Annotated in this window: 40 protein-coding genes and 1 pseudogene (1 of these 41 running past the window's edge); 17 read left to right on the top strand and 24 right to left on the bottom strand. The window is 72.9% G+C overall.

Going from position 1 to position 57,671, the window contains the following annotated elements:
- Both ACF061_RS36725 and rpsO read right to left on the bottom strand, forming a co-directional pair.
- A protein-coding gene (locus tag ACF061_RS36725) for a polyribonucleotide nucleotidyltransferase (RefSeq protein ID WP_392271357.1) crosses the window boundary here: on the bottom strand, positions 1-1,193 show its 5' portion. It extends 1,027 nt beyond the left edge of the window; only the first 1,193 of its 2,220 coding nucleotides appear in the window; it begins with the start codon at positions 1,191-1,193; its stop codon lies beyond the left edge, outside the window.
- Between the two features lie 339 nt (positions 1,194-1,532).
- Complete coding sequence (rpsO, locus tag ACF061_RS36720; RefSeq protein ID WP_208034749.1) at positions 1,533-1,820, bottom strand: 30S ribosomal protein S15; 288 nt, start codon at positions 1,818-1,820, stop codon at positions 1,533-1,535.
- 285 nt (positions 1,821-2,105) lie between these two features.
- Between rpsO and ACF061_RS36715 the strand changes: the two genes are divergently transcribed.
- Positions 2,106-2,399: a DUF397 domain-containing protein gene (locus ACF061_RS36715; RefSeq protein WP_392271356.1), complete on the top strand. Its 294-nt coding sequence runs from the start codon at positions 2,106-2,108 to the stop codon at positions 2,397-2,399.
- Between the two features lie 106 nt (positions 2,400-2,505).
- Here the strand turns inward: ACF061_RS36715 and ACF061_RS36710 are convergent, their stop codons facing one another.
- On the bottom strand, positions 2,506-4,011 hold the full coding sequence (locus ACF061_RS36710; protein ID WP_392271355.1) for a PQQ-binding-like beta-propeller repeat protein: 1,506 nt from the start codon (positions 4,009-4,011) through the stop codon (positions 2,506-2,508).
- Positions 4,012-4,386: 375 nt separating this feature from the next.
- Complete coding sequence (gene eccD, locus ACF061_RS36705; protein ID WP_392271367.1) at positions 4,387-5,895, bottom strand: type VII secretion integral membrane protein EccD; 1,509 nt, start codon at positions 5,893-5,895, stop codon at positions 4,387-4,389.
- A gap of 347 nt (positions 5,896-6,242) precedes the next feature.
- Here eccD and eccCa point away from each other — a divergent pair, with 347 nt between their 5' ends.
- The gene (eccCa, locus tag ACF061_RS36700; RefSeq protein WP_392271354.1) at positions 6,243-10,214 is read left to right on the top strand and encodes a type VII secretion protein EccCa; all 3,972 of its coding nucleotides are present in this window, start codon (positions 6,243-6,245) and stop codon (positions 10,212-10,214) included.
- Between the two features lie 538 nt (positions 10,215-10,752).
- Here eccCa and ACF061_RS36695 read toward each other — a convergent pair.
- The 5 genes from ACF061_RS36695 to ACF061_RS36675 all read right to left on the bottom strand — a co-directional run bounded on the left by ACF061_RS36695 (position 10,753) and on the right by ACF061_RS36675 (position 15,208).
- The gene (locus ACF061_RS36695; protein WP_392271353.1) at positions 10,753-11,052 is read right to left on the bottom strand and encodes a WXG100 family type VII secretion target; all 300 of its coding nucleotides are present in this window, start codon (positions 11,050-11,052) and stop codon (positions 10,753-10,755) included.
- A 75-nt stretch (positions 11,053-11,127) separates the two neighbouring features.
- On the bottom strand, positions 11,128-11,469 hold the full coding sequence (locus tag ACF061_RS36690; protein WP_392271352.1) for a WXG100 family type VII secretion target: 342 nt from the start codon (positions 11,467-11,469) through the stop codon (positions 11,128-11,130).
- 152 nt (positions 11,470-11,621) lie between these two features.
- Positions 11,622-12,857 (bottom strand): S8 family serine peptidase, encoded by a 1,236-nt coding sequence (locus ACF061_RS36685; protein ID WP_392271366.1) that lies wholly within the window; start codon positions 12,855-12,857, stop codon positions 11,622-11,624.
- Between the two features lie 90 nt (positions 12,858-12,947).
- A complete protein-coding gene (locus tag ACF061_RS36680) occupies positions 12,948-14,768 on the bottom strand; it encodes a hypothetical protein (protein ID WP_392271351.1) in 1,821 nt (606 codons plus the stop codon).
- Positions 14,765-15,208: a hypothetical protein gene (locus ACF061_RS36675; protein WP_392271350.1), complete on the bottom strand. Its 444-nt coding sequence runs from the start codon at positions 15,206-15,208 to the stop codon at positions 14,765-14,767. Before ACF061_RS36675 ends, ACF061_RS36680 begins: the two co-directional genes overlap by 4 nt.
- 572 nt (positions 15,209-15,780) lie before the next feature.
- Between ACF061_RS36675 and ACF061_RS36670 the strand changes: the two genes are divergently transcribed.
- From ACF061_RS36670 to ACF061_RS36660, 3 genes are read left to right on the top strand one after another with little or no spacing between them, the layout of a single operon-like run.
- On the top strand, positions 15,781-16,260 hold the full coding sequence (locus tag ACF061_RS36670; protein WP_392271349.1) for a hypothetical protein: 480 nt from the start codon (positions 15,781-15,783) through the stop codon (positions 16,258-16,260).
- Between the two features lie 11 nt (positions 16,261-16,271).
- A complete protein-coding gene (locus ACF061_RS36665; RefSeq protein ID WP_392271348.1) occupies positions 16,272-18,581 on the top strand; it encodes a hypothetical protein in 2,310 nt (769 codons plus the stop codon).
- 17 nt (positions 18,582-18,598) lie between these two features.
- The gene (locus ACF061_RS36660) at positions 18,599-19,117 is read left to right on the top strand and encodes a hypothetical protein (protein WP_392271347.1); all 519 of its coding nucleotides are present in this window, start codon (positions 18,599-18,601) and stop codon (positions 19,115-19,117) included.
- A gap of 21 nt (positions 19,118-19,138) precedes the next feature.
- Here ACF061_RS36660 and mycP read toward each other — a convergent pair whose 3' ends face one another.
- Positions 19,139-20,428 carry a type VII secretion-associated serine protease mycosin gene (gene mycP / locus ACF061_RS36655; protein ID WP_392271346.1) on the bottom strand — a complete coding sequence of 430 codons (1,290 nt, stop codon included), beginning with the start codon at positions 20,426-20,428 and terminating at the stop codon, positions 19,139-19,141.
- Positions 20,429-20,448: 20 nt separating this feature from the next.
- Positions 20,449-21,981 (bottom strand): type VII secretion protein EccB, encoded by a 1,533-nt coding sequence (eccB, locus tag ACF061_RS36650; protein WP_392271345.1) that lies wholly within the window; start codon positions 21,979-21,981, stop codon positions 20,449-20,451.
- A gap of 214 nt (positions 21,982-22,195) precedes the next feature.
- On the opposite strand from eccB, the gene eccE reads away from it, so the two are divergent.
- From eccE to ACF061_RS36610, 8 genes are all read left to right on the top strand, one after another.
- The gene (gene eccE / locus ACF061_RS36645) at positions 22,196-23,536 is read left to right on the top strand and encodes a type VII secretion protein EccE (RefSeq protein ID WP_392271344.1); all 1,341 of its coding nucleotides are present in this window, start codon (positions 22,196-22,198) and stop codon (positions 23,534-23,536) included.
- Complete coding sequence (locus ACF061_RS36640) at positions 23,533-24,369, top strand: hypothetical protein (protein WP_392271343.1); 837 nt, start codon at positions 23,533-23,535, stop codon at positions 24,367-24,369. The genes eccE and ACF061_RS36640 overlap by 4 nt, the downstream gene beginning before the upstream one ends.
- A gap of 554 nt (positions 24,370-24,923) precedes the next feature.
- On the top strand, positions 24,924-28,418 hold the full coding sequence (locus ACF061_RS36635) for an SCO5717 family growth-regulating ATPase (RefSeq protein WP_392271342.1): 3,495 nt from the start codon (positions 24,924-24,926) through the stop codon (positions 28,416-28,418).
- A gap of 384 nt (positions 28,419-28,802) precedes the next feature.
- Entirely contained in the window at positions 28,803-30,677 is a 1,875-nt protein-coding gene (locus ACF061_RS36630) for an ABC transporter substrate-binding protein (RefSeq protein WP_392271341.1), read from the top strand.
- A gap of 12 nt (positions 30,678-30,689) precedes the next feature.
- Entirely contained in the window at positions 30,690-31,760 is a 1,071-nt protein-coding gene (locus tag ACF061_RS36625; protein ID WP_392271340.1) for an ABC transporter permease, read from the top strand.
- Positions 31,757-32,683: an ABC transporter permease gene (locus ACF061_RS36620; RefSeq protein ID WP_392271339.1), complete on the top strand. Its 927-nt coding sequence runs from the start codon at positions 31,757-31,759 to the stop codon at positions 32,681-32,683. The genes ACF061_RS36625 and ACF061_RS36620 overlap by 4 nt, the downstream gene beginning before the upstream one ends.
- A complete protein-coding gene (locus ACF061_RS36615; protein WP_392271338.1) occupies positions 32,680-33,888 on the top strand; it encodes an ABC transporter ATP-binding protein in 1,209 nt (402 codons plus the stop codon). Before ACF061_RS36620 ends, ACF061_RS36615 begins: the two co-directional genes overlap by 4 nt.
- On the top strand, positions 33,885-34,889 hold the full coding sequence (locus tag ACF061_RS36610) for an oligopeptide/dipeptide ABC transporter ATP-binding protein (RefSeq protein ID WP_392271337.1): 1,005 nt from the start codon (positions 33,885-33,887) through the stop codon (positions 34,887-34,889). Before ACF061_RS36615 ends, ACF061_RS36610 begins: the two co-directional genes overlap by 4 nt.
- Positions 34,890-35,030: 141 nt before the next feature.
- Here the strand turns inward: ACF061_RS36610 and ACF061_RS36605 are convergent, their stop codons facing one another.
- The 9 genes from ACF061_RS36605 to rimP all read right to left on the bottom strand — a co-directional run bounded on the left by ACF061_RS36605 (position 35,031) and on the right by rimP (position 48,754).
- A complete protein-coding gene (locus ACF061_RS36605; protein WP_392271336.1) occupies positions 35,031-35,996 on the bottom strand; it encodes a bifunctional riboflavin kinase/FAD synthetase in 966 nt (321 codons plus the stop codon).
- A gap of 336 nt (positions 35,997-36,332) precedes the next feature.
- Positions 36,333-40,682: a trypsin-like peptidase domain-containing protein gene (locus tag ACF061_RS36600; RefSeq protein WP_392271335.1), complete on the bottom strand. Its 4,350-nt coding sequence runs from the start codon at positions 40,680-40,682 to the stop codon at positions 36,333-36,335.
- Between the two features lie 868 nt (positions 40,683-41,550).
- A complete protein-coding gene (truB, locus tag ACF061_RS36595; protein WP_392271334.1) occupies positions 41,551-42,456 on the bottom strand; it encodes a tRNA pseudouridine(55) synthase TruB in 906 nt (301 codons plus the stop codon).
- On the bottom strand, positions 42,453-42,914 hold the full coding sequence (rbfA, locus tag ACF061_RS36590; RefSeq protein WP_392271333.1) for a 30S ribosome-binding factor RbfA: 462 nt from the start codon (positions 42,912-42,914) through the stop codon (positions 42,453-42,455). Before rbfA ends, truB begins: the two co-directional genes overlap by 4 nt.
- A 68-nt stretch (positions 42,915-42,982) precedes the next feature.
- Positions 42,983-43,276 carry a DUF503 domain-containing protein gene (locus tag ACF061_RS36585; protein ID WP_392271332.1) on the bottom strand — a complete coding sequence of 98 codons (294 nt, stop codon included), beginning with the start codon at positions 43,274-43,276 and terminating at the stop codon, positions 42,983-42,985.
- A 351-nt stretch (positions 43,277-43,627) separates the two neighbouring features.
- Positions 43,628-46,678, bottom strand: a complete 3,051-nt coding sequence (infB, locus tag ACF061_RS36580; RefSeq protein ID WP_392271331.1) for a translation initiation factor IF-2 — start codon at positions 46,676-46,678, stop codon at positions 43,628-43,630.
- 150 nt (positions 46,679-46,828) lie between these two features.
- Entirely contained in the window at positions 46,829-47,125 is a 297-nt protein-coding gene (locus ACF061_RS36575) for a YlxR family protein (protein ID WP_392271330.1), read from the bottom strand.
- 130 nt (positions 47,126-47,255) lie between these two features.
- On the bottom strand, positions 47,256-48,242 hold the full coding sequence (nusA, locus tag ACF061_RS36570) for a transcription termination factor NusA (protein WP_392271329.1): 987 nt from the start codon (positions 48,240-48,242) through the stop codon (positions 47,256-47,258).
- A gap of 2 nt (positions 48,243-48,244) precedes the next feature.
- Positions 48,245-48,754: a ribosome maturation factor RimP gene (gene rimP, locus ACF061_RS36565; protein WP_392271328.1), complete on the bottom strand. Its 510-nt coding sequence runs from the start codon at positions 48,752-48,754 to the stop codon at positions 48,245-48,247.
- 196 nt (positions 48,755-48,950) lie between these two features.
- Here rimP and ACF061_RS36560 point away from each other — a divergent pair, with 196 nt between their 5' ends.
- The 3 genes from ACF061_RS36560 (at position 48,951) to ACF061_RS36550 (ending at position 51,094) form a co-directional block, all read left to right on the top strand.
- Positions 48,951-49,574: a hypothetical protein gene (locus ACF061_RS36560; protein WP_392271327.1), complete on the top strand. Its 624-nt coding sequence runs from the start codon at positions 48,951-48,953 to the stop codon at positions 49,572-49,574.
- Positions 49,571-50,035, top strand: a complete 465-nt coding sequence (locus tag ACF061_RS36555) for a ferritin-like domain-containing protein (protein WP_392271326.1) — start codon at positions 49,571-49,573, stop codon at positions 50,033-50,035. Before ACF061_RS36560 ends, ACF061_RS36555 begins: the two co-directional genes overlap by 4 nt.
- Before the next feature lie 150 nt (positions 50,036-50,185).
- Complete coding sequence (locus ACF061_RS36550) at positions 50,186-51,094, top strand: aminoglycoside phosphotransferase family protein (protein ID WP_392271325.1); 909 nt, start codon at positions 50,186-50,188, stop codon at positions 51,092-51,094.
- A 523-nt stretch (positions 51,095-51,617) separates the two neighbouring features.
- Here ACF061_RS36550 and ACF061_RS36545 read toward each other — a convergent pair.
- From ACF061_RS36545 to ACF061_RS36535, 3 genes are all read right to left on the bottom strand, one after another.
- A complete protein-coding gene (locus tag ACF061_RS36545; RefSeq protein WP_392271324.1) occupies positions 51,618-53,321 on the bottom strand; it encodes a proline--tRNA ligase in 1,704 nt (567 codons plus the stop codon).
- A gap of 73 nt (positions 53,322-53,394) precedes the next feature.
- Positions 53,395-53,976 carry a GNAT family N-acetyltransferase gene (locus ACF061_RS36540; protein WP_392271323.1) on the bottom strand — a complete coding sequence of 194 codons (582 nt, stop codon included), beginning with the start codon at positions 53,974-53,976 and terminating at the stop codon, positions 53,395-53,397.
- Positions 53,977-54,111: 135 nt separating this feature from the next.
- Positions 54,112-54,960 (bottom strand): GNAT family N-acetyltransferase, encoded by an 849-nt coding sequence (locus ACF061_RS36535; protein ID WP_392271322.1) that lies wholly within the window; start codon positions 54,958-54,960, stop codon positions 54,112-54,114.
- Positions 54,961-55,512: 552 nt separating this feature from the next.
- On the opposite strand from ACF061_RS36535, the gene ACF061_RS36530 reads away from it, so the two are divergent.
- Positions 55,513-57,387: a SpoIIE family protein phosphatase gene (locus ACF061_RS36530; RefSeq protein ID WP_392271321.1), complete on the top strand. Its 1,875-nt coding sequence runs from the start codon at positions 55,513-55,515 to the stop codon at positions 57,385-57,387.
- 143 nt (positions 57,388-57,530) lie between these two features.
- On the opposite strand, the pseudogene ACF061_RS36525 reads toward ACF061_RS36530, so the two are convergent.
- Positions 57,531-57,671, bottom strand: a pseudogene (locus ACF061_RS36525) (4-hydroxy-3-methylbut-2-en-1-yl diphosphate synthase); the annotation flags it as partial.

Genomic DNA, 57,671 nt, shown 5'->3' with positions numbered 1-57,671 from the left:
TTGCGGGTCACCGGGGAGAGGGTGTCCAGCTGCTGCTCCATGCGGAGCATGTTCAGGGTGGTGACGCCCAGGATCTGGGTCTCGCCGCGCTCGAACAGCGCCGAGCCGTGCACCCGCGGGATCGCCTCGACCTCGGCGGCCAGGGTGCGGATGTCGGTGACACCGCGGCCGTCGATGCGCTTCTTCTCCTTGATGACGCGCTCGCGGACCAGGGTCTTGGTCAGCGAGCGGTACGCGGCGGAGATCTCCTTCTCGCGGCCCTCGAACTCGGGCAGCAGCTTCTCGGCGGCCAGGCCCTTGACGCGGTCCAGCTCGGACTCGCGCTCCTGCTTGCCGGCGATGGTGAGCGCCTGGGCGAGCTCGGGTCGGACGGCGGCGGTGAGCGCCTCCAGGACGTCGTCCTGGTAGTCCAGGAAGATCGGGAACTCGCCGGTCGGCTTGGCGGCCTTGGCGGCGAGGTCCGACTGGGCCTTGCACAGCACCTTGATGAAGGGCTTGGCGGCCTCCAGGCCGGCGGCGACGACCTCCTCGGTGGGGGCTTCGGCGCCGCCCTTGACCAGCTGGATGGTCTTCTCGGTGGCCTCGGCCTCGACCATCATGATCGCGACGTCGCCGTCCTCCAGGACGCGGCCGGCCACCACCATGTCGAAGACGGCGTCCTCGAGCTCGGTGTGGGTCGGGAACGCGACCCACTGGCCGTTGATCAGCGCGACGCGGACGCCGCCGATCGGGCCGGAGAAGGGCAGGCCGGCCAGCTGCGTGGACGCGGACGCGGCGTTGATCGCCACGACGTCGTACAGGTGGTCGGGGTTGAGCGCCATGACGGTGCAGACGACCTGGATCTCGTTGCGCAGGCCCTTCCTGAAGGACGGGCGCAGCGGGCGGTCGATCAGGCGGCAGGTGAGGATCGCGTCCTCGCTGGGCCGGCCCTCGCGGCGGAAGAAGCTGCCGGGGATCTTGCCGGCGGCGTACATCCGCTCCTCGACGTCCACCGTCAGCGGGAAGAAGTCGAGCTGGTCCTTGGGGTTCTTGGAGGCGGTGGTGGCCGACAGCACCATGGTGTCGTCGTCCAGGTACGCCACGGCGGAGCCGGCGGCCTGCTTGGCCAGGCGGCCCGTCTCGAAACGGATGGTGCGGGTGCCGAAGGAACCGTTGTCGATCACGGCTTCGGCGTAGTGGGTCTCGTTCTCCACTAGCGTTTTCTCCTCGTCCTCGTCCCTCCTCGCCCGTGTGGCGGGGGGACGGTGGCGGAAGAGCGCTCCGTCTGGTGCGGGCCGGTCTTCGATCGAAGCACCCGGGGCTCATTCGCCCGGGGGCCACTACCGAGGACCGGCGGCGGCGAGGTGCGCTCCTCCTCGTTCGTCGTGCGTGATGACGCCCATACCCACTACGGGTAGGCACTATCACGCTGTGTCATGCGTATTGCTTTCCGCTACCACACTACAAAGCGGCGGTGACACTCCGCACGTTCGTGTGCGTACGGCAAAGGGAGCGGCCCCCTGTCCTACGGGAACCGCTCCCTTCACGGCGTCTTACTTGGCGCCCGCCGCACCACGGCGGATGCCGAGGCGGTCGACCAGCGCACGGAAGCGCTGGATGTCCTTCTTGGCGAGGTACTGCAGCAGGCGGCGGCGCTGACCGACCAGGATCAGCAGGCCACGGCGGGAGTGGTGGTCGTGCTTGTGGGTCTTGAGGTGCTCGGTCAGGTCGGAGATCCGACGGGACAGCAGAGCGACCTGGACCTCGGGGGAGCCGGTGTCACCCTCCTTGGCACCGAACTCGGCGATGATCTGCTTCTTCGTAGCGGCGTCGAGCGACACGCGTACTCCTCATGGTCTGTGAGTGGCCACCGAGTGCCCCCGGTCTTCATCTCGGGAGGGCTTCCGTTACTCGGGAGGCGGGGATCCGCTGCGCGCGGCCTCCGAGGCTTCGCGGGGCTTGCCCGCGAGGGCTTCGAGGGTGCGTACACAAACGGCCGTCACTCAGGGTACCAGGCGGTGGCGGTGGGGTTTACCCCGGTTTTCCGGTCGCCCCGTCGGGGCCGCCGCGAGGGCTAGGGTGAGCGCCGGCACACGGTACCGACGTCGGGAAGGGGTCGCTGCGTCATGGCGGAGACGGAAGCGGAGATGAAGGCGCGCAAGGAGCGGGAGCGGGACGAGCTCTACGCCCTCGACATCTCGGACGTGGAGTGGCACGGCGCGCCCGGCACGGAGGCGCACGAGGAGCGGGTCGAGATCGCCTATCTGCCGGACGGCGCCGTGGCCATGCGCTCCTCCCTGGACCACGGCACGGTGCTGCGCTACACCGAGGCCGAGTGGCGGGCCTTCGTACTGGGGGCGCGGGACGGGGAGTTCGACCTGGAACCGGAGCCGCAGGACGGGGAGCGCACGACGCGGTGAGCGGCGTACGGATGTGAGGAGGGGGCGGCACTTGCAGTGCCGCCCCCTCCTCACATCCGTACGCCCCCGGTCGTGCGCCGGTGTGCCGGTTCCTTCGGCCGCCGGGTCAGTGCGTCAGACCGGCGCTCGTGTAACCGATGGCCATCAGCACCTTGCTCTTGGGCGCGTCGTCGTCGCGGGCGAGTTCGCGCGGGGCGAAGAAGACGCTTCCGTGCTCGACGACGACGTCCGTCCGCTGCGGGTCGCTGAGCTCGCCCTCGTCGTCCTCGGGGAGCGCGAACAGCAGGAGCGGGGTCTCCTCGTCGGTGCGCGGGTTCCAGCGGACCAGGGCCGCCGGTGCGATGGGCTCCGCGCCCGCGCGGTAGATCAGCAGGTCGTCGCCGCTGGCCCGGAGCGGGTACACCCTCTGGAACTCACGGCCCTCGAACTTGCCCGCCGTCCTGCCGGTCGTGGTGTCGAAGGCGACGATCCAGTCCGAGGGCTGCCCGCTGGCGATGTTCTCCTTGCTCATGACGTAGGCACGGGTCCGTCCCACGACGACGCCGTCGCAGTTCTCCACCACGCCGAAGAACGGCTTGGAGTAGTACCGGGTGCCGCATTCGGCGTCGTAGCCGTTGAGCGAGACGGTGGCGAGGTGCCGGCCCCGGCCGTCGAGCGTGATCAGGTCGGTCACCTCGATGTCCCCGGCCGCGACGGCGAGGACGGGCGGGTCGGAGGAGGGCAGGAAGACCTTGTCCACCCCGCGCGCGACCTTGTAGGTCCACTCGGTCCGGCCGGTCCGCGGATCGAGCTTCTGCACCTCGAACGTGGTGTCGGGCGCCGCACCGCAGCCGACCACCGCGAGCAGCGCCCGCCCGCCGGCGAAGCCCTTGTCCTCGCACCGGGCGGTGGTCGTGGTGTTCCACAGCCGCTTGCCGCTCTTCATGTCGTACGCCACCGAGCCGTGGCCCCAGGCCACGGCGACCACACCCTCGGTGAGGGTCAGGTTGGTGTTGGTGACGTAGGCGAAGCCGGCCGCGGGCATCTTCTCCTGCCACAGTTTGCGGCCGGTGTTCAGGTCAAAGAAGACCACTTGGTCGCAGACGCCCCGGTCCGGCGAACCGTCGCTCCTGGGCGGCTGGACGACGACGGCGGTACGGCCGTCGGCGGTGACGTGCCGGCTGGTGGCGCAGATGTGGCCGCCGAGTTCGAGGGTCCAGGCGGTCTCGTCGTAGTGGGGCTTGATCCGGTAGCCCTCGACGCGGTCGGCGACGCCCCTGGCGAATATCTTGTCGGTGGCCCAGGAGCCGGGGGCGTAACGCGGGTTGGTGTCGGTGTTCTTCTCCAGGTGCTCGGCGTAGTGCTCGATCGCCTGCTGGCCCTCGGGCGAGGCGGGGATCTCCTCGACCGTGGTGCGGACCTCGTCCGGCCGCTGGGCGGCGGTGGCCTTGTCGTCGGCCCGGGCGCCGTCGTCCGCCGAGGAGGACAGGAGCAGCCGGCCGCCGACGCCCAGGGCGACGGCCAGCAGCACGGCCACGGCGCCGCTCAGCAGCCGGATGCGGCGCCGCCTTCGCGCCTGGTCCGCCGCCACGGCGGACTGGGTGTAGGGGGAAGGGGGCGGGCCGAAGCTCATGCGCCGGGCACCTTTCGTTGCCGGGTCGGGGCGGCGGACGGCCCCGCTCGTCGTGTCATGCCTCGCGGCCGCGCAGGCGTCGTCCCTGCTCCGGTCGCTCCTCGCACCGGTCGTCGCGGCCGACGGTCAGGGCCGGTGGTCGCGGCCGGTCGTGGCTGTGGGCGGTCGGTCACTGTGGACGGTCTCGGCCGCCGACCGCCGGCCACCGGTGACGGTCGCCGCCCGGTGTCCGGGGCGGGCGTTCCGACCGGTCGTGCGGGCCCGGCCGGTCGAGCGGGTCGTCCCCACCGGCCGTGCCGACCGGCCGTCCGCACCGGGCACCGCGTCGGCCGTACGGGCCGGCGCAGTGGCCGTCGTTCGTTCGGACCGGCACTCTCAGCTGGTCATCGCCCGCACGCTCGCGTACACGTCGAACACGGCCAGGGTGAGCGGCACCAGGGTGAGCAGGACGAAGCTCTCGGCGATCTCCAGGAAGCGGCCCCAGAAGGGGGTGACGCCGCGCCGCGGGGTGATCAGGCCGATCGCGGTGACCAGGGCCGCCGCCGCCGCGACGGCCGCGGCCAGCCATACGCTGCGGATGTCGAAGGCGGTGGTGTCTCCGCTCAGTGCGTCCCGCACCGCCGCCACCGGCGGGTTCAGCGCCAGGCCGATTCCGAGGAAGACGAGGGCGGCGAGGCCCGCGGCCAGGGTGGCGCCGACCTGAGCGGTGTAGCGGAACAGGCTCGCGCGCATGAGCATCGCAACTCCGGTCGCGAGCGCCAGGAGCTGCGCCCATACGTCGCTGGAGAAGCCGAGGACGATCGACGCGCCCACCGAGACGAGCGCGCAGCCGCCGACGAGGCCGACGAGCAGTTCGTGGCCGCGGCGGGCCCGGGCCGCCACGCGCTCGGCGTCGACGGGCTCGTGCGTGTTCGGCTCGCCCTCCGCATAGCCGCCCCGGGACGGACTCGGCGCGTCGAAGCCGATGGGCAGCCGTGCGAAGCGCATGGACAGTCCGGGCAGGAAGGCGAGCGCGCCCACGGCGAGCGGAGCGCAGACGGCGGCCGTCTCGATGGGCCTGAGGTCGGTCAGGATGCCGATGAAGGTGGTGAGCAGCCCCACCGCCGAGGCGAAGACGAACGCCACGAAGGGCCCGTCGCCGCTCGGCGAGACCAGGGTGAGCACGAGGGCGGCGATCAGGACCGCCGTGCAGGCGAGCAGGAACTGGAGCCGTCCGATGCCCTGGTCCGCGGTGAGCGGAAGCAGCCCGGAGCCCGCCACGGCGATGTTCGGCAGCGCGCCCAGGCCCAGGGCGACCGCGGACCCGGGGTCGTCGTACACCCGTGCGCGTACGCACGCGATGGTGGTCAGGAGGACTCCGGCGACGGCGGCGAGGACGCCCTGGAGGCTGTGCATGTCGTGGCGGATCTGGGAACTCCAGGCCACGAAGGCCAGCAGCGCGGGCAGGATGCCGCCGGCGACCAGACCGGCGGCGCGCGTCAGGTCGCCGCCCCACAGGGCGCGGTCGCGGGTGACGGCGGAGGCGACCGCCTCGGAGACGTCGTCGAAGACGGCGGGCGGCAGCGACTCGGAGAACGGCCGCAGCGTGAGCAGTTCGCCGTCGAGGATGCGCTGGGCCGCGAAGGAGCGGGCGCTGTCGAGGACGGTGCCGTCCCGGCGCACGAGGTGGTAGCCGACGGGGGCGCCCTCGGCCGGGCTCTGCTGGGAGAGCCGCAGGATCTCCGGATACAGGTCGGCGACCGGTACGTCGTCGGGCAGTGCCACGTCGATGCGGCTGTCGGGCGCCACGATGGTGACCCGGCAGAAGCCGAGCCCGGTGCCCGTGCCCGCAGGGGTGTCGGCGCCCGGTCCGGTGGTGGCGCCGCCCGGCGCGGAGGCCGTCATGCTCACCTGCTGTTCCCCCTCGTCGTCGGTGGTGCGATCGGTCGGCGCGGCTCCCCGCACACCGACCGTGGAGATCATGTGCACGTTCCGGTGGGAGTTCGTGCGGCGCCTCCCCCGTCGGCGGCCGACCGGGCCGTCAGGGCGGGGAAGTGCGCGAGCCACTCGCTTCGAACGCCGTGAATCGCCCGTTTTCACCAGGCCGATTCGCAACTGCTCACATGTCTCACCGGCACCCTACCGCCCACTGGCGTGACCGGTTGTCAGTAGGATCGCGGTTCGCGATCGGCGTCCGCCTGACACGGGGCGGCGGACAGAACACCTCGGTCGGGCAAGGGAATTGGTGCGTAGTGAGCCATATCGTCGTCAAGCGCCCCCCGCGGGCACTGCCGAAGGACGTGCCCACAGACGAGATCGTGCTCCAACCCCCGCCGGAACTGCCGCGCGGACAGCAGGAGGGCGCGCTGATGCAGCTCCTGCCCATGCTCGGCATGGGCGGCTCGGTCGTGTTCTTCTTCAACCCGCAGGCCCAGCCCTTCATGAAGATCATGGGCATGGTGATGGTGGCCTCCACGATCGCCATGGGCATCTCCATGCTGGTCCGCTACCGCCGCGGCAACCAGGGGCAGATGGCCGACCTGCGCCGCGACTACCTGCGGTACCTGTCGCAGACCCGGCGCGCGGCCCTGGACACCGCGAAGGCCCAGCGCGACGCCCAGTACTACCTGCATCCTTCACCTGAGCAACTGTGGGCGCTGGTCGCCGAGGGCAGCCGGGTGTGGGAGAGGCGCACCGGGGACGAGGACTTCGGCCAGGTCCGCGTGGGTCTCGGCCCGCAGTCCCTGGCCACTCCGCTGCTCGCGCCCGAGACCGCGCCGGTGGACCAACTGGAGCCGCTGACCGCGGGCGCGATGCAGCGCTTCCTCGCCGCCCACAGCACCCTCGAGGACCTGCCGATGGCGGTCTCGCTGCGTGCCTTCTACCACGTGACCGTCAGCGGCGAGCCGGCGACCGTGCGCGGCACGACGCGCGCCCTCGTCGGGTCCCTCGCCTCCCTGCACTCGCCCGAGGACCTGGTCGTGGCGGTTGCCGCCCACCGGGAGGCCGCACCGGAGTGGGAGTGGGCCAAGTGGCTGCCGCACAGTCAGGCCCCGGGCGTGGCGGACGGCGCGGGCAGCCGGCGTCTGATCACGGCCGACCCGCAGGAGCTGGAGGATCTGCTCGACGCCCGGCTGCAGGGCCGGCCGCGCTTCCACCCGGGCGGGCCGCCGGTCCCCGAGCAGCCGCACCTGCTGATCGTCCTCGACGGCGTCTCCCTGTCGCCCACCTCGCTGCTGGCCTCCCCCGAGGGCGTGCAGGGCGTGACGGTCCTCGAAGTCGTGCCCGGCGAGCTCACCGCCGGCCGCGGCGACCTCTCCGTCGTCGTGCGCCCGCAGGAGCTGAGCCTGGAGTCGGCCCACGGAATGGTGTACGAGGGGACGCCCGACGTCCTGTCGTACGAGGCGGCGGAGGCGCTGGCCCGTCAACTGGCCCCGCTGCGAGTGGCGTCGGGCGGCGACGACGACGAACCGCTGCTCGCCAATCTGGAGTTCACCGACCTGTTGAACCTGGGCGACGCCGCCTCCGTCGACCCCAAGCGCACCTGGCGGCCGCGCGCGCAGGCCGAGCGGCTGCGCGTGCCCATCGGACTCGGCGAGGACGGCCGGCCCGTCATGCTCGACCTCAAGGAGGCGGCCCAGGAGGGCATGGGCCCGCACGGACTGTGCGTGGGCGCCACCGGCTCCGGCAAGTCGGAACTGCTGCGCACCCTGGTCCTCGGCCTGGCCGTGACCCACTCCTCCGAGACGCTCAACTTCGTCCTCGCCGACTTCAAGGGCGGTGCGACGTTCGCGGGCATGGCCCAGATGCCGCACGTCGCGGCCGTGATCACCAACCTGGCCGACGACCTGACGCTCGTGGACCGCATGGGTGACTCGATCCGCGGTGAGCTGAACCGCCGTCAGGAGATGCTGCGCGACGCGGGCAACTACGCCAACATCCACGACTACGAGAAGGCCCGCGCGGCCGGCGCTCCGCTCCAGCCGATCCCCTCCCTCGTCCTGGTGATCGACGAGTTCAGCGAACTGCTCACCGCCAAGCCGGACTTCATCGACATGTTCGTCCAGATCGGCCGCATCGGCCGGTCGCTGGGCGTGCACCTGCTCCTCGCCTCGCAGCGGCTGGAGGAGGGCCGGCTGCGCGGCCTGGAGACCTACCTGTCGTACCGGATCGGTCTGCGCACCTTCTCCGCGGCCGAGTCGCGTGCCGCGCTCGGCGTGCCCGACGCCTACGAACTGCCGAACATCCCGGGTTCCGGCTTCCTGAAGTTCGGCACCGACGAAATGGTCCGCTTCAAGGCGGCATACGTCTCGGGCGTCTACCGCACGGGTTCCCAGCAGGCGGAGCTCGGCGGGCCGCTCCCGGTGGACCGCAGGCCGGTGCTGTTCACTGCGGCCGAGGTGCCGGTGCGGTACGTGCCCGTGCCTCGGCAGCGCCAGGACACGGAACGCGACGAGAAGGACGACGCGCTCGCCGACACCGTGCTGGACGTGATCGTACGGCGGCTGGAGGCGCAGGGGCCGGCCGCGCACCAGGTGTGGCTGCCGCCCCTGGACAGCCCGCCGTCGCTGGACTCGCTGCTGCCCGGCCTCGCCCCGGTCCCCGGCCGCGGCCTGACCCAGCCGGGCTACGAGGGGGCGGGCCGACTGGTCGTTCCGGCCGGCATCGTCGACAAGCCGTACGAGCAGCGGCGCGACCCGCTGTGGCTCGACTTCGGCGGGGCGGCGGGACACATGCAGATCCTCGGTGGTCCGCAGTCCGGCAAGTCGACCCTGGTGCGCTCCGTCGTCGCCTCCTTCGCCCTCACCCACACCCCGCACGAAGTGCAGTTCTACGCCCTGGACTTCGGTGGCGGCGGCATGTCCTCCCTGGCGGGGCTGCCGCACGTGGGCGGTGTGGCCTCGCGCCTGGACCCGGAGAAGGTACGGCGCACGGCGGCCGAGGTGTACGGCGTGCTGACCCGGCGCGAGGAGTACTTCCGCGCCGCGGGCATCTCCTCCATCGCGGAGTACCGCAGCCGTCGCGCCCGGGGCGACATCTCGGTCGACGACCAGCCGTGGGGCGACGTCTTCCTGGTGATCGACGGCTGGGGCAACTTCCGCTCCGACTACGAGGCGCTGGAGCCGCTGGTACTGGACATCGCCGCCCGCGGTCTCGGTTACGGCATCCACCTCATCCTCACCGCCTCCCGGTCGATGGAGGTCCGTTCGAACATGAAGGACCACCTGATGAACCGCCTGGAGCTGCGGCTCGGCGACCCGATGGACTCCGAGTTCGACCGCAAGGTCGCGGCGAACGTGCCGACGGGTGTGCCGGGGCGCGGCCAGACCCCGCAGAAGCAGCACTTCATGGCGGCGGTCCCGCGGATCGACGGCCTCTCCTCCGACACGGACCTGGCGGACGCGGCGACGGCCCTCGCCGCCGAGGTGACCCGCCACTGGCAGCAGCCGGGCGCGCCCGAGGTCCGGCTCCTGCCCCGCGAGTTCCCCGCGGCCCAGCTGCCGCCGGGCGACCGCTTCCCCCACCGGGGCGTCGCCTTCGCCCTCGACGAGGACAACCTCGAACCGGTCTTCGTGGACTTCGACCAGGATCCGTTCTTCCTCGTCTTCGGCGAGAGCGAGTCCGGCAAGTCGAATCTGCTGAGGCTGCTCATCCAGCGCCTCACCGAGCGTTACGACGGCGACAGCTGCAAGCTCTTCGTGGTCGACAACCGCCGCTCGCTGCTCGGGGTGACGCCGACCTCGCACCTGGCGGAGTACATCCCGATGTCGAACCAGATGCAGCACCACATGGACGCGCTTGCCGACCTGATGCAGCGCCGGACGCCGACCCCGGACGTCACGCCCGAGCAGTTGCGCGACCGCAGCTGGTGGCGCGGCCCCACGGTGTACGTCGTCATCGACGACTACGACCTGGTGTCGACGTCGAGCGGCAACCCCCTGGCCGGCCTCACCGAGCTGCTGCCCTTCGCCCGCGACGTCGGTGTCCGCTTCGTCATCGCCCGCTCCACGGCCGGCGCGGGCCGCGCCGGCTACGAGACCTTCATGCAGCGCATCAAGGAACTCGGCGCCCAGGGCGTGGTCCTGGCCGGTGACCCGGCGGAGGGCGAGATCCTCGGCAACATCCGCCCGCGGCCGATGCCGCCCGGCCGGGGTGTGTTCGTCTCCCGCCGCCAGGGCCGGCCGTTGGTCCAGGTGGGGCTGGTCCAGGAGGGCAACGGCTGAACCGGGGTGGCCCGCGGACGGCTCAGCGGTTCATCGAGGGTTGGGCGAACCGCGGGGGGCCGGGGGCTGTGTCCGGGGGCGGGGGCTGTGTCCGGGGGCGGGGCCGGGGTCGCGGTGTACGGGGAGGCGGGGCCGGGGCTCCAGGTGTCCGGTCAGGGCCGGGGGCCGGTCGGGGCCGGGAGCCGGGCCTGCTCCGCCCCTGATGTCCTTCCGGTGGCCGGTGCCTCGCTTTTCCGGTCTCCGGCGTCGTCTTTCGTGGTTCCCCGGGGGCTCGTCCTTCGCGGTCCCGGCGTCTCGTCCTTCGCGGTCCCGGTCTCTCGTCTTCCGCCGCCCTAGTCTCTCGTCCTCCGCGGTCCCTGGGATCTCGTCCTCCGCGGTCCCTGGGATCTCGTCCTCCGCGGTCCCTGGGATCTCGTCTTCCGCCGTCCTCGGTTCCCGGTTCGCGGTGGTCCGCTGTCGCTTCCGTGCGCGGACGTGAAGAGGGTGGGCGCCTCCCGCGCGCGCCCACCCTTTCGTCACTGCCTCTCGGCTGTCCGGCCTACCGGAAGTAGCTGGCGGCCTGCTTGTCGCCGTCCATGTAGTCGCCGCCGGCCTGGTGCACCACGTGACCGATGCCGGTCAGGGCGGTGTGGATGTCGTTGGCCTCCTTGTCCCACTTCTGCAGCTTCTCGTGGAAGGTGCCCTGGGCCTCGCCCTCCCAGTACTGCAGGCTCTGCACGACCAGCTTCCGGAGCTCCTCCAGGTCCTGGTCGAGGGCCTTCGCCTCGTTGCCGATCTTCGTCGCCGCGATGTCGAGCCCGTTGTAAGTGACGCTCAACCCGTCGCCGTTGCTGACCATTTCCGTCTACCTCGTCTCGCTCGTGTCTGTCCGATGGTGGCCGGCTGCCCGGCCGCTTCCGCGAAGCCGCCCGTGTCAGTACGAGCTGAAGGGGGAGACCGTCGGCGCGCCGTCGTGCACGTCGATCCGGTTCACCGACGCGCGCACGTCGTCTTCCTTGCTGTCCTTGATGTGCCGCGTCTTGGTCATCGCCTCGATGACGTCGCCGAGGATCTTGCCGATGTTCTGCAGGGACTCGTTGATCTCGTACTGCTTCTTGTCGAACGCGGCACGGCCGATGCCCTGCCACTGGCCCTCGAGCCCGTCGATGACGCCCTGCAGGCCGTGCACCCGGGCACGGATGTTCTCGTACTTCGTGAACATGTCGTTCTGCAGCTTGACTACCGCACTGTCTTCGAGCTTCTGCTTGTCAGCCACCAGCCCGCCCTTTCTGTCTCTGTCTTCCGGTCCAACTGGGTCGGCTCACCACCCGGGTGGCGGCGAGCACACGTGCGATGCCTGTCGGTACGCACTCGGTCGAGCGGTGTCCGACGGGCTTCGAAAGCCTGCGATCCGAGCGGTCGGCGCCCTCATCCGGTGCGGCGCGCCCGCATGACGGCGAAGGCGCCGCCGCCGATCACGACGACTGCCGCCGCGGCACCGAGGGCGATCCAGAGGGTGGTACCGCCGCCGGACGATTCCGTCTTTGATCCTGCAACAGACGTGCCGCCGGTCGAACCCTTTTCCGCGGCTTGTGACGCGCTTGATGCAGACGCGGACGGTGTGGCGGACGCGGACGTCGAGGACGAGCCCGAGGACTTGGCCAGCAGGTCGCCGCCGTTCTCCTTGGCGAGTGGGTCGACGTCCGCCGGGCCCGGGTCGTAGTTGGGGTTCTCCAGGACGTTCTTGGGCCGGACCGCACCGTAGCCCAGGTATTTGCTCGGGTCGTTCTTCGGCCAGCTGCGGCCGGCGGTGTCGATCAGGGCCCGGGTCACCTGGTTCACCGTCCAGTCCGGATGGGCGGACCAGATCAGCGCGGCGGAGGCGGCGGCGATGGCCGTGGCCGGGCTCGTTCCGTTCCTGTCGTCGCAGTAGGAGCGGAAAGTGGCGTCGCACCAGCCGGGGATCCCCTCTCCGGGGGCGGTCAGGTCGACGTAGTTCCCATGGGAGGAGAACTTCGACACGGTACCGGAGGAGTTCATCGAGGAGACGCCGATCACGTAGTCGAAAGCAGCCGGGTAGTCGATGTCGTCTCCGCCGTCCTCGCCCGCGTTCCCGACGGCCGCGATCATCAACTTGCCCTTCGAAGCGGCGTATTCGACCGCCGCTTCCTCCTTCGGGGAGAACAGCCCGCCGAACGACATGCTGATGATCTTGGCGTCGGTGTCAGCCGCAGCCCGGATCGCCTGCCAGGGTTCCGGGGTTTTCTTCGCCTCCGCTCCCTTCAGGCCTTCGAGGGCGACACGATACGGAACGATCTTCGCTTCAGGAGCCAGTCCCTTGAGGCCGCCGCCGGCTCCGGTACCGGCGATCAACTCCGCCATGCTCGTTCCGTGGCCGTCGAAGTCCTGTGTGGCCCCGTGGGCGACCGACCGGGGAACTTGACCGGCAAGCACCTGTCCTTTCAGGGAGGGGGTGTCCGGGTTCACCCCCGTGTCGATGACAGCCACTTTCACGCCCTTGCCCGTGCCGGTCTTCCACATCTGCTCGGCCCGCATGGGTTTCAGGTACCACTGTTGAGCCTGTGCGTCGTAGGCAGCGGCACTCGGGGCCAGCCCCGTGCCCAGTGCCGCCAGGGCGCCGACGACCACGCCCACCGCGCGCACTCGTCGTCCGCGGCGCGTTCTGCGGAGCGCCGCTCGCTCGGCTCGTGGGCCGGTCCCTGACTTCATGGTCTCGTACGTCCTTGTCCGCGCTCAGTTGACGACCGGCGGCACGTCGCGCCGCGGCTTGGTGGGGAGCTGGTTCTCGGTCTCTTCGACCACGTGTTCAGGGCGGGGCGCGTCCTCCGCCTCCGTCTCGTCGTCGCCCTTCCTCCCGCTGCCGGGCCCGCGTACGAGGCCGGCGCCACCGCGCGTCATGCCGTTGCGTTGGGCTCGTGCAAGGGAGTTACGGGTGGTCGGCGTGCCGCTGACGGGCTCTGCCGCTCCCCCGCCGCTTCGAGGTGCAGGCGCGGCCGTCCGGGGCCTGGGAGCCCCTTCGGGTGTTCCGAGGACGCCACGGGTACCGGAGCGGCCGGCTGACGGCCGGGGCCCGGCCGTTCCCTCGGCACCGATGACGGTGCCGCGCGGAATCCTCGATCCGCTCCCCTTCGATGACACACCGGGTGTCGTCGTGGGACGTCCCCCCACGACACCGTTCGCGCGCCCGGCACCGGTGGCAGGACCGCCGGTGGCACGTGGCCCTGCGGTGCCGCCGGCCCGCGGAGTCCCGCCTGTGACACCTCGTCCCATGGATGTCGTCGCGGGCTTCGCTCCAGCCTGCGTGGCGTTGCCGATCGGCTGTCCCGTCGGCGTGGCGCGCCCCGGCTGATTCGTGAGACCACGGGCCTGAGAACGCCCCCCGGCCGGAGCGTTCGGTCCGGAGGTGGTGGTCCGTCCCTGTGCGTACGCAGGGGTCCGGAACCTGCCCGAGCCACCGGCGCCCCTACCCGATGTGCCGGGAGGAGGCGAAATCCCGAGGCCGCCCTCGAACATGCTGCTGTGACCGCCGCTCGGGACAGGACTGCCCGTGGCCGGCGGAGTGTGGACGGGGGGAGACGACGTCACAGGAGGAGGCAGCGTGCCTACGCTGTCGATGTCAGTACCGACAGGAGTGGTGCCGACAGGGACAGCCGGCGGTGTGGTGGCCGGCGCAGGTTCCGTGACGTGCCGCACGGACGTCGGACTGTCCGCCGCGACGCGACCGGCGGCGTGATCGGCTGGGGCGCCCGTCTCGTGATGAGGCGGCACAGTCGCCGGACCGGACCCGGCCGTCCCGTCCGGGGTGGCCCCGGTCGGGACGTTGCGATGCTCTCTTCGGACGGGCTCGGGTACTCCCACGTCCGGCATGGGGTCGAACGTCGGGCCGCGCAAGGCTGCCAACTGCTGCTTCGAGACCGCGTAGTAGGACGCCAACCGGTTCATCTGGTTGATGGCCTCTTGGCGATCCTTCTCCACCCTCACGGCAGCCGCGTAGTCGTCCTTGTTCGCGGCCTTCTCGGCATCGGTGAACTCATGAGGCCGCTTGCGGTTCGCCTGTGTGTCCCGGGACGGCATCGCGCCGCGCACGGACGCGAGACCCTCCGCGGCGGCGCTGAGCTGGTCACCCGCGCCGCCGGCGAAGTCGCTCAACAGGTGTGTCTTTCCGACCAGCGTCCCGCCCCAGTCACGGAAGGCGTCGCCGGACGCTCCCACCCAGTGCACGTTGTCGATGTGTCCCGCGAGTTCGTCGGCCGCCGCTCTGATGGCGTCACGTGCGTCCCACAGCGCCGTGCCGGACGACTCCAGGTCTGCCGGGTCGGTCTGCTCGACCAGGTCGAGCAACTGATTGAGGCCGAGGTCGGTGCCACCGAAGTCGGTGCTGTGCTGGACGGCTGGCGCGTACGGGCTCTGGCGGGCGACCGCGCGCAGGGTGCCGTTCACCATCCTGCTGAGCAGCCCGTCACCCTCCGGAAGATCGTCGGCGGTCCGAGTGAAGTCCGTGAAGGAGTTCTGCGCAGCCGCCCGGTCCTGGTCGGCCTTGTGGTCGTGGCTCATTCGAGGGTCGCACCGCCCTTCGCGTCGTTCGAGCGCTGCTTGGGGTCCTGGATCTCCTTGATCTGCGTCTGGATCTCCCAGAACCGCCGTCGCTGCTCCTCCTCGAGGTTCTCGAAGCCGTGATCCGCTCCCTGCACGGCGATGCCGATCGCCTCGATCTGCAGGTGGAGCGTCTTGGACAGGGAGATGAGCTCCTCATGCACCGACCGGTACTGCGTGTACAGATCGTGCGCCTCCGGGAAGACGCTCTCGCTCCCCGCGCTCAGGGACGACAGCCTGATCGTCTGGGCGCCGACCTTGGTCGGAGCGCCCGCCGATCCCTCGAGGTCGCGCAGGACCGCGTCCACCCGCTTCACGAACGTGGCCAGCGCCTCACCGCTGGCCTCCAGGTTCGCCGCCCTGGTGGTCGACACTCCTCCCACCATGTCCGCCGGAAGCACGACACTCCTCCCCGTTTCCCCGTTCGCACGCCGTTCGAGGCCGGCAGCCGCTCTCGGTACGATCGCAAAGCCCGCCGCGCCCTCACAACGCGTTTACCACTCTAGTCAGGCGGTGCGACCGCTCCAACCCAGGTGCGCATCAGCCTCGTTGCGAACGGGGCGGGGTACGCCGGTCGGCCTGGTTCACCGTTGCCACGGCGGGTCCCCTGTCCTCCGCGAGGGGCCGTGGCGGGTTCGGCGCCCCTCAGCCTCACGGGTCCCGACCTGCACGGAATTTCCACACCTGGGGGTGACGCGGCGGGCGGTCGAGGAGCCGGGGGCCGCGGCGGCAGGCGGGCGACCTGCGCGTCCGTCGTACTCACCGCCCGTCGGTGTCCCGCCCCTTCCCCGTGTCCCCGTGCCACGGGCCCGCAGCTCCTTTGAACGTTCACGGCGGACATTAGCCCCATGGTGGACGCGGGCCAGTCTCCGCCTGCCCGGGATTGCTAATTTGACCGGGCGCCGCGCCATCGGTACGCCAGTGTCCACCCGGTGCGAGCAGCGAGACGGAGCACGCGGGGAAGGGGTCCACCATGGCGTGGGACGAGTGGGAGAAGCTCAAGGCCCAGGCGGCCGAGCGGCAGTCGACCAGCATGCGCCTGAACCAGCTGGAAGCGGACGGCGGTGGCGGAGGCGGCGGTTCCGGTGACCTGGTCGCGCATGCGGACGACCTCGGCGCCGTCGGGCACGAGGCCTACATCCTGTGCGACAAACTCAACAACGAGGCGGACATCGCCGGGGCGGGTGCCGGCAACGGCGACAGCGGATCGACGATGCAGGCGGCGGCGTCGCTGAAGTCCCACGGATTCGCCACCGGCGGCGCCCTGGAGACCACCGTGACGGTGTGGACGTCGCAGGTCAAGGCGGTCCGCCAGGCTTGCGCCCACATCTCGAACCACCTGGACTACAGCAAGAAGCGCCACTCGGCGGACGACGCGAACATCGCCGCCCTCGTGCGCGGCCGTGACGGCTCGGCCGTATCGGTGTCGAAGCTCAACGAGTACTTCAAATAGGGGAACCGCCGATGGCTCTGAAGTTCACGGATCTCGTCGACGTCGATCTCGGGAAGCTCGATACGGCCGTATCGGACTGGAAGAAGACCGTCGACAACCTCAAGACGCTGGCGGAGGACGCCCGCGACGGCATGCAGTCCAAGTCGAACTCGGCACAGTGGGCGGGCGTCAACGCGACGGTGACACGGGAGTTCATCACCAAGACGGCGAAGGAGATCTCTGACCTCCACACCGAGGCGAAGAGCATCCACCAGGTGCTGAGCGACGGGCACGCGGAACTCGTCGCGCTGCAGAAACAGATCAAGCAGGCGGTGGGGACGGACGCGAGCAACCTCGGCATCCGGGTCGAGGACATCGGCGACGGCAGGGTCCGCTGCTACTTCCAGCACATCCGGGGTGACACCGACGAGCGGTCCCAGGAAGAGCTGGACGCCCGGCAGGAGTTGGAGAGCCGGATCAACGGCATCCTCTCGCATGCCGCGGAGATCGACGACTCCGTCGCCCGGGCGTTGGCCAAGAGCCACGGCAACGACGCCTACGACGCCGGGCACAGCGCGTACGAGTCCCTCAACGACGCCGAGGTCGAGCGCGCTGTGGAACTGGCCCGCAAGGGCGACGGGATGTCCGACGCGGAACTGCGGGAGCTCAACCGCCTGCTGCGGTTCAACTCGCGAGAGAAGGACGGCGAGTTCGCGACCGAGTTCTACCAGGGCCTCGGCGGCCCCGAGAAGGCGCTGCAGTTCTACGCGGAGATGTCCGAAGACGGCACCGGCTCCGACGCCACCAAGACCCGCCTCGACGAGGTGCGGGACCTGCAGAAGGTCATGGGCTACACGCTGGCCAACGCCACCGACCCCGATCACAAGCACCATCTGCCGGAGGACTGGAACACTCAGTTCCGGCGCCTGGGCACCCAGCAGATCGGCTGGGAACGGGGGCAGATGAACAAGCCCTACGGCTATCAGGTCCTCGGCGGGCTGCTCCGTTACGGCAACTACGACGCACGGTTCCTCGACCCCATCGCGGAGCACATCACCCAGCTCCACAAGGAGGACCCGCACCGCTTCCTGATGAACAAGCCCGGGGGCAGCCCCGACATCTACGGCTTCAACCCGTCCGGGAAGCTGGGCACCGGCAACGACCCCCTCAACAGCGTTCTGGAGGCGTTGGGGCACAGTCCCGAGGCCGCGGAGAAGTTCTTCACCCAGCCGCCCACCGCCTACAACGAGGACGGCACGGTGAAGAAGGGCGGTCACCTGGGCTTCGACTCGTACCTCGACCTGTTCACCGACAAGGACTTCGAGTGGACGATCGACACCAACGACTCCAATGTCCTCATCGACCAGGACAAGTCCACCAAGGCCCTGACCTTCGGTCCCGAGGCCCTCGGCCACGCCCTGGAGGCGGCGACGACGGGACGGCCGTACGACACCGACGCGACCGGTGACGCCATCAAGCACACCGAGGCCCGGGCGCACCTGGTGAGCGAGATCGTCGACAAGTTCGGCGAGAACCCCGAACTCCTCAGGCACAACGAGAACGGTGACCTGGAAAGCGAGGAGACCGGTCCCCTGTACGCGCTGCGCGGCAGCCTGGGTGACATCACCGCGGAGTACATGGGGGACTTCCAGCGGGCGATGTACAAGGAGGATCCGAACAGCACCTTGTTCCCGACGTTCGGTGCCGCGGCTGGGCTGGACACCGGTCACACGGCTCGTTTTCTGGGTGCGGTGGGACAGGATCCCGATGCCTATGCGGCGATTACGAGCGCTCAGCAGGCATACACGACCGACGTGGTGCATCACGTCATCAACGGGGACAGCCAGTCGACGGCGTCCTTGGACGGTCGGGTGGGTGCGGCAGTGTCGCCGGGAGCGACCATCGCGGGCATCATGAGTGACGCTCGGGCCGACGCGATCTACGACTACCACACTGCTTCGGACAAGGACTTCAACGAAGCCGCGGCCGACAAACAGAAGTGGGTCAACCGCATCCTCGGCATGGGCCTGGAAAAGGTCGGTGAGCGAGTACCGATCGCGGGCGCTCCTCTTGAATGGGCGTCGGAGGACATCCAGGAATCCATCATGAAGAGCATCGAACAGGACACGGTGCAGGATGCGGAGCGTGAGGCGGGGAACACATACGCCAGCGGCCGCGAAGCAACCCTGGATGCGGCTAGGGACGCTGTCGATCGCGCCTTGATGAACAACGAGAAAGTCAACCCGGACACTGCCGATGACTTGCGACGTGCCGCTCGTACGGCCGCCGGCCTCGGGCATGACTCAGGTGCCCAATGGAATTCGGAGAGTGACGGATCTTGAGGGCCATCATGCATGCCATGCGCGGCATCCCTCTGCTCATCGTCGCAGTTGGCGTTGCCGGATGCTCGTCGGACGAGCCCAAGAGGGAGTTCGCGGTGCCGAAGGTGCTCTGCGAGGTGCCTGTTCCCGGTGACGCGCTGTCCGCACTTCTACCTGAATCAGGCAAGCTTCTCACCTCACCCGAGTACACCTTCTCGATCGACGGTGAGGGGCTGTGCAAAGTCAGCGTCGACGACGACGTGGTCCTGATGGTCAGCAGAGAGCGCATCGATATCGGCGACTCCGCGTACAACATCCTCCGCAGCAGGGCTCGTGTGCCGAGTCAGAAGTCGGCAGAGGACGGCTCCATCTCGTACGCCGATCGGGCTGCCGCCTCCCTGACCAAGTGTCGAGGTGCCGGCGTGGAGAAAGAGGACATCAGCATCCTCATCACGGTTCTGAAACCCGCTCGGCCCGACGAGGACGCCATGAAGGACCTCATCACCAGCTACACGACGGGCTACCAGAAGCAGCACCCGTGCAGACCGGGTTCCTGACGTAGCGGGGCCCCGGCCCCGCTACGACCCCCCGCCCACCCGTGCCCGTCGGCGGCGGGCGTCGCGTACCGCCACCGCCGTGCCGCTGAGGCCGGCGGCCAGGACCAGGGCGCCGAAGGCGACGTAGGTGCCGAGACGCTGGTTGCGTTCGTCGGTGGTCTCGCCGAAGTGGAGGGGGGTGACGGACGGCGCCTCGGCTCGGGTGACACCGCCTTCTGGGCGGGGTGACTGGACCGGGCGGGCGGGGTCGACGTCGGTGAGGGCCTTGACCGGGTCGACCACGCCCCAGCCGACCAGGCGGTCATGGCCCGGGATGGAGCGCTCCGCGGTCTGCTCGATCTGGGCGACGATCTCGGAGGCCGTCCACTTGGGGTACTTGGACTTCAGCAGGGCGGCCACCCCGGCCACGTAGGGGGCCGAGAAGCTGGTGCCGTCGTCGGAGCAGTGGCCGCCGCCGGGGACGGTCGAGACCATGTCCACTCCGGGGGCCGCGACGCCCACGAAGTCTCCGGACTGGGAGAAGGAGGCGCGTTCGTTGTTGCGGTCGGAGGCGGCCACCGCGAGGACGCCCTGGTAGGACGCCGGGTAGGTGATCTTCACATTGCCGCCCAGGCCGTCGTTGCCGGCGGAGGCGACGACCACCACGTCGTGGTCGAGGGCGTACCGGACCGCCTGTTCCAGACTGGAGTCCGGCCGCACGGCGTTCGACGTGTCCTGGGAGATGTTGATGACGCCCGCGCCCTCGTCCACCGCGTGCTTGATCGCTTTCGCGAGGGTCTCGGCCGTGCCGTCGCCCTCGGCGTCGTTCTGTTTGATCGGGATGATCCGGGCGCCGGGCGCCAGGCCGACGAAGCCGGTGCCCTTGGCGGGGCGGGCCGCGATGATGCCGGCGACGCGTGTGCCGTGGCCGACGGTGTCCGTGGTGCCGTGGGCGTCGCCGCGCTCGATCTTCTCGCCCTTGGCGTTCTTGTCCGGGAGGTTGTTCAGGCCCTTGGACGCGTCGACCGCCTGCTTCAGCTGCGGGTTCTTGATGTCGACGCCGGTGTCGATCACGGCGACCTTGACGTTCTCGCCGGTGGACTGGGCCCACAGCTCGTCGAGGTTGACGCGTTGCAGGGCCCACGGACGGCCGGTGTACGGCTTCGACGGGAAGGTGCACTGGCCCTCGTCGGCGCGGGCAGCGGTGGCGGGCAGGGCGAACACCGAGGTCGCCGTCGTGAGCGCGGTGGCGGCGGCCAGGACCGTCGCCCGGGCCGCGGTGCCCGTGCCGTGGCCTCGGCGGCGCTCGGCCCGTGTGTGTGCCTTCAGCATGAGTGCGTCTCCTCCGGCGGCTAGGAGCCCTGCGGCTGGCGGGCCGCAGCCTCGGACAGGCGCGGGCCGGTCGGCAGGAACGTCGACCACTCCATGGGGACGGGCGTGGGGTTCACCTTGGCGTAGCCCAGCCGGGTCTGGGCGATCTTCGCCTCGTTGAGCGCGTCCTTGCGCTGCTTGGCGGAGGTGCCGATGCCCTTGTCGTCGGTGGCGCTGTCGCTGTTGGACTGCAGGGCGTAGCGCAGGCCCGTGTCGGTCACCAGGAAGACGCCGCCCGCCTGGGTCTCCGTGCCCTGGATCTGGCGGTAGAGCAGGCCGGCGCCGGCGGTGACGTAGGCGCTGGAGGAGCCGGTGGGCAGGTCGGCGGGGAAGTCGGCGCCCGCCCAGGTGGACAGGGTGGGCCGGCCCTGCGCGTCGACCGAGCGCAGGACGTTGCAGACCGTGTCGCGGCCGGCCGTGGCGCCGTCGCCGTCGTTCACCGTTCTCGGCTTGTACGCGGGCCAGGTCTTGTCGCCTTCGAAGGCCGTGCTGTCGGTGACCGCGCCCGGGCTGACCTGCTGTGCCTCACCGGCCTGGCCGACGCCGACGAGCTGCCTGCTGTTGAGCAGCAGCGTGGCGGTGAACTCCGAGATCCGGGCGACACGGCCGCGCAGCACCACGTAGTACTGCATGCGCCGGCCGTCGTACGCCTTGATGACCATGCCGATCTTGTCGTACTGGTCGTACTGCTGGAGTCCGCTGAACGCGCCCGCCTTCGCGCCCGGCTCGCCGTCGATCTCCGGGATGGAGACCGGGTCGCCCTTGTGGAAGGTGGCGAGCCATTCCTGGGAGACGCGCTGGGGCGCCCGGCCCTGCGTGTCGAGGGCCTTGAGCAGTTCCTTGCTGGTGGGTTCGGCCAGTCGGTACGCGTAGCCGCGGGCGTCGACGACGTACCGCGTGCTGCCGTCGGGGCCCACGACGTACATGAGGTCGCCGCCGGTCAGCCGGCCGCCGCCCTCCACTTTGGACCACTCCTTCTTGGCCAGGACGAACGCCGCCTTCTGGATGGCGCGGCCGCCGGCTCCCGGGCGTTCGCAGACCGCCCAGCGCTTGGCCGCTCCGGCCTCCTCCGGGGACGGCAGCCGGTCGGGCGCGTACGGGATGCCGATCGTGGCGCCGTGCGGGGGTTCGCCGCTGTCGAGGACCTCCTCGTCGACGGTGATCACGCTGTCCTTGCTCGGGTCGAGCAGGAGCCTGGCGGACGCCATGTTCAGGACCGGGTGCAGCTGGACCTGCTTGCCGGTCTTCAACACCACGTAGCGCGTGGTCGACTTGCTGGCGACGATGACGTGTTCCTCGGGCTTGTCCCAGCCCTTGGGCGCCGTCGGGCTGAACAGGCCGATGCCTCCGAACACCGCGAGGACCACCACGCCGACGACGACGCCGGGCACCACCGCGCCCAGGGGCTTGGGGGCGCTCTCCTCCGATCCCGACGGAGAGGGCCGCAGGAAGGACGCGAGCATGCGGCGCTTCGCGAAGGTGTAGGCGTTGAGTTCGTCCCGCCGTGATGCCATCTGTTCCGCTCTCTCCCCGTGCAGAGCTGTGGAGGGGGTGTGGAGGAACCGCGCGCTCCGTGCCCGTCCCCCGAACTGCCTCTGGTGCCTCGGCTGTCAGCACCGGCCCCTACTATGCCTGTTGCGGCGCGCCGCCCGCGGCACGGGTAGGGTGCTGGGGCCCGGAAGGGGCGGTGCACGAGGGTTTTCGGGAGAGTTCGGGGGTTTTGCAGTGGTGGCTTCCGCAGGACGTGCCCGGTCGCGATCGCAATCGGGGTCGCGACCGGACGGCGGGAGACGGTCGGGTACCCGCGCGCCCCGCTCCGCCGCGCCGTCCGGGACGCGGTCCCAGGGCCCCCTCGCACCGCGTCCGACGTCCCGCCCGGGAGGCGGCGGCTCACCCGCGCGGCAGCGGCTCGTACTGCTGGAACTGGCCGCCGCGCTCGTGCTCTGCGGTTGGGCCGTGGGCACGATGGCGCTCGTTCCGGCGGCCGCCGTCGCCGCCGTTCTGGTGGCGCTGGCCTTCGTGCGCCGTCGTGGGCGCACCCTGCCGGAGTGGCTGGGCACACTGCTCGCGCTGCGCGCCCGCAGGCGGCGGGCCGCGGGCACTCCGGCTCCGCAGGGCACCGAGCCCGGGCTGGCCCCGGTCGTCGAGTGCGACCCCAGTCTGCGGACCTGCTCCTACGGCGGCCGGGACCGGCGTCCCGTCGGGATGATCGGGGACGGCACGTTCGTCAGCGCGTTGGTGCAGGTGGAGGCGGACGTCTCCGCGCTGCGGGCCGCGCGGGGGCGGCAGCCGCTGCCGGTCGGGCTGGTGCGGGACGCGCTGGAGGTGGACGGGATCCGGCTGGAGTCGGCGCAGATAGTGCTGCACACCCAGCCCGCGCCCGCGCTGCACCTGCCGCAGCACTCGGTGGCGGTGACGAACTACGCGCCGTTGCAGGCGCAGACCGGCGCCCCGGCGGTACGCATCACCTGGATCGCGTTGAAGCTCGACCCGGAGCTGTGCCGGGAGGCGGTGGCGGCGCGGGGCGGCGGCCTGGAGGGGGCGCAGAAGTGCCTCGTGCGCGTCTGCGATCACCTCGCCAGTCGGCTGTCCGGGGCCGGGTTCCGCGCGACCGTGCTCAACGAGGAGGAGCTGACCGCCGCGCTCGCCACTTCCGCGTGCGCCAACCCGCTGGTGACGGCGGAGGCCGGGCGGAGCGAGGCGCGGGAGCGTCGGACCGAGGAGTCCGGGCGGAGCTGGCGCTGCGACAACCGCCGGCACACCACGTACTGGATCCGCCGCTGGCCGCAACTGGGGCGTCAGCAGACGCCGTTGGCGCAGCTCGTGGCGCAGCTCACCAGTGTGCCGGCGCTCGCCACGACGTTCAGTCTGACACTGTCGCGCGGCGAGCGGCAGGAGACGGCGCTGTGCGGGCACCTGCGGGTGACCGGACGCAGCGACGACGAACTGGTCGCCGCTCGGCGCGCGTTGGAGGACGCGGCACGACAGGCGGGCGCGGGGCTCGCCCGGCTCGACCGGGAGCAGACGCCCGGCATGTTGGCCACGCTGCCCTTGGGAGGCGCCCGATGAGCTCCAGGAGCACCGTGAACGCCGTGAACACGACGACCGCGCAGGGTGCCGGTTCCCCGGCCGTCGCGGGCTTCCGGGCCACCGCCGGTTCTTCCGCAGCCCCGCCGTCGGCGGCCGGGCGGGTGCGCGGTCGGCTGCGCAGCGGCCTGGGGCTGATCGGGCCGCGGCACGCGCGGCACGCGCTGTCCGCGGAGCAGGTGGACGCGCTCACGTTGCCCATCGGGGACGACGGCGTCGTCGTCGGCGTGGACACCGAGGGACAGCCCGCCGTCCTGGGGCTCAACCGGCCGACGCCGTACGACGTCGTGCTCATCGGCAGCCTGTGGACCGCGCAGGTCCTCGCCCTGCGGGCGGCCGCCACCGGCGCGCGCGTCGCCGTGGAGACGGGCCGGGCCCCGGCGTGGATGCAGATGGTGCACGCCATGGGCGGCGGGCAGAACGGCCTGGCCGTGTACGAGGTCGGCAGGGTGCCTCCGCAGGGCGCGTCGGCCGGCACACCCGTGCTGGTGGTGCGGGACTGCGGTATGCGGCCGCCGCGCGGCCGGGTGGTCTCCGGGCCCTGGCAGTCGGTGGTGACCCTGCTGCCGTACCTGAGTCCCGTGGCCCCGCGGCTGATCCGGCAGGCGCGGCTCGTGGGCGTCCAGCGGATCTCGCCGGACGAGGCCGCCGAGCTGGGCCGCACGATGGCGCTGCCGCGCGCGGACATCGAGTCCCTGCCCACGCTCCCCGACGGTGTCACCCTCTGGTGTGCCGACCGCGACCGGCAGTACGTGATGACGCAGCCCACCGACGCCGAGATCGGCTTGCTGGGTACGCCGCGCCGGATGGACTGAACCGCGGCCGGGACCGCGAACGGTGCCGCCGGCGAACGGTGTTGTGCCGTCGGGATCGGTTCGCCCCGTCCTCGCCCGGTTGCCGGCCCCCCGGCCTGCCGAACGGCACGGACGCCGCACGGTGTTGGCGGCACGAGCCGATTCGCGGCTTCGTCCCGCCACCGTCGACGTCCCGTCAGCCGGCTCCCGGCGCGGCCGCCCGGCCGTTGACGCGCCATCGGCCGGCCATCGGAGCGGGCTGCCGCCGGGGGCGTGGTGACGTATCGTCCGGGTTCGGTGTGTTATCGGGTGTGCGCACAGGTGAGTTGGATGCCGGCCGTGACGTGGCGGTCGAGGGTGCGGGGCCGGACGGGCCTGCCGTGAGCGCGCCTGTGGTGATTAGGCTGGGACCGGGCGCCACATCAGAACCCACGGCTGAGCCGTCGGCGCTCCGGGGGAGGCCGGGCGGGCCGGATCGGTTCCGATCCGCCGGCGACCGCTTCCGACCGACCCCTTAGGAAACGAACGGTCGCCCCAGCACGGCATGAGGGTGCTCGACCACACCAGGAGGAACTGTGAACAGCGATCGGGACGGGATCCGCGGGGGCTGGGCCACGCCCGGCGACGACCAGCCCGACGCGGCGTCCTCCGTCGAGGCGACGGGTGAGTTCACCATCGACTACGCGCCGCCGGCCTGGTACACGCAGAACTCGTCGGGCCCGGCCGCCGACTCCGCTTCGTCCGACCCGGCCGCGCCCGCCTCTCCGGCCCCGCCGGCTGCTCCGACTGCTCCGACTGCTCCGACTGCTCCGGCGACTCCGCCCCCGCCGGTCGGGCCTCCGGTCAACCTTCCCGACCCGCCGCCGGGCAGCGGCTTCCAGCCCGCCTGGGCACCCGCGCCGCCGCCCGCCGCCCCTCCGACGCCCGCTGCCCCTTCCCCTCCGTCGGAGGTGGCGGACGCCGGGAACGGTGACCTCGTCAGCGGTGCGACGATGCGGATCTCCGCGGCCGCGCTGAAGCGTGAGTTCGCGGCGCGCGACGGCGCGGCCGAGGGCGCCGGACGGACGGGCGTCGACGAGTCGTCCCCGGCGGACCCGACGGGTGGCGAGGCCGCTGCCGCGACCGGGGAGGCGGAAGCCGCCGACAGGACCCGGGACGCCGTCGCGGCGGACGAGGAGGCTCCGGCGCCGTCGCCTGAGGCAGAGATCGCGGTCTCGGCGGACACGACCCCTTCCGGGTCCGAGGGTGACGACACGGCTGTGGTCGGCGATGCCGAGTCCGCCCCGGCTGAGCCCGGGGACGGGAACGACCGGGACACCGCGGACGACGGCCACGACGAGGGCGCCGACCACACGGCCCGCGCGGATGCGACCGGCGGGACCGAGGACTCGGCCGCCGGCGATGCCGCACCGCCCGCCGAGAACGCCGAACACCCGCTGGCCGAGCCGGAGGCTCCGGGCTCCGAAGTCGGCGACGACGTGGCGGACGCACCGGACGCATCGGCCTCCGGTGCCGGCACCGGCACCGGCACCGCTGATGGGAACGCTTCCTCCCAGGAGGACGGCCCGGCCGGTCGGCCCGCCGACGACGTGCAGGACGCCGTAGCGCAGGCCGCGGTCCCGGCCGACGGGGCGGGAGGCGCGGTGCAGGACGCCGTGCCCGGGTGGGGTCCGCCGCCGGCGTCGCAGGACACGGTCCCGCCGCTTCCTCCGTCCTACCAGCCCGCCGCCCCGACCCCCGCGGCCCAGTGGCCCGCACAACCGCAGGCGCAGCCCGGACAACCGGGACAGCCGGGGCAGCCGCCGGTGCCGGGTCAGCAGCCGCCCTTCCAGCCGCAGGCGCCGCAGCCCGCGCCGCCCGCCTGGAACACGCCCGCCGCCCCGCAGCAGGCAGCGACACCCGCTCCCCCGGCGCCGCCGGCCGGTTACGGCTTCCCGCCGCCACCCGCACCGCAGACCACCGCGCCCGGCACTCCCCAGCCGACTCCGCCCAACCCGGCACAGCACGGCTACGGCTTCCCCCACCCCGGCGCAGCCACCCCCACACCCGGAGCTCCCACACCCAACCCACCCGCACCGCCGGCCGGTTACGGCTTCCCGCCGCCACCCGCACCGCAGACCACCGCGCCCGGCACTCCCCAGCCGGCTCCGCCCAACCCGGCACAGCACGGCTACGGCTTCCCCCACCCCGGCGCAGCCACCCCCGCACCCGGAACCCCCACACCCAACCCACCCGCACCGCCGGCCGGTTACGGCTTCCCGCCGCCGCCCGCACCGCAGACCGACCGGCCGGGGCAGCCGCAGGCGGGGCCGGCCGGGACGCCTGGCGCCGATGCGGCGGAGCCCTCCTCCGCCGCCGTCCAGCAGGGTGCTCCCCAAGCCCCTCAGCCCCAGGCGTTCGCGCCGCAGCACCCGCAGCAGCCCGTGGACCCGCGTACCGGCGCCGCGTGGCCCCAGCCCATACAGCACGACCAGCGGCAGCCGACCAATCCCGGCGCGGCACCGCTCGGTTACACGGCGGCGGTGGAGCTGTCCTCCGACCGGCTGCTCAACAACAAGAAGCAGAAGGCGCGCAGCGGCCGGCCGGCCGCGGCCGGGTCCCGCTTCCGGATCGGTGCGAAGAAGGAGGAGGCCGAGCGGCAGCGGAAGCTCGAACTGATCCGTACGCCGGTGCTGTCCTGCTACCGGATCGCGGTCATCAGCCTCAAGGGCGGGGTCGGCAAGACGACGACGACCACCGCGCTCGGCTCCACGCTCGCCACCGAGCGGCAGGACAAGATCCTGGCCATCGACGCCAACCCGGACGCCGGCACCCTCGGCCGCCGGGTGCGCCGGGAGACCGGGGCCACCATCCGTGACCTCGTGCAGGCGATCCCGTACCTCAACTCGTACATGGACATCCGGCGGTTCACCTCGCAGGCGCCCTCGGGGCTGGAGATCATCGCCAACGACGTCGACCCGGCGGTGTCCACGACCTTCAACGACGAGGACTACCGGCGCGCGATCGACGTCCTGGGCAACCAGTACCCGATCATCCTGACGGACTCCGGCACCGGTCTGCTGTACAGCGCCATGCGCGGGGTACTGGACCTCGCCGACCAACTGATCATCATCTCCACGCCGTCCGTGGACGGTGCGAGCAGCGCCAGCACGACACTGGACTGGCTGTCCGCGCACGGGTACTCCGACCTGGTCGCCCGCTCCCTCACCGTGATCTCCGGGGTGCGCGAGACCGGCAAGATGATCAAGGTGGAGGACATCGTCGCCCACTTCGAGACCCGCTGCCGCGGAGTCGTCGTGGTGCCGTTCGACGAGCACCTGGCCGCCGGCGCCGAGGTCAACCTGGACATGATGCGGCCGAAGGTGCGCGAGGCCTACTTCAACCTGGCGGCGATGGTGGCCGAGGACTTCGTCCGGCACCAGCAGGCTCACGGTTTGTGGACGTCCGACGGCAACCCGCCGCCGGTGGCCGCCCCGCCGCTGCCGGGCCAGCCGTACCCGGGGCAGCCGGCCCAGGCCTACCCGGGCGCGCAGCAGCCGTATCCGGGGCAGCCCGGACAGCCCATGCCCGGTCAGCCCATGCCCGGACAGCCCGGGCAGTCGCCGTTCCCGGGACAGCAGGGGCAGCCGCCCGCCCCGGGACAGCCCGGACAGCCCGCTCCTGGGCAGTTCGCCCCCCAACCGCAGCCCCCGCACCAGCCGCAGCCGGGGCCGGGTCAGCCGTACGCACACCCCGCGCAACAGCCCGGGCAGCCCTACCCGCAGCAGGGCGGGCAGCCCCTCCCGCCGGGCCAGCCGTATCCCGCCCAGCCGTATGCGGGACAGCCGTATCCGGGACAGCCCGCTCCGGGGCAGTCCGCGCCGCAGCCGCTGCCCCCGCAGCAGCCCGGGCAGGTGCCCCAGCACCCCGGGCAGGCCCAGCAGCCCCCGCAGCAGCCGTACCCGCAGTACCCCGGCCACCCGCAGCCCGCGCCGGGCCAGACCCACCAGGACCAGGCGCCCCAGGACCAGGCGCCGCAGGACCAGGCGCCGCAGGGGCAGACCCCGCCCCCTCCGCCCCCTCAGCAGTAGCCCGACCGGTCCCCAGGCCCGCGTCGACGACGCTCACCCGTCGTCGACGCGGGCCTTCGCACGTTCGCGGGCCGAACCGGCGGAAACGCGCCGCCATGCCCTCACCAGGGAGGCGTCAGTGGTCTACACCACTGAGGGGAACGTCGTGATCGACTTGTTGTTTCCGCAGGCCACATGGGGTTTGACGCACCGTTGACGCGCGCAGACTGCGCTGATAGACACTCACTTCATTCCGTCGGCGCCATCCGATCAAGCTCCTGCAAGCTCGTTCAAGCCCGCTCAAGCTTCTTCCAGTTCGCTCCAGCTCGTTCACATCTGTTCACAGCCCGCCCCGTGCGGGACGCACTCCGTCCCGCGCGTGCGATGACGCGAGGTCACCGAGCCATGAACACACAAGATCAGCACGGCAGAGGACGTACCGGACCGCGCCCGAGGAGGACGCGACTGCTCGCCGCCGCGGGAGCCGCCGCCCTCCTCCTCGCGTCGGGACTCGCGGCCCCCGCCGCCTCGGCCGCGCAGGCCGCCCGCGCGGCGGAGGGCGGGAAGGGCGACCGGACGCTCACCGTCGCCGTCGCGCAGAGCGTCGACTCGCTCAGCCCGTTCCTCGCGGTGCGGCTGCTCAGCACGAGCGTGGGCCGGCTGATGTACGAGTACCTGACCGACTACGACCCCAAGGACGCCCACGCCGTCCCGGGCCTGGCCACCAGGTGGGAGCCGTCGCCGGACAAGCTGACCTGGACGTACACGATCCGCGAGAACTCCAAGTGGTCGGACGGGCAGCCGGTCACCGCCGAGGACGCCGCGTGGACGTTCAACAAGATGATGACCGATCAGGGCGCCGCCACCGCCAACGGCAGCTTCGTCGGCAACTTCGCGTCGGTCACCGCGCCCAGCCCCACCAAACTGGTGATCCGGCTGAAGAAGCCGCAGGCCACCATGACCGCGCTCGACGTGCCGATCGTTCCCAAGCACGTCTGGGAGAAGGTCAAGGACTTCTCGAAGTTCAACAACGACAAGAGCTTCCCGATCGTCGGTGACGGCCCGTTCGTCCTCACCGACTACAAGCCGGACAGCTATGTGCGGCTGAAGGCCAACAAGGACTTCTGGCGAGGAGCGCCGAAGTTCGACGAACTGGTGTTCCGTTACTACAAGGACCAGGACGCCGCCGTCGCCGCGCTGCGCAAGGGCGAGGTGTCCTTCGTGGCCGGCTCGCCGTCCCTGACGCCCGCCCAGGCCGCCTCCCTCAAGGGCGACAAGAACATCCGCGTCAACGACGCGCCCGGCCGCCGCTTCTACGCGCTGGCCACCAACCCGGGTGCCCAGGCGAAGGACGGCACGAAGTTCGGTGACGGCGATCCGTCCCTGCTCGACGAGCGGGTGCGGCACGCGCTGTTCATGGCGGTGGACCGCGCGACCATCGTCGACAAGGTCTTCCAGGGCCACGCGGTCCAGGGCCAGGGGTATGTTCCGCCTCGCTTCACGTCGTACTTCTGGAAGCCCTCCGCCGGGCAGGAACTGGCGTACGACCCGGCGAAGGCCGCCGCGCTGCTGGATCAGGCCGGCTACCGGAGGAACGGGGACGGCAAGCGCGTCGGCAAGGACGGCAAGCCGCTGAGCTACCGCGTCCTGTGTCACGCCACCGACCCGAACGACAAGGCGGTCGGCAAGTACCTCCAGGAGTGGTGGGGCTCACTGGGCATCGGGGTCACCCTCGACTGCCTGGACAACGTGACCGATCCGTGGCTGGCCGGAAAGTACGACCTCGCCTTCGACGGCTGGTCCGTCAACCCGGACCCCGACTTCGTGCTCTCCATCCACACCTGCGCCGCACGTCCCACCACCCCCAAGGACACCGGCGCGACCGACAACTTCATCTGCGACAGGACGTACGACCAGCTCTACGCCCAGCAGCTCGCCGAGTACGACCCTGCCAAGCGGGCGGACCTCGTCAAGCGGATGGAGTCGCGGCTGTACGACCTGGGGTACATGAACGTCATGGCGTATCCGAACGCGGTCGAGGCCTACCGCACGGACCAGATCAAGTCGATCACCACCATGCCGGCCGCGGCCGGCAACATCTACGGCCAGGACGGCTACTGGAGCTGGTGGTCCGCCGTGCCGGCGGGCTCGGGTGACTCCTCCGGCGATTCCTCGTCCACCGGCGTCGTCATCGGGATCGCCGCGGGTGTCGTGGTCCTGGCCGGCCTCGCCGTTCTCTTCGCGGTGCGTCGCCGGGCCACCGCGGAAGACCGTGAGTAGGGGCGTGCGCCGATGACCGCCGAAGCGACACCCGCGCTGGTCGAGGGCGCGGCCGGCGCCGGCCCGGAGGGATCCGGGCCGGCGGCCCGCCGACGGGCCCGGGCCGGCACCGCGTATCCGCGGTACGTGGCCGGCAAACTGGTCGGCGCGGCCGTCTCGCTGCTCGCCGTCCTCGTCACCAGTTTCTTCCTCTTCCGGCTGATCCCGGGCGATCCGGTGAAGTTCATGACCGGCGGGCGCCCGGTCTCGGCCCAGCAGATCGCCGCCTACCGGCGTGAGTTCGGACTCGACCTGCCGCTGTGGCGGCAGTTCACGGACTATTGCGGCAAGGCGCTGACCGGGGACCTGGGGACCTCCTACCAGTTCCACGGCCCCGTCCTCGACAAGATCACGGAGGCGCTGCCGAACACCCTGCTGCTCACCGGCACGGCGTTCGTCCTCTACACGGCCCTGGGGGTGCTGCTCGGCACCCGCTCCGCGTGGCGGCACGGCCGGTTCGCCGACCGCTTCCACACCGGTCTCGCGCTGACCCTCTACTCGATCCCGTCCTTCTGGCTGGGGCTGCTGCTGATCATCGTGCTGTCGGTCGGCGCGGGCCCGGTGCCGGGGCTGTTCCCGACCGGAGGCATGGAGTCCGGCGGCGAGGAGGGCTTCGCCCACGTCCTCGACGTCGCCCATCATCTCGTGCTGCCGGTGGTGACGCTGGTCGCGGTGGAGTACGGGCAGACGCTCCTGGTGACGCGGTCCGCGCTGCTGGACGAGATGGGCGGCGACTATCTGACGACCGCGCGGGCCAAGGGGCTCCGGGACGACCTGGTCCGGCGCCGCCACGCGGTGCCGAACGCGCTGCTGCCGACCGTGACGCTGATCTTCGTCAACCTCGGCCGGACCGTCGCGGGTGTCATCCTCGTCGAGACGGTCTTCTCCTGGCCCGGGCTCGGCGGACTGTTCTACCAGGCGCTGAGCGTGCCCGACCTGCCGCTGGTGCAGGGGCTGTTCTTCGTCTTCGCCGCGGCGGTGATCGTGATGAACACCCTCGCCGACCTCCTGTATCCGCTGCTCGATCCGAGGGTGGGCCGATGACGACCGCCGAGACCGCCCAGAGCGCGAAACCACCCGGCCCGCGTGCTCTCGCGTGGCGGCGTCGCCGGGCGTCCGCCGCCCGCTTCTGGAAGGAGTACCGCCGGCACCGCGCGGGCCTGCTCGGGCTGGCCGGACTCGTCGTGTGCGCGCTGGTCGCGCTGACCGCGCCGCTGACCGTCGGATCGGACGTGTCGAGCGTGACGGACGCGCCCGGACGGCCGCTGGAGAGCCCGAGCGGTCACTTCCCGCTGGGCACCGACCAGTTCGGTCGCGACCTGCTGGGACTGGTGATCTGGGGATCGCGCGTCTCGCTGCTCGTGGGGCTGCTCGCCGCCGTGCTGTCGGTGGCGATCGGCGCACTCATCGGGATCACCGCGGGACACTTCCGCGGCTGGTACGCCACGGTGATGATGCGGGTCACGGACTGGTTCCTGGTGATGCCGACGCTGGTGCTCGCCATCGCGCTGGCGACCGTGCTGTCCCGTTCGCTCGGCACGGTCGTCCTGGCCATCGGCGTGACCACCTGGCCGACCACCGCACGGCTGGTGCGGGCGCAGACGCTGGCGGTGGAGTCACGGCCGTACATCGAACGCTCGAAGGCGCTCGGCGGCGGTCACTGGCACATCATGTCCCGGCACGTGCTGCCCAACGTGATGCCGCTGATCCTCGCCCAGACGACCCTGATCATCTCCTCCGCGATCCTGGCCGAGGCGACGCTCGCCTTCCTCGGGCTCGGGGACCCGACGGTCGTCTCGTGGGGCGGCCTGCTCCAGGACGCGCGGGAGGCCGGAGCGGTGAGCTCCGGCGACTGGTGGTACCTGGTGCCGCCGGGCATCGCGATCGCGGTCGTCGCGCTGGCGTTCACGCTGTGCGGGCGAGCCGTCGAGTCCGTTCTCAACCCCAGGCTGGGGGTGTCCCGTTGAGTCTGCTGGACGTACGCGACCTCGAGGTGACCTATCCGGGCGGCGCGGCCGCCGTGCGGGGAGTCGACCTGACGCTGGCCGCGGGCGAGAAGCTCGGCATCGCCGGGGAGTCCGGGTGTGGCAAGTCGACACTGGCCCTGGCGCTGCTGCGGCTGCTGCCGGCCGGTACCCGGATCGGGGGCCAGCTCCTCCTCGACGGGGAGGACGTGCTGACGATGAAGTGGGGCCGGGTGCGGGCGGTGCGCTGGGCCGGGGCGTCCATCGTCTTCCAGGGCGCGATGCACTCCCTCAACGCCGTGCACCGGGTGGGCGACCAGATCGCCGAGCCGATCCTGCTGCACCGGCGGGCCACTTCGGCGGCCGCGAAGAAGCGGGCCGGGGAACTGCTGGAGCAGGTGGGCCTGCCGGCGGCACGGGCGAGCGCGTACCCGCACGAGCTCTCCGGCGGCCAGCGCCAGCGGGTGATGATCGCGATGGCGCTCGCCTGCGATCCACGTCTGATCGTCGCCGACGAGCCCACCACCGCACTCGACGTGATGATCCAGGCCCAGATCCTGCGGCTGATCGAGGAGTTGGTCAGCGAGCAGGACGTGGGTCTCGTCATGATCAGTCATGATCTCGCCGTGCTCGCCGACACCTGCGACCGGCTCGCGGTGATGTACGCGGGCCGGGTGGTGGAGGAGGGCCCGGCCCGGCAGGTCTACGAGGACGCCCGGCACCCCTACGGCAGGGCCCTGTCGGGCGCGTTCCCGCGCATCGGCGACCCGTCGTCGCGGTTCGCCCCGCGCGGACTGCCCGGCGATCCACCGGACCCGGCCGCGGTCCCGTCCGGATGCGCGTTCCATCCGCGCTGCCCGGTCGCGCTGGACCTGTGCGCCGCACAGGACCAGGTGCTGCGGGCGGCGGAGGCGGGCCGCTGGGCGGCGTGTGTGCACGTGGGGTCCGACGCCGGGCCGGGCAGGCGGTCCGGCGCGCTCGGGGACGAGGGGCCGGGGGGCGACGGGGAGCCCGGGCGCCCGGAGGCGGCCGGGACGGGGCCGAGGACGGAGGGCGGGGCCCAGGCCGGGTCTCCGGTCCGCGGAGACGGGCCGGCCGCGGACGCCGTCCCCGCGGACGCCGTCCCCGCGGACGACGTCCCCGAGGACGGCGCGACCGGGCACGGCCCGGGGGCGGAGGAAGCGGAAGTGAGGAGCCGTACCGCATGACGAGCACGCCACCGCTGCTGAGCGTCGAGGGCCTGCGCATCGCGTTTCCCGGACGCGGCGGCGCGCCGCGGGCCCGGGCCGTGGACGGAGTGGACCTCGACATCCGCCCGGGCGAGATCGTGGCGCTGGTCGGCGAGTCGGGCTGCGGCAAGACGACGCTGGCCCGCTCCCTGCTCGGCCTGGTCCCGCCGACCGCGGGCCGCGTCACCTTCGACGGCTCCCCGCTCGACTACTCCTCCCGCGCGCTGAAGGCGTACCGCAAACGGGTCCAGCTGGTGCTGCAGGACCCGAGCGGTTCGCTCAACCCGCGCCACACGGTGTACGACGCCGTGGCCGAGGGGCTGCGCATCCACGGGTACGGCGGCGACGAACGGACAGCGGTCGCCGAGGCGCTGGCCCGGGCCGGGCTGCGGCCGCCCGAGCGCTTCTTCCTGCGCTACCCGCACGAGTTGTCCGGCGGTCAGCGCCAGCGGGTGGTCATCGCGGGCGCGCTGGTCCTGGAGCCCGAACTCGTCGTCGCCGACGAGCCGGTGGCCTCCCTCGACGCCTCGGTGCGCGGCGAGATCCTCGCGCTGCTGCTGCGGCTGCGCACCGAACTCGGCCTGTCCGCGCTGGTGGTCACCCATGACCTGGGGCTGGCGTGGAACATCGCCGACCGGGTCGCGGTGATGTACCTCGGCCGGATCGTGGAGACGGGTGCGGTCGAGCAGGTGCTGACGGCGCCCCGGCACCCGTACACCCAGGCGCTGCTGTCCGTGCTGCCCGAGGCCCCGGGCACTCCGGTGGTCCTCACCGGGGAGCCGCCCGACCCCTCGCGGATCCCCGGCGGCTGCCGGTTCCACGCTCGCTGCCAGGTCCTGGCGGGCGGCGAGGCCGAACGCGCCGGCGTCGCCGAGGCCTGCCGGAACCAGGACCTGGAGGTCCTGGCAGGGAGCGGCGAGGCCCAGGTGGCGTGCCACTGGGCACGGGCACGGGCGGAGGCGGTCACGCCGCCGCGGTGACGGGGCGACCGGCGACGGCCGGAGGACGGCCGGACGCGGTGATCAGCGACCCGTCCGGCGCGGTGACCGGTGGACGGACGTGGCGGCCGTACCGGTGGGGCCGGCCGCGGCCGGTCCCACCGGTACGGCCGGTCCCGTCGGTCAGTTCGTCCGGGGCTGCTGCTCGTCCGCCGCGATGATCTCGCGGCACTTCTTGACGTCCTCCGCCATCGTTTCGAGCAGCGCTTCGAGCGAGTCGAACTTGGCCTGGCCGCGCACGAAGGCCAGGAAGTCGACGGCGACGTGCAGGCCGTACAGGTCGAGGCCGACGCGGTCGATGGCATACGCCTCGACCGTGCGCTCGGTGCCGTCGAACTGCGGGTTGGTGCCGACGGAGACCGCGGCCGGCATCACTTCGCCCTGGGCGTGCAGATAGCCGGCGTAGACGCCGTCGGCGGGGATCGCGGTGTGCGGGAGGGTCTCGACGTTGGCCGTGGGGAAGCCCAGCTCGCGGCCGCGCTGCGCGCCCCGGACCACCACGCCCTCCACGCGGTGCGGGCGGCCCAGGATCTCGCGGGCGCCCCCGACGTCGCCCTCGGCGACCAGCCGCCGGGTCAGGGTGGAGGAGAAGGGCTCGCCGCCGCCCGCCGCACCGGTGACGTACAGGTCGACGACCTCGACCTCGAAGTCGTGCAGCTTGCCCTGCTCGGTGAGGAAGTCCACGTTTCCGGCGGCCTTGTGGCCGAAGCGGAAGTTCGGTCCCTCGACGACCGCCCTGGCGTGCAGCCGGTCGACCAGCACCTTGACGACGAAGTCGGCCGGGGACAGTTGCGAGAACTCGGTGGTGAAGGGCAGGACGAGGACCGCGTCCACACCCAGGTCCGCCATCAGCTCCGCACGACGGTGGTGCGGGGCCAGCAGCGGCGGGTGGCTGCCGGGGCGGACGACCTCACTGGGGTGCGGGTCGAAGGTGACGACCACCGCGGGGACACCGAGCTCGCGGGCGCGGTTCACGGCGTGCTCGATGATGAGCTGGTGGCCGCGGTGGACTCCGTCGTAGGAGCCGATGGTGACGACGCTGCGCCCCCAGTCCTGGGGGATGTCCTCCAAGCCACGCCAGCGCTGCACTGTGACCGCTCCTCGTCGAACCCGTGTCCGTGTTGCCTTGGTTGCCATGCGTCTTGTCCGCAGGTCTAAGGGTGCCATGCCCCACGTCGCCCGCCCGCATCGGCATGGGAGCTGTGACGGGGCGCACGTCCCCCGCGCGCCCGACGTCACCACACCGCACGTCCCCCGCAGGCCGGACGCCACCGCGCCGGACACCACGGCACCGCACGCTGGGTGCCGCCCCGGCGTGCGGCGGCGCCGCGTCCGCGTCCGGCGCCGGACGCCCGTCGTCCGGCAGGGCGTCTCGGGCGCGACGGCGCAGGGTGGCACGGCACGAGAAGGGGCGAGGTCCTGCCGTCAGGCGGGGGCGGGGGCCCCCGCGAGGTCCCCGATCGTCCGGCGGGCGCTGGGCCCCACCAGCGCGGCCCAGTCCTGCGGCGCCCCGGACAGCCAGCCGGCCAGGTGGACGGCGAAGCCGGGGACGTGTCGGCCCAGCTCCAGCAGGGCGCGGTCGAACACGGCCGCGCCCTCCGGAGTGCGGACGAGGAGGAGGCCGACGCGGTGGACGAGGTCGCAAAGGTCCCCCTCGGGGCTGGGGACGGCCGCGTACAGCACCGCCTCCAGGACGGCCGGGTGTTCCTCGTGGTCCAGCAGGAAGCCGAGGAGTTCCCGGCGCAGCGCGCGGCAGGCGGGCGCGCCGGAGGCCGCCAGTACACCGCCCAGCGCGGCCCGCAGCTGAGCCGCTCCACCCTCCAGTAGGCCGGTGACCAGTGGGGACATCACCGCGTGTGCGGCCGGCCCGGCCCGCAGCCGCCGGTCCACGTAGGCCGCCACCGAGCCGGCGAGGTCCGGCCGCCGTTCCACCGCTTCGCGGGCCAGTGCGGCGAGGCGGGGGGCGAGCGCGGGCGTGATCACGTCGGCGAGGGCGCGCAGCGCCTCGGCGGTCCCGGGGCCGCGCCGCATCCGCCCGCCGAACGAGGCGAGGACCGCATCGGGATGGGTGGTCAGGGCTCCGGCCAGCACGTCCGGCGGCAGGTTGGGGTCACCCGCCGCGAAGTGCCGCAACGCCTGCGGCAGATGACGGGCGCGGGTGTGCGGGTCCTGTACCAGGAGGGCGAGCGCACCGCCGTGCAGGGCGGCGTCGGCGGGCCGGGCGAGCAGGGTGAACGCGGCGTCGCGCAGCAGTTCGCGGTCGGTCTCGGTGCGCACGTGGGGGGCGGTGCGCAGGCCGTGCGTGACCGCCGCGGCCCGCCGGTCGGAGCGGTCGTCGTGCGCCCACCGGCCGACGGCCCGGCACAGGGTGGCCGGTTCCTCCTCGGCGAGCGCGGCGAGCAGTTCGTCGGCCCGCTCGTGCGGGCACGCGACCAGCGTTTCGACGAGGTCGTCGGGGGCGCGGTGCCGGTGGGTGTGGAGCAGCGCCTGTGCGGCGGTGGCCACGGTGGCGTGCGGGGCGGCGGGCAACGGCCGCTCGTCGTCGAACCAGCGGGTGAGGTGCGGTTGGACGGCGACCGGGTCGGCGGCGAGGAGCCGTGCGACGGCGTCGAGATAGCGGGGCGGCTGGGCGGTCCGGGACGCGTGGGGCGGGGAGCCGTCCGGTCGGGTCCCGTCCGGACCCCCGGCGCCCGGTCGGCCGGGCGCCGACGCTGCGGAGCCCGCCGGCCCGTGCCCCGGCCGTCCGCGCCCCGGTCGTCCGTGTCCTGGTCGCTCGGGGTCCGGCTCTCCGTGGTCCTGCGGGGCCCGGTCGGCGAGCAGGAGGCGGCGGAGCAGGTCGCAGCGGTCGGCGTGCGACAGGTGCAGGGCGGTCCAGAAGCCCGGTCCGAAGCCGCCCGGCACGGGCAGGTCGCACTGCTGCCGGGCGACGATCCACTCGGCGAGCAGCCGCAGCACACCGGCGTACGGCGCGGCGTCCGGTACCCGCAGCAGTACGCCGGCGAGCAGCCGGGAGGCCCACCAGGAGTGCGGGTCGGTGTCCAGCGCGCACACCAGCTCCTCCAGCCGGACGGCGAGCCTGCGGGTCCCGTGCTGGCGGGCCAGGAGCATCAGCGCCTGCACCACGGGGCCGATGCGGTGGTGCGAGACGGGCGGCGGAGGGTGCTGCTCGCCGGGGATGTGCCGCCGGTGGACCAGGACGCGGAGTGCCTCGTCCAGGTCGAGGTGGGTGCCCTGGAGCCAGTCGGCGACTTCCTCGTGGGCGAAGCGGTAGCCGTCGCCGGCCGGGACCAGGAGGCCCTCGGTGAGGACGGCCGACGCCCAGCCGGTGCCGCCGCCGAGGCGTGCGGGGGCGGGCCCCCACGGGAACACGTCCTCGAAGGTCCCCCGGTCCAGCTCGCCGTGTCCGGGGCCGAGGCTGCGCCGGGCCGCCTCGTGCACCTGTCCGGACACCTTCGCCGCGAGTCGCCGTACGGCGGATCCGCGCAGGTCGTTCTCGGCGGCGAGGCGGACCGCGATGCGCAGGCACATCAGGTCCAGGTGGGCCGCGAGGACGTCGGCGCGGTCGACAGGGGGGTGGCCGGGGAGGTCGGGGAGGGCCGCGCGCACCTCGGAGAGGAGGCGCAGGGTGAGCGGGTGGCGGGCGTCGGCCTCGACCAGCGCTCCGTCCGGGATGCCGTAGCGGGAGCGGGCCTCACGGGCCTCGTCGGCGGTGAGGTCGCCGAGGCGCAGCCCGGCCGGGACGTCGGGGCCGGGGGCAGGCCGGTCGTGGGAACGGTCGGTGCGGCGTACGTCGGCACCCGGTGGGGTCTGTGTGGCCTGTGTGTCCTCTGTGGCCGGCGCCTCGGAAGGGGCGTGAGCGCCCACTGTTCGCGGACTGCCAGGAGTGGCGGGGGCGCCCGGTGTCCCGTGCGAGCCGGCGGAGGGGTCCGGGGCGTGCAGCAGGCCGGGCGGGACCAGCGCTCCCGCGTGCTCCCAGTACTCCTCCCGGCACGCCACGACCAGTCGCGCGCCCGCCGACCGCAGCCACTGGGCGGTTTCCCGCGTCCACTCGGCGAGCCGGTGGGCGAGGGCGGAGGGCATCTCCTCGGGCCCGTCCAGGAGGAGCAGCAGCGGCCGGCCGTGGGCATGGGCGAGTCGGGCGACGCGCTCCGGGGTGAGGTCGGTGGACTCGGTGTGCAGGGGCTCCCGGGCGGCCGCGACGATCCTGGCCGCCCGGTCCAGCGCGCGGCACGCGGCGTCCGCCACGGAGGTGTCGGCGCCGTCGAGGTCGGCCCCGCGCAGCCACAACGTGGGCGTGGGGGTGTCGCCCCGGGCCCGGCGGCCGGCGAGGGCCACGAGTTCGGTCGTACGGCCGCTGCCCGGTGCGCCGACGAGACCGAGGACGACGGCCGGGCCGGCGGCGAAGGCGGCCAACTCCCCCACGATCCCGGACCGTTCGACGGGCAGGGCGGCCCGCCCGGGGTGAGCGGCGGAAGCGGTCGGGTCCGGGCCGGCCGGGTCGGGGGCGAGGGCGCCGCCGACGGTCCGCGACAGCCGCGCGGTTCCCGGTGCGGGGCTGTCCGGCCCGTCGGGTTCCACGGCGTCGAGCGAGGGGGCCACTGTGCCGACCGGGAGGTCCACGACGTCGACCGGTCGGCCCGGGGCCCCCGGACCGCCGAGGTCGGCGGCATCGGCCGGCCGCAGCGGGGCTCCCGGGTCGCCGGTGGCCGTGGTGCCGCCCCGCCGGCCCGGGGCTTGCGCTGGGCAGGGGCGTGCGGCGCCTGGGTCGACGGGCCGCGCCGGATGCGCCGCGTCCGGAGTGGCGGCGTCCCGGTGGAGTGCGGGTGGTGGTGTCGCGCCCGCCCGCGGCGCCGGTCGGTCCGTGGCGGCGGGGCGGGCCGGGGCCGGACGCCGGCCGGGATCCGGGACGGTGTCCGGTCGGCCAGGATCCGTCCGAGCGCCGCGGGCGGGGGCGGGGGCGGGGGCAGGGGCAGGAATGGTGGCGGGCGCGGAGTGAGCCGCCGGCCGGAAGAACGGCTGCGGAACCGTGCCGTGCGGGCGGTCCGGCAGGATGCCCCGCGGCCCGTCCTGGGCGACCGCGGTGGCCGTGAGTTCCAGGACGCCCGCCAGGTTGAGGTCGGGGCCGTAGGCGGGGACGGTGGCCGCGTTGCGGGCGAGCAGGTCGGCGAGGCGGTTGTCCCCCGCCCGGGCGTGGCGCAGAGCCGCCGGGCGCAGCGGCACCGCGAACCTGGACTCGCGGTCCCCGGACCGCAGTGCCGTGCCGAGGACGGCGACCACGGTGCCGGTCGCCGCGTCCAGCACCGGCCCCCCGGCCGTCCCACCGCCCCTCCTGAGCGCGTCGCGGCCGGCCGTGCCGATCGCCAACTCGAGCGCGCCGTCCAGGAGATGACGGCCCTCCATGGCGGTGTAGGCGACGGAGGCGGGTCCGAGCACCCGCGCCTCACGCCAGCCCCCGGCCGCGATCCGGACGTAGGCGCCGGTCCCGACGGCGGCGCGCGTGGTGACCGGGAGCGGCTCGACGCCGAGCCCCTCGGTCCGTACCAGAGCCAGGTCCAGCTCGGGCAGCGCGGTCACCGCGTCGGCGGTCACCACGCAGGACCGGCCGCCCGCGCCGGGAGCGTGCAGCACGAGACGGGCCAGGCCGTCGACGGCCTCGTGGCTGGTCAGGACCGTGCCGTGGTGGTCGGCCGCGAAGCCGGTGCCGCGCGGTCGGCCGGCGAGGTCGCGGATGCACACCAGGGAACCGTCCAGGGCGCGGTCCCGGGCCTCCGCCACGGTCTCCGGCCGGGGCGTCGTCGGTTCCGGGCCGCCGTGGGACGCCGGTCGAACGGTTCCGTCGCCCCGGGCGTCGGTGGTGCCCGAAGCACGGCCTCCGTCGAGTGGGCGGGCGCCGCCGGGCGCCCGGCTCCCGGGACGCCGACCGCGCACCGCACCAGCCGCACCAGCCGCACCAGCCGCACCAGTTGTGCGAACCCCGTCGGTCTCGCGAACCCCGTCGGCCTCGCCCATCGCAGCCGCACCGTCCGGCTCCGCCGGGCCCATCGGCCCCGCCGCGAAGGCCGCGTTGGTCCCGCCGGCCGCGCTTTCCGGGCCCGCGGGCCCGCTCCGAGCGGGGGATTCCGCCGCTGTGCCGCCGCCCCTCGTCCGGCCCGGCGGCACGGCCTTGGTCCGCGGTTCCCGTACCGCCATGGTCGAACCTCCCGCCGTGCCGCCGCGCCACAGTGCCCTGGCTTCGACGGTAGGCACGGAATGATCAGCGGGAAAGATCGCACGGTGAACGCGCCCCCTCGCACTCCCTCGGTTCACTCCGAGCGCCCGCACGGTCGGGTGAATAGCGGGGGGGCGGCCAGACGCACCCTAGGTGTGGGGGAACCGAAGGGGGACCGTGGAGCGGCGAACGTGGGACACCCCGTGTTCGCCGCTCCACGGACGAGCGGACGACCGGACAGGCGGACGGCCGGACAGGGGCGGGCATACGCAAGCAGCGGCGCGGACCCGTCCGGGTATGAGTCCGGCGCCTCCTGACGCGCCCGCGCACGCGGACGGGCGGGGCCCATGCGGACGGGACGCGCGCGGGTGTGCGGAGGCGCACGCCCGCATCGGCGTCCGGCCCGCGCGTCGGCGGAAGACGGCCGGACTCGCGTCAGGCGAAGACGGCCAGGCTCTTGGCCTTGCCCCGGTGCTCCTCCACGAGGGCGAGGAGGCGGTTCTCGGGGCCGAAGACGGCGACCGGGCCGCCGCCCGCGTACTCGTCGGGCATCTCCAGCCGTACACCGTTGGTGAGCAGCCGGGCGCGTCGGGCGTCGACGTCCCAGCGCGGGAACGCGGCCGAGGCGGCCTCGGCGACCGGCATGACGGTCAACTCCTGCTGGAGCTGGTCCAGCGTCCTGGCGGCGTCCAGCTTGTACGGTCCGACCCGGGTGCGGCGCAGCGCCGTGAGGTGGCCGCCGACGCCGAGGTCGGCGCCCAGGTCACGGGCGAGCGCCCGGATGTAGGTGCCGGAGGAGCAGACCACCGAGACGACCAGGTCGAGCACGGGGGTGCCGTCCTCGGCGACGGCCTCCCGGACGTCGTACACGCGGAAGGAGGAGACCGTCACCGGCCGGGCCGGGATCTCGAACTCCTCGCCCTCCCGGGCCCGCTTGTAGGACCGCACGCCGTTGATCTTGATGGCGCTGACCTTGGACGGCACCTGCATGATGTCGCCGGTCAGCTTGGCGACGGCGGTGTCCACCGCCTCCCTGGTGATCCCGGAGGCGTCGGCGGCGGAGGTGATCTCCCCCTCGGCGTCGTCGGTGAGGGTGTTCTGCCCGAGACGGACGGTGCCGACGTACTCCTTCTCGGTCAGCGCGAGGTGGCCGAGGAGCTTGGTGGCCCGCTCCACGCCGAGGACGAGGACGCCCGTCGCCATGGGGTCGAGGGTGCCGGCGTGGCCGACGCGGCGGGTCCTGGCGATTCCGCGCATCTTGGCCACGACGTCGTGCGAGGTGAAGCCCGACGGCTTGTCGACGATGACGAGGCCGTCGGGCGGGGTGGGCTTGCTGGTCATTCGGTGGTGTCGTCCGTCTCGTCGGATCCGTCCTCGGCCCCCGGCTTCCGGTACGGGTCGGCCCCGCCGGCGTAGCTGGCGCCCGCGGACGCCTCGCGCACCTTGGCGTCGGACTGGCGCGCCTTGTCGAGCAGGTCCTCGATGGTCCGGGCGGTGTCGGGGAGGGCGTCCGCGACGAAGGTGAGGGTCGGGGTGAACTTCACGCCGGCCGCGCGGCCGACCTCGGAGCGCAGGATGCCCTTGGCGCTCTCCAGGCCGGCGGCGGCGGCCTGCCGCTCCTCCTCGTCCCCGTAGACCGTGTAGAAGACGGTCGCCTCCCGCAGGTCACCCGTGACCCGGGTGTCCGTGATGGTGACGTGCGAGCCGAGCCGCGGGTCCTTGATCCCGCGCTGCAGCTTCTGGGCCACCACCTCCCGGATGAGGTCCGCCAGCCTTTTCGCCCGCGCGTTGTCGGCCACTGGTCCGTCTCCCGTTCTTTCTTCTTCTACGTTCTGTCTTGGTGTGGTGCGGTGTGGTCCGCCGAGGACTAGTCGTCCTCGCCGTGGAAGCGCCGTCGTACGGACAGCAGCTCCACCTCGGGGTGGCCGGCGACCAGCCGCTCGCACCGATCCAGTACGTCGGTCAGGTGCGTCGCGTCGCCGGAGACCGCGGCAAGACCGATGACGGCTCGCCGGTGGAGGTTCATGTGGTCCACCTCGGCCACGCTCACCGCGTACTTGCGCTGGAGCTCGGCGACGATCGGGCGGACGACGGAGCGCTTCTCCTTCAGCGAGTGGACGTCGCCGAGGAGCAGGTCGAAGGACAGAGTCCCCACGTACATGTGTGTGCCGGGTTGCCCGCCGGTACGGGGTCGATGGTCCTGCCTTCGGTACGGGCAGGGACATCAAGAACGGTACCGCGAACCCGTCGGCGGCTCGACGGGGTTTCCCCCCGCCCGGCCGTCCGTCCGGCCCGGAGCGGAACGGGTTCCGGCCCCGGTCCCGACGGTGGCTCCGTCCCCGCACCCCTGCTCGTGCAAGCGGGCGTGCGGGAGCGTGGGCTCCGACTCCTGCCCCGGTACGGCACGCGGCCTCCCAGGTGGTGTGCGGGACCGGGCGCGCGCCTCGCGGCACACGCCGCACCGGCCGACGGGACGCGGTCCCGTCGGCCGGTGCTCAGACGCCTGGGGCCGTTACGCCCGCGGCTTCTCGCGCATCTCGTACGTCGCGATGACGTCGTCGACCTTGATGTCGTTGAAGTTTCCGAGGTTGATACCGCCCTCGAAGCCTTCGCGGATCTCGGTGACGTCGTCCTTGAAGCGACGCAGACCCTCGATGTTGAGGTTCTCCGCGATGACCTTGCCGTCGCGGAGGAGGCGCGCCTTGGTGTTGCGCCGGACCTCGCCGGAGCGGATGAGAACACCCGCGATGTTGCCCAGCTTGGACGAGCGGAAGACCTCGCGGATCTCCGCCGTGCCGAGCTCGACCTCTTCGTACTCCGGCTTGAGCATGCCCTTGAGGGCCGCCTCGATCTCCTCGATCGCCTGGTAGATGACCGAGTAGTACCGGACGTCCACGCCCTCGCGCTCGGCCATCTGCTGCGCACGGCCGGCCGCGCGCACGTTGAAGCCGATCACGATGGCGTCGGAGCCCATCGCCAGGTCGATGTCGGACTCCGTGACCGCACCGACGCCGCGGTGCAGGACGCGGATGTCGACCTCTTCGCCGACGTCCAGCTGGAGCAGGGAGGACTCCAGTGCCTCGACCGATCCGGACGCGTCGCCCTTGATGATCAGGTTCAGCTGCTGGACCTCGCCGGCCTTCAGCACCTTGTCCAGGTCCTCCAGCGACACGCGGCGCGTGCGCTTGGCGAACGCGGCGTTGCGCTCGCGGGCGGCGCGCTTCTCCGCGATCTGGCGGGCCGTACGGTCCTCCTCGACCACGATGAAGTTGTCGCCCGCGCCCGGGACGTTGGTCAGGCCCAGGACCTGTACCGGCGTCGACGGACCGGCCTCGGCGACGTTGTTGCCGTTGTCGTCGAGCATCGCCCGGACGCGGCCGTAGGCGTCGCCGACCACCATCGTGTCGCCGACCCGCAGGGTGCCGCGCTGGACGAGGACCGTCGCCACGGCGCCGCGGCCGCGGTCGAGGCGGGACTCGATCGAGATGCCCTGCGCGTCCTGGTTCGGGTTGGCCCGCAGGTCGAGCGAGGCGTCGGCCGTGAGGATCACGGCCTCCAGCAGCGAGTCGATGTGCAGACCCTGCTTGGCGGAGATGTCGACGAACATCGTGTCGCCGCCGTACTCCTCGGCCACCAGGCCGTACTCGGTCAGCTGACCGCGCACCTTGGTCGGGTCCGCGCCCTCGACGTCGATCTTGTTGACCGCGACCACGATCGGCACGTCGGCCGCCTTGGCGTGGTTCAGCGCCTCGACCGTCTGCGGCATGACGCCGTCGTTGGCCGCGACGACCAGGATCGCGATGTCGGTCGACTTGGCACCACGGGCACGCATGGCGGTGAACGCCTCGTGACCCGGGGTGTCGATGAAGGTGATCCGGCGATCCTCTTCGTTGACCTCGGTCGTGACCTGGTAGGCACCGATGTGCTGGGTGATGCCGCCGGCCTCGCCCGCGATGACGTTCGTCTTGCGGATGGCGTCGAGCAGGCGGGTCTTGCCGTGGTCGACGTGACCCATGACGGTGACGACCGGCGGACGGACCACCAGGTCCTCCTCGCCGCCCTCGTCCTCGCCGAACTCCAGGTCGAAGGACTCGAGCAGCTCGCGGTCCTCCTCCTCCGGGCTGACGATCTGAACGGTGTAGTTCATCTCGTCGGCGAGGAGCTGGAGCGTCTCGTCGGAGACGGACTGCGTGGCCGTGACCATCTCGCCGAGGTTCATCATGACCGCGACGAGGGAGGCCGGGTTCGCGTTGATCTTCTCCGCGAAGTCGGTGAGCGACGCACCGCGCGACAGGCGAATGGCCTCGCCGTTGCCGCGAGGCAGCATCACGCCGCCGACCGACGGGGCCTGCATGGCCTCGTACTCCTGACGGCGCTGCCGCTTCGACTTGCGGCCGCGACGCGCCGGACCGCCGGGACGGCCGAAGGCGCCCTGCGTGCCACCGCGGCCACCGGGACCGCCGGGACGACCGCCGAAGCCGGGACGGCCACCGCCGCCGCCGAAGCCGCCGCCACCGGGACCGCCGCCACCGGGACGACCGGCGAAACCGCCGCCGCCACCCGGACGACCGCCGCCGCCGCCACCGGGACGGCCGGCGAAGCCGCCACCGCCGCCCGGACGGCCGGCGCCGCCGGGACGACCCGCACCGCCCGGACCGCGGCCGCCGGGGCCGGGACGCGGGCCGGCAGCGGGACGCTGCGGCATCATGCCGGGGTTCGGACGCGGGCCGCCGGGACGCGGACCGCCCGGACCGCCCTGCGGACGGGGCATCGAGCCCGGGGTCGGGCGGGGACCGCCCGGAGCCTGCGGACGCGGACCGCCGCCCTGCGCGCCGGGCGCCTGCGGACGGGGACCGGCGCCGCCGGGACCACCCGCACCCGGACCGCCGGGCCGCTGGCCCTGCGGACGGGGCGACTGCGGGCGTGCCATACCGGTGGAGCCACCGGAGGTGAAGGGGTTGTTGCCCGGACGCGGACCGGCCGGACGGGCACCCGGACGGGGGGCCTGGCCACCGGGGCGCGGCGCGCCCTGGCCCGGACGGGCCTGACCCTGGCCCTGACCTCCGGGACGACCGCCGCCGGGCTTGGGACCACCCGGACGGGCGCCGGGGCGCGGGCCCTGGGCGGCGGCCGGGGACGGAGCCGGAGCCGACGGCGGAGCGGTGAACTCCGGCGTGGCCGGCGCCGCCGGGGCGGGCCGCGGGGCGGGCTTGGGACCCGGCACCGGACGCGGGCCGGGGGCCGGCGCGGGAGCCGAGGGGGCCGCGGGCTGCTGCGCCGCGGCGGGCCTGGGGGCGGCCGGCGGCTTGGGAGCAGCCGGACGAGCCGCCTGCGCCGGGGTGGGCGCGGCGGGCCTGGGGGCGGCCTTCTTCGGGCCCGGCTTGGCGGACCTGCCGCCGCCGTTGCCCTGCTGGAAGGCGTCTGTCAGTTTGCGTACAACGGGCGCCTCGATCGTCGAGGACGCCGATCGGACGAATTCACCGAGTTCCTGGAGCTTGGCCATGACGACCTTGCTCTCCACACCGAACTCCTTGGCGAGTTCGTATACCCGGACCTTAGCCACTTCGCTCCTTTGAGGTCCGGGTTGCGGCCGGACCGTCGCTAGTTCATGGGCGTACTCATCGCGTACTCATCGAGTGCTCATCGCAATCTCGACCTGCTTTCGACTCGCGAGGTACCAGGCCGCACGGGGATCCGCACGACACGTCTTTCCTTACCGCGTTGCCTGTTCGGCAACTGTCGTCTCCTCGACGTACCGGCGCAACGCCTTTGTGTCGAGCGCTCCCGGGGCGCGCAACGCCCGCGTGAACGCCCGACGGCGCACCGCCTGGTCGAGACAGACCAGGGCGGGGTGTACGTACGCACCCCGGCCGGGCAGCGTACCGCGAGGATCAGGGGCGCACTCGCCCTCGATCGCCACGATCCGCAGCAGATCAGTCTTGGCCGCTCGTTCCCGGCACCCCACACAGGTGCGTTCAGGGCACACTCGGGCCCGCGTCCGGCCAGACACCGCTAAGTCTACCTCCCCGAACGCACCTCACCCCTTTGGGGCAGGATGCGAACACTTGCCGCGCACAAACCTGTCGTGATCTGAGCGCCCGACGGCCAGGATCTATTCCCCGGTCCGCCCGGTGCGGCCCCTACTCCCCGGGCTGCTCGGTGTCCGGGCGGATGTCGATGCGCCATCCGGTGAGCCGGGCCGCGAGCCGCGCGTTCTGGCCCTCCTTGCCGATGGCCAGCGACAGCTGGTAGTCCGGCACCGTGACGCGGGCCGACCGGGCCGCCAGGTCCACGACCTCCACCTTGGAGACGCGGGCCGGGGACAGCGCGTTCGCCACCATCTCGGCCGGGTCGTCCGACCAGTCGACGATGTCGATCTTCTCGCCGTTCAGCTCGCCCATGACATTGCGCACCCGGCCGCCCATGGGGCCGATGCAGGCGCCCTTGGCGTTCAGGCCGGAGCGGGTGGAGCGCACCGCGATCTTCGTGCGGTGACCGGCCTCACGGGCGATCGCCGCGATCTCCACCGATCCGTCGGCGATCTCCGGGACCTCCAGGGCGAAGAGCTTCTTCACCAGGTTGGGGTGCGTACGCGACAGGGTCACGGACGGGCCGCGGACGCCCTTGGCCACCCGGACGACGTACGACCTCAGCCGCATGCCGTGCGGGTAGGTCTCACCGGGGACCTGCTCCTGCACCGGCAGGATGGCCTCCAGCTTGCCGATGTCGACGAGCACGTTCTTCGGGTCGCGGCCCTGCTGCACCACGCCGGTGACGATGTCGCCCTCGCGGCCGGCGTACTCGCCCAGCGTCGCGTCGTCCTCGGCGTCGCGCAGCCGCTGCAGGATGACCTGCTTGGCGGTGGTGGCGGCGATACGGCCGAAGCCGGACGGGGTGTCGTCGAACTCGCGGGCCGCCTGGCCCTCCTCGAGGTCCTCCGGGTCCTCCTTCGCCCACACGGTCACATGCCCGGTCTCCCGGTTGAGCTCCACGCGCGCGTGACGGCGGCTTCCCTCGGTGCGGTGGTAGGCGATGAGGAGGGCCGACTCGATCGCCTCGACCAGCAGGTCGAAGGAGATCTCCTTCTCCCGTACCAAGCCCCGCAGGGCACTCATGTCGATGTCCACGGCTACGCCTCCTCCTCTTCCTTCATGTCCTTCATGTCCTTGCGGTTGAACTCGACCTGCACGCGCGCCCGGACCACGTCCGGGAAGGCGACCCTGCGGGTCGTGGCCTTGCGGCCCTTCACTCCGGGCACCTCGAGGTCCAGTCCCTCGTCGTCGACCCCGAGGATCCTGGCCACCAGCTCGCCGCCCTCGGCCAGCTGGAACCTGGCCAGCCGGCCCGTGGCGCGCACGTAGTGCCGGTGTTCCGTGAGGAGGCGCTCCGCGCCCGGGGTGCCGACCTCGAGGGTGTACTCGCCCTCGCCCATCGCGTCGGACTCGTCGAGCCTCGCCGAGAGCGCGCGGCTCACATCGGCGATCTGGTCGAGGTCGGCTCCGGTGTCGGAGTCGACGACCACGCGCAGCACCCGCTTGCGGCCGACGGAGTCCACGGCGATCTCTTCGAGATCCAGTCCCTGGGAGGCGACGAGCGGTTCCAGCAGTTCTCGCAGCCTCTCGCTCTGGGTGGTGCTCATCCGGGTGACTCCTCGGCCGCGTGTGCTGTTGTGGGATGGTCGCGTGTCCGGTCAAAGGGTATCCGGTTCCAGGGGGTGTTGCCGTCCACCTGGCCAGGGGTGGTGCCGCCGGGTCGCGCCCCCGGCGCACGCGGGTACGGTGATCACGGGCGAGCCGCCCGTGAAGCCCGTTCGTACGCACCCGAGGACGTCTGCCGTGCCGTTGCCTCCACTCCCGCGCGCCCTCCCGGGGCCGCGCAGAAGGAGCCTGCTCGCCTCGGCGGCGGGGGCCGCCCTGCTCGTGGGCTGCTCCGCCGGAACCGACGGCTCCGCCGCCTCGGACGGCGGTCCGTCGCCCGCCGAGCGGGCGCGGGCGCAGGCGGCCCGGGACAGCGCGGAACTCATACGGCGGTACGACGCCGTGATCGCCGCGCATCCGGCGCTGGCGGGGCGGCTGCGCCCGCTGCGGACCGAAGTGGCGCACCACGTGGCCGCGTTCGGCGGCGACGGGGCGGCGGCGTCCCCGGCGCCCACCCCGTCCACCGCCTCCGGAGCGGCCACGACGGCTCCCCCGGCGGCCCCCTTGACGTCTCCCGCGGCGACGGACGGGGCCGGTCTCGCGGCGGGGGCGCGGGAGTCCGACGGCCCGTCGGCCTCCGCCCCGGCGGTCCCGGAGAAGCCGAAGGACGCCCTCGCCCGGCTCGCCACCGCCGAGCGGTCGCTCGCCGACCGGCGCGCGGCCGCCCTGCTGGACGTACCGGGCGAACTGGCCCGGCTGCTGGCGTCGGTGGCGGCGGCCGGGGCGGCACACGTGTATCTGCTGACGGAGGGTGGCAAGTGAGCGGGACGGTGGACGCACAGGAGCTGAAGGCCCTGCAGGCGGCGCTCGCGGCGGAGCACGCGGCCGTGTACGGCTACGGCGTGGTGGGCGGGCGGATCCGCCCGGGGCGGCGCGCGGAGGCCCGGACGGCGTACGACGCGCACCGCGCTCGGCGGGACGCGCTCGTGCGCCGGGTGCGGGACCTGGGCGGCCGGCCGGTGGCCGCGGCGCCGGCCTACGCGCTGCCGTTCCCGGTGCCGGACTCGGCCGCCGCCGTCCGGTTCGCCGCCGAGCTGGAGGACCGGGTGGCCGGGGTCTACTCCGACCTGGTGCGGGCGAGTTCCGGCGAGCGGCGGCGTGAGGCCGCCGGGGCGCTGCGGGAGGCGGCGGTCCGGGCGGTGCGCTGGCGCGGGCGGAGCGTAGCCTTCCCTGGTCTCGCCGAACGGGCCGGAGCCGGCCCGTCGGAGGCGCCGACGCCGTAGCGCCGTCGCCGCGGCGCGGCGCGGAAGACGGGAAGACGGACGGGGAGCGGGACCCGGCTCACGGCGCGGTACGGACGCAGGAGGCGCCCCCCGGCGCAGACGACCGACAGGGAACGCGTCGCGACGCGTCCAGGAAGGAACGACTCGCGCATGGCTTTCGAACCACCGCAGCGGCTGGTGCGTGCGCTCGGTGAGACGGCTCCCGAGGGTGACGACTGGCTGGAGCGGCTGCCGGAACTGGCGCGGCGGGCCGTCGCCCGGAGCGAGTTGACGGTCGAGCGGGTGCAGGTGCCCGGCGGGCGCAGCAGCCTGGTGGTGCTGGTGCGGACGGCGGACGGCACCCCGGCCGTGCTCAAACTGGCGCCGCCGCGGGCCCGGCCGGCCGCTGAGCTGGCCGCCCTGGCGCACTGGGCCGGGCGGGGCGCCGTACGGCTCCTCGAACCCGGCGCGGCGGGCGAGGGCGCGCTGCTGCTGGAGCGGCTGCACCCGGACGTGTCGGTGCGGTCGCTGCCGGAGGCGCGGGCGTTGCTGGAGGCGGCGGACACGCTGCGGCGGCTGTGGGTGGCGCCGCCGGAGGACTCCGGTCATGTCTTCGAGACGGTCGCCGAGCGGACCGGACGGCAGTCCGAGGCGATGCGGGCGGGCGCCGAGCTGGACGCCGAGGCGGCGCCGCTGGTGGCTGCGGCGCTCGCGGCCCGTGCGGAGCTGCTGGCCGCGCCGCCCGAGCGGCTGCTGCTGCACGGCACGTTCCGGCAGAGCAAGGTGCTGGCGGGCGACCGCGTGCCGTGGCTGGCGGTGGGCCCCGATCCGGTGGTCGGCGAGAGCGCCTTCGATTTGGCGCGGCTGGTCCGGGACCGGGTGGAGGACCTGATCGCCTCGCCGTCCGGTCCGGCGACCACCCGGCGCCGGATCAAGCGGCTCGCCGAGTCGCTGGAGGTGGACCGGGAACGGCTGCGCGGCTGGACGCTGTTCCGCGCCGTGGAGTCCGGGGTACGGGCCCGCCGGGTGGGCCGGCCGAAGGACGCCGAACTCCTCCTGGAGTTCGCCGCCTGGCTCTGACCTCCGGCCCGCGCCACGAGTCCGGGACCGGAGCCGCTGCGTCCGGGGCCGGTGCCGCGGTGCCCGGGACGGATCCGCTGTGTCCCGGTCCCTAGCCGCTGCGTCCGGGACCGGCGCCGCGGTGCCCGGGACCGGATCCGCTGTGTCCCGGTCCCTAGCCGCTGCGTCCGGGCCCGGTGCCGCTGTGTCCGGGTCCGGCGTGCCCACCGGCACGGGCCGAGCAGCCCCACCGGCAGGCCGGCGGCCCGGCCGCCGCGGCGGGAAGCGCCGGAGCGACACGCTCCCGCCTGTCCGCCCGCGCCCACCGGACACCGGCCCGTCACCCCGGCGGGAGGCACCACCGAGGCACCGCCGGGACGGAGACACCGCCGGGCCGCGGCACGGAGACACCAGGCCGGGCACGGAGACACCAGGCCGCGGCACGGAGAGACCCCCGGGTCGTGGCACGGAGGCATCGCCGGAACGACGGAGGCACCGCCCCGGCCGTGGGGCGGTGCCTCCTGGTGCCGTCGCCGAAGGGCGCTTACGCCGTCAGCCGGGCGATGGCCTCCTCGACCGTCAGTTCCTCGCGCTCGCCGGAGCGGCGGTCCTTGAGCTCGACGACGCCCTCGCCCGCGCGCCGGCCGGCGACCAGGATCCGGGGGACGCCGATGAGTTCGGCGTCGGTGAACTTCACGCCCGGGGAGACGCCGGCGCGGTCGTCGACCAGGACGCGTACGCCGGCCGCGGCCAGCTTCTGCGAGACGTCGAGGGCCAGCTCGGTCTGCAGGGCCTTGCCCGCGGCGACCACGTGCACGTCGGCCGGGGCGACCTCCGCGGGCCAGACCAGGCCGTGCTCGTCGGCGTGCTGCTCGGCGAGGGCCGCGACCGCGCGGGAGACGCCGATGCCGTAGGAGCCCATGGTCACGCGGACCGGCTTGCCGTTCTGGCCGAGCACGTCGAGCTTGAGGGCGTCGGTGTACTTGCGGCCGAGCTGGAAGATGTGGCCGATCTCGATGGCGCGGTCCAGCTTGAGGCCGGTGCCGCACTTCGGGCACGGGTCGCCGTCCTGGACGACCACGGCGTCCACGTACTCGTCGACCTCGAAGTCACGGCCGGCGACGACGTTCCTGGCGTGCGTGTGCTCCTTGTTGGCGCCGGTGATCCAGGCGGTGCCGGGGGCCACGCGCGGGTCGGCGATGTACTTGACCTTCTCGCCCAGGCCCTGCGGACCGACGTAGCCGCGGACCAGGTCCGGGCGGCCGGTGAAGTCCTCGGCGGTGACCATCTCGACGACGGCCGGGGCGAAGTGCGCCTCGACCTTGTCCATGTCGACCTCGCGGTCGCCGGGCACGCCGACGGCCACGATCTCGCCGTCGACCTTCACCAGCAGGTTCTTCAGCGTGGCGGAGGCCGGGACGCCGAGGGAGGCGGCCAGCGTCTCGATGGTGGGGGTGTCCGGGGTGGGGATCTCCTCCAGCGCGCCGACGTCACCCGCCTCCACCGGCTTCAGCTCGTACGTGATCGCCTCGGTGTTGGCGGCGAAGTCGCAGTTCGGGCAGTCGGCGAAGGTGTCCTCGCCGGCCTCGGCCGGGGCGAGGAACTCCTCGGACTTGGAACCGCCCATCGCGCCCGCGGTCGCCGCGCAGATGCGGTAGTCCAGGCCGAGGCGTTCGAAGATGCGCTGGTAGGCCTGGCGGTGCAGGGCGTAGGACTCGGCGAGGCCCTCGTCCGCGGTGTCGAAGGAGTAGGAGTCCTTCATCAGGAACTCACGGCCGCGCAGGATGCCCGCGCGCGGCCGGGCCTCGTCCCGGTACTTGCTCTGGATCTGGTAGAGGATGACCGGCAGGTCCTTGTAGGAGGACGCCTGGTCCTTCACCAGCAGGGTGAAGATCTCCTCGTGGGTCGGACCGAGGAGGTAGTCGCCGCCCTTGCGGTCCTTCAGGCGGAACAGCTCGCCGCCGTACTCGTCCCAGCGGCCGGTCGCCTCGTACGGCTCCTTCGGCAGCAGCGCGGGCAGCAGCACCTCCTGGGCGCCGATGGCGTCCATCTCCTCGCGGACGATCCGCTCGACGTTCGCGAGGACCTTCTTGCCCAGCGGCAGCCAGCTCCAGATGCCCGCGGCGGTGCGGCGGACGTAACCGGCGCGGACCAGCAGCTTGTGACTGAGGACCTCGGCGTCGGCCGGGTCGTCGCGCAGTGTCTTGGCCATCAACTGGGACATGCGCTGGACCGGTGCGTTCGCCATCGTTCTCGTACTCCTGCCGGATATAGGTGATGGCTAGGAGGTTAGCCGGGCGGACTGTGCCGGTGGAAATCGGTTAGCGGCGGCGCAGCGGCAGCGGCGCGCCCATCACGGCGTACGGCTTCGGCGCGCTGGGGAAGAGGACCTGCCGGGCGAGGTCCACGTAGCCCAGGGAGTGGTAGAGGCCGCGGGCCGGACTGTCGGTGTCGATCGCGGAGAGGATCGACCGGGGCTCGGCGGCGCCGTCGGTGATGGCGGTGATCAGGGCGCGGCCGATGCCGCGGTTCTGGTGGCGCGGGTGGACGTGCAGCTCGGTGATGACGAAGGAGCCGTCGAGCCAGTCCTCGTGGCCGCGGGCGCGCAGGTAGGGCTCGACGACGGTGGACCACCAGTGGGTGCGGTCGTTGGGCATGCCATAGACGAATCCGGCGAGGCGTCCGCCGGCGGTGGTGGCGCCCAGCGCGCGGGCGCCCGGGCTGGTCATGTGGCGCAGCACGATCTGCCGGCGTACGGCGACCTCCTCCGCGCCGAGCCCGAAGGCGACGGCCTGCACCGCGAGGGCCTCGTCGACGCGGGCCGACAGGTCGAGGGGGCCGATCACGATGTCGTCCGCGATCTCGTCGGGCCGGCCGGAGCCATGACCGGGAAAGTGCGCCATGCCGGGGAGACTACCCGGCCCGCACCGGCCCAAGAGCAGCGCTGTGGAACGGGACCGGGGACCGGCTGGAACGGCACGGTGGAGCGGGGCCGGGGACGGGCCGGAACGGCAGGACGGAGCAGGAGCGGGGTCGGGTCAGAACAGCACGCTCGTGAAGGCGCCGGTCTCCTGGAAGCCCACGCTGCGGTAGGTCCGCCGGGCCGGGGTGTTGAAGTCGTTGACGTAGAGGCTCACCACCGGGGCCACGTCGGCGAGCGCGTAGCGCAGGACCGCCGCCATGCCGGGGGCGGCCAGGCCGCGTCCGCGGTACTCGGGGGCGACCCAGACGCCCTGGATCTGGCAGACCCGGTCGGTCGCCGCGCCGATCTCCGCCTTGAACATGACCCTGCCGTACTCGTCGATGCGGGCGAAGGAGCGGCCGGAGCCGACGAGTTCGGCGACCCGGGCCTGGTAGAGCAGGCCGCCGTCGCCGGCGAGCGGGGAGACGCCGACCTCCTCGGTGAACATCGCCACGCAGGCCGGCAGGATCGTCTCCATCTCGTCCTTGCGGACGCGGCGGACGTAGGGGTCCGGGGCCAGGCCGTCCGGCATGCGGTCGGTGACCATGAGCGGCTGGTGGGCGCGGACCTCGCGGGCCGGGCCCCAGGTGGGTTCGAGCAGCCGCCACAGCAGGGTGGTGGGTTCGGTGGGGCCGACGATGGAGGAGCAGCGGCGGCCGGCCCGGCGGGCGCGGTCCGCGAAGGCGCGTACGGCCCGCGGGGTGGCGCATATCGGGACGAGGTTGGCGCCCGCGTAGCACAGCGAGGTCAGTATGCCGTCCTCGTACCAGCCCCACATCTCGCCGCCGAGCCGCCACGGGTCGAGGCCGGCGATCTGTACGCGTGAGGTCACGAAGGCGTTCACGACCGGCTCGCGGTCGAGGACGGCGAGCGCGGCGTCCAGGTCACTCGGTTCGAGCACCCGTGAGGTGGTCTGTGTCAACACGTACGGGGCCTCACGCTGGGGGTTCTGCTGATCTCCGCACTGTACCCGTCCGGCCCCGGCCGTGCCGCCCCCCGGGTGGCCGCCCGGCGGGGCCGGAGGCGGCTTCGCACGGAGGCGGTGGGGCCGCCGGACGGGGCCGGCGGGAACGGGCGGCGGGTCCCGCGGTCCTCCGGCCGGACGGGCGCGACCGGTGGGCGGACGGGCGTGGGCGGTGAGCGGACGCGCGGACGGGCGGCGGGTCCCGCGGTCCTCGGGTCGGACGGGCGCGACCGGTGGGCGGACGGGCGTGGGCGGCGGGCGGACGCGCGGACGGGCGGCGGGTCCCGCGGTCCTCCGGTCGGACGGGCGCGACCGGTGGGCGGACGGGCGTGGGCGGCGGGCGGACCGGCAGGCGGGCGGCGGGGCCTGGCAACACGCTCGGTCAGAGGGGAAGGGTTCGGGCGTAACGGGTCAGAATGGAATGGGTACCCATGTGTCCGGCGGTTTCGGGAAGCGGTGATCGCGGTGGCAGCACACCGGAGGTCCGACCGGGACGCCCCAGGGAGCGGGGCCGTGAGCGAGGCCGGCGGGGCCCTCGACCCGGATTTCCCGCACGCCGTCCTGCGCGACCTCGGCACCGGCGTCTTCACCATGGACGCCTCGGACCGGATCACGTTCGTCAATCCATGGGCCGAGCGGCTGCTGGGCCGGTCGGAGGCCGAGATGCTCGGCCGGGACGCGCACGACCTGCTGCACCGCCGCCCCGACGGCAGCCGGGTGCCCCGCGAGCAGTGCACGATGCGGACGCCGGTGACCGCCGTCCGGCCGGCCGAGCAGGGCAGCGAGGAGTACTTCCTGCGGGCCGACGGCAGCGTCGTGCCGATCATCTGGGCGACCACCCCCCTGCTGCTGGCGGGGAGCCGGGCCGGGCTGGTGGTCGTCTTCAGCGACTTCAGCCTGCACCGCGACGCCGAGGAGCGGGCGGCGGCGCACACGGCCGCGCTGGAGGCGCTGACCAGCCGGCTGAACCTGGTGGCCGAGGTCTCCACCCTGCTGATGTCGGCCATGGACGTCTCCAGCTCGGTCCGCCGGCTGCTGCGGCTGCTGGTCCCGGAACTGGGCGACTGGGCCGCGGTGGCGCTGTCCGAGGAGCGCTTGGGGGTGCTGGAGCGGATCGCCGTGCGCTGCCCCGCCCATCCGCGCCGCGCGCGGCGCCTGGAGGGCCCGCTGCCGCCGTTGCCGGGCAGGGCCCGCTCGGCGGTGGCGCGGATCCTGAGCGCCGCCGAACCCGTGCTGCTGACCGCCGAGGAGCTGCGGGACCCGGAGGCCCCGCTCACCCTGACCCAGGGCAAGCTGTTCGAACGGCTGGGCGGCCACTCGGCGGTGGTGGTGCCGCTCAACGCCCGGCGGCACCACTACGGGATGCTGACCGTGGGCCGCGCCGGCGTCTCCCCCGCCCCCACCGAGGCCGAGGTCCGGCTGCTGTCCGACATCGGCCGCCGACTGGGGTTGGTGCTCGACAACGCCCGGCTCTACCGGGAGCAGCGGAACGTCGCCGAGACCATGCAGCGCCAACTCCTGGCCCCGCTGCCGCAGGTCGACCACCTGCGGATGGCCGCCCGCTACCTGCCCGCGCAGAGCGCGATGGAGATCGGCGGCGACTGGTACGACGCCTTCCTCCTTGGGGACGGCGTCCTGGCGGTGGTGATCGGGGACGTGGTCGGCCACGACCTGCAGGCCGCCGCGCACATGGCCGAGGTCCGCAACATGCTGCGCGCGCTCGCCTGGGACCATCTGGAGCCGCCCAGCCTGATCGTGCGCCGGCTGGACGAGGCGGTGACGAACACCAGCGACGCTCCCATGGCCACCCTCGTCTTCGCCCGTGTCGAGGGGCCCGAGGGCGGGCCGTGGCGGCTGTGCTGGGTCACCGCCGGGCATCCGCCTCCGCTGCTGGTGACCCGTGAGGGTGACGCGCGGTTCCTGACCGGCGGGCACGGGCCGCTGATCGGCATGAGTGCCGCCCTGCACCTCGGACTGAGCTGGCCGGACGCGGACGAGAACCTCCCGCCCGAGTCCACCGTCCTGCTCTACACCGACGGGCTCGTGGAGAGCCGGGGCCGGCCGATCGATCTCGGGATGGCCAAGCTCCGTCATCACGCCGCCGTCCTGACCCGGCGTCTGCGCGACAGGACGGTGGACGAGTTCTGCGACGCACTGCTGGAGCGGGTCCCGCCCAGCGGCGACGACGCCGCGCTGCTGGTCCTGCGTCTGCCCCCGTCGGGCGCGGGCGCCCCGGGCGACCAGAGCCCGCCGCCGCCCCGGCAGTCCCCGTACAGTCCGGCCGCTCCGGACCGGGCCGCGCCCGGATCGGTCCAGGAGAACGCTCCGGTCGAGGATCCCACGCGTGGTGTCCGGGAGGAGTTCCCGGGCGATCTGCGCCAGGAGTGAGGCCACGGCGGCTCGTGTCCCCGGCGGACACGGCCGAGTCCCGGCACCACCGGGATGCCGGGACTCGTGGGAAGGGTTCGGACGGAGCGCGCGAACGAGCGACGCGACGGGAACGCACCGGTTCGGCCGGACCCGTACGGGACTCAGCCCGCGACCGAGACCTCCGGCTCGCCGGAGGCCACTCCCTCGGCCTCCATCCGCTCGGCGAGCTTCATGGCCTCCTCGATCAGGGTCTCCACGATCTTCGACTCGGGCACGGTCTTGATGACCTCGCCCTTCACGAA

This window comes from Streptomyces sp. NPDC015220, from assembly GCF_043079345.1.
GTDB lineage: Bacteria > Actinomycetota > Actinomycetes > Streptomycetales > Streptomycetaceae > Streptomyces.
This window is presented reverse-complemented; position numbering and strand designations above follow the sequence as displayed.

Coding starts and splice junctions, on each gene's coding strand:
- ACF061_RS36715 (WP_392271356.1), top strand. CDS start 2,106: ATGGCGGAGACGGAAGCGGAGATGAAGGCGCGCAAGGAGCGGGAGCGG.
- ACF061_RS36710 (WP_392271355.1), bottom strand. CDS start 4,011: ATGAGCTTCGGCCCGCCCCCTTCCCCCTACACCCAGTCCGCCGTGGCG.
- eccD (WP_392271367.1), bottom strand. CDS start 5,895: ATGACGGCCTCCGCGCCGGGCGGCGCCACCACCGGACCGGGCGCCGAC.
- ACF061_RS36695 (WP_392271353.1), bottom strand. CDS start 11,052: ATGGTCAGCAACGGCGACGGGTTGAGCGTCACTTACAACGGGCTCGAC.
- ACF061_RS36680 (WP_392271351.1), bottom strand. CDS start 14,768: ATGAGCCACGACCACAAGGCCGACCAGGACCGGGCGGCTGCGCAGAAC.
- ACF061_RS36670 (WP_392271349.1), top strand. CDS start 15,781: ATGGCGTGGGACGAGTGGGAGAAGCTCAAGGCCCAGGCGGCCGAGCGG.
- ACF061_RS36665 (WP_392271348.1), top strand. CDS start 16,272: ATGGCTCTGAAGTTCACGGATCTCGTCGACGTCGATCTCGGGAAGCTC.
- ACF061_RS36660 (WP_392271347.1), top strand. CDS start 18,599: ATGCGCGGCATCCCTCTGCTCATCGTCGCAGTTGGCGTTGCCGGATGC.
- mycP (WP_392271346.1), bottom strand. CDS start 20,428: ATGCTGAAGGCACACACACGGGCCGAGCGCCGCCGAGGCCACGGCACG.
- eccB (WP_392271345.1), bottom strand. CDS start 21,981: ATGGCATCACGGCGGGACGAACTCAACGCCTACACCTTCGCGAAGCGC.
- ACF061_RS36640 (WP_392271343.1), top strand. CDS start 23,533: ATGAGCTCCAGGAGCACCGTGAACGCCGTGAACACGACGACCGCGCAG.
- ACF061_RS36630 (WP_392271341.1), top strand. CDS start 28,803: ATGAACACACAAGATCAGCACGGCAGAGGACGTACCGGACCGCGCCCG.
- ACF061_RS36625 (WP_392271340.1), top strand. CDS start 30,690: ATGACCGCCGAAGCGACACCCGCGCTGGTCGAGGGCGCGGCCGGCGCC.
- ACF061_RS36620 (WP_392271339.1), top strand. CDS start 31,757: ATGACGACCGCCGAGACCGCCCAGAGCGCGAAACCACCCGGCCCGCGT.
- ACF061_RS36610 (WP_392271337.1), top strand. CDS start 33,885: ATGACGAGCACGCCACCGCTGCTGAGCGTCGAGGGCCTGCGCATCGCG.
- truB (WP_392271334.1), bottom strand. CDS start 42,456: ATGACCAGCAAGCCCACCCCGCCCGACGGCCTCGTCATCGTCGACAAG.
- ACF061_RS36585 (WP_392271332.1), bottom strand. CDS start 43,276: ATGTACGTGGGGACTCTGTCCTTCGACCTGCTCCTCGGCGACGTCCAC.
- rimP (WP_392271328.1), bottom strand. CDS start 48,754: ATGAGCACCACCCAGAGCGAGAGGCTGCGAGAACTGCTGGAACCGCTC.
- ACF061_RS36550 (WP_392271325.1), top strand. CDS start 50,186: ATGGCTTTCGAACCACCGCAGCGGCTGGTGCGTGCGCTCGGTGAGACG.
- ACF061_RS36545 (WP_392271324.1), bottom strand. CDS start 53,321: ATGGCGAACGCACCGGTCCAGCGCATGTCCCAGTTGATGGCCAAGACA.
- ACF061_RS36540 (WP_392271323.1), bottom strand. CDS start 53,976: ATGGCGCACTTTCCCGGTCATGGCTCCGGCCGGCCCGACGAGATCGCG.